41 protein-coding genes, 1 pseudogene and 1 riboswitch (1 of these 43 cut by a window edge) are annotated in these 41264 nt (G+C 41.3%); of the genes and pseudogenes, 9 read left to right on the top strand and 33 right to left on the bottom strand.

Features of this window, described 5'->3' with window-relative positions; all coding sequences use genetic code 11:
• The 19 genes and pseudogenes from DSBG_RS23550 to DSBG_RS01610 form a co-directional block, all read right to left on the bottom strand.
• A pseudogene (locus tag DSBG_RS23550) lies at positions 1-162 on the bottom strand (ABC transporter substrate-binding protein); the annotation flags it as partial.
• Between the two features lie 65 nt (positions 163-227).
• Positions 228-1070, bottom strand: coding sequence for an ABC transporter permease (locus DSBG_RS01690; protein ID WP_141694216.1), 843 nt, complete (start codon positions 1068-1070; stop codon positions 228-230).
• Positions 1063-1830 (bottom strand): ABC transporter ATP-binding protein, encoded by a 768-nt coding sequence (locus DSBG_RS01685; protein ID WP_141694215.1) that lies wholly within the window; start codon positions 1828-1830, stop codon positions 1063-1065. Before DSBG_RS01685 ends, DSBG_RS01690 begins: the two co-directional genes overlap by 8 nt.
• Before the next feature lie 225 nt (positions 1831-2055).
• The gene (locus DSBG_RS01680) at positions 2056-2697 is read right to left on the bottom strand and encodes an HAD family hydrolase (protein ID WP_068962494.1); all 642 of its coding nucleotides are present in this window, start codon (positions 2695-2697) and stop codon (positions 2056-2058) included.
• A 24-nt stretch (positions 2698-2721) separates the two neighbouring features.
• Positions 2722-3852 carry a M20/M25/M40 family metallo-hydrolase gene (locus DSBG_RS01675; protein ID WP_068962493.1) on the bottom strand — a complete coding sequence of 377 codons (1131 nt, stop codon included), beginning with the start codon at positions 3850-3852 and terminating at the stop codon, positions 2722-2724.
• Between the two features lie 188 nt (positions 3853-4040).
• Entirely contained in the window at positions 4041-4397 is a 357-nt protein-coding gene (locus DSBG_RS01670; protein ID WP_068962492.1) for a DsrE family protein, read from the bottom strand.
• Positions 4398-4566: 169 nt separating this feature from the next.
• Positions 4567-4881, bottom strand: a complete 315-nt coding sequence (locus DSBG_RS01665; protein WP_242877380.1) for a hypothetical protein — start codon at positions 4879-4881, stop codon at positions 4567-4569.
• Positions 4882-5134: 253 nt separating this feature from the next.
• Positions 5135-7360 (bottom strand): YcdB/YcdC domain-containing protein, encoded by a 2226-nt coding sequence (locus DSBG_RS01660; RefSeq protein ID WP_068962490.1) that lies wholly within the window; start codon positions 7358-7360, stop codon positions 5135-5137.
• 330 nt (positions 7361-7690) lie between these two features.
• On the bottom strand, positions 7691-11494 hold the full coding sequence (locus DSBG_RS01655) for a phosphoribosylformylglycinamidine synthase (protein ID WP_068962489.1): 3804 nt from the start codon (positions 11492-11494) through the stop codon (positions 7691-7693).
• Between the two features lie 178 nt (positions 11495-11672).
• Positions 11673-12284, bottom strand: coding sequence for a hypothetical protein (locus DSBG_RS01650; RefSeq protein WP_083236677.1), 612 nt, complete (start codon positions 12282-12284; stop codon positions 11673-11675).
• A gap of 46 nt (positions 12285-12330) precedes the next feature.
• On the bottom strand, positions 12331-12957 hold the full coding sequence (locus DSBG_RS01645; protein WP_068962487.1) for a DNA-3-methyladenine glycosylase family protein: 627 nt from the start codon (positions 12955-12957) through the stop codon (positions 12331-12333).
• A gap of 248 nt (positions 12958-13205) precedes the next feature.
• Positions 13206-14018, bottom strand: coding sequence for an energy-coupling factor transporter transmembrane component T family protein (locus DSBG_RS01640; protein ID WP_068962486.1), 813 nt, complete (start codon positions 14016-14018; stop codon positions 13206-13208).
• Complete coding sequence (locus DSBG_RS01635; RefSeq protein WP_068962507.1) at positions 14009-15763, bottom strand: ABC transporter ATP-binding protein; 1755 nt, start codon at positions 15761-15763, stop codon at positions 14009-14011. Before DSBG_RS01635 ends, DSBG_RS01640 begins: the two co-directional genes overlap by 10 nt.
• 53 nt (positions 15764-15816) lie before the next feature.
• A complete protein-coding gene (locus DSBG_RS01630) occupies positions 15817-16332 on the bottom strand; it encodes an ECF transporter S component (RefSeq protein ID WP_068962485.1) in 516 nt (171 codons plus the stop codon).
• Positions 16333-16352: 20 nt separating this feature from the next.
• Positions 16353-17105: an AIR synthase related protein gene (locus DSBG_RS01625; protein WP_068962484.1), complete on the bottom strand. Its 753-nt coding sequence runs from the start codon at positions 17103-17105 to the stop codon at positions 16353-16355.
• 104 nt (positions 17106-17209) lie between these two features.
• A riboswitch (cobalamin riboswitch) is annotated at positions 17210-17382 on the bottom strand.
• A gap of 86 nt (positions 17383-17468) precedes the next feature.
• A complete protein-coding gene (locus DSBG_RS01620) occupies positions 17469-18053 on the bottom strand; it encodes a DUF502 domain-containing protein (RefSeq protein ID WP_068962483.1) in 585 nt (194 codons plus the stop codon).
• Between the two features lie 145 nt (positions 18054-18198).
• Positions 18199-19005, bottom strand: a complete 807-nt coding sequence (locus DSBG_RS01615; protein ID WP_068962482.1) for an undecaprenyl-diphosphate phosphatase — start codon at positions 19003-19005, stop codon at positions 18199-18201.
• 234 nt (positions 19006-19239) lie between these two features.
• A complete protein-coding gene (locus DSBG_RS23545) occupies positions 19240-19461 on the bottom strand; it encodes a DUF3102 domain-containing protein (protein WP_242877378.1) in 222 nt (73 codons plus the stop codon).
• A gap of 360 nt (positions 19462-19821) precedes the next feature.
• Positions 19822-20025: a hypothetical protein gene (locus DSBG_RS01610; protein ID WP_068962481.1), complete on the bottom strand. Its 204-nt coding sequence runs from the start codon at positions 20023-20025 to the stop codon at positions 19822-19824.
• Between the two features lie 421 nt (positions 20026-20446).
• Here DSBG_RS01610 and kamA point away from each other — a divergent pair, with 421 nt between their 5' ends.
• Both kamA and ablB read left to right on the top strand, forming a co-directional pair.
• Complete coding sequence (gene kamA, locus DSBG_RS01605) at positions 20447-21730, top strand: lysine 2,3-aminomutase (RefSeq protein ID WP_068962480.1); 1284 nt, start codon at positions 20447-20449, stop codon at positions 21728-21730.
• A complete protein-coding gene (ablB, locus tag DSBG_RS01600) occupies positions 21723-22556 on the top strand; it encodes a putative beta-lysine N-acetyltransferase (protein ID WP_068962479.1) in 834 nt (277 codons plus the stop codon). The genes kamA and ablB overlap by 8 nt, the downstream gene beginning before the upstream one ends.
• A 156-nt stretch (positions 22557-22712) precedes the next feature.
• Here the strand turns inward: ablB and dinB are convergent, their stop codons facing one another.
• Together dinB and DSBG_RS01590 are read right to left on the bottom strand one after the other, a co-directional pair.
• Complete coding sequence (dinB, locus tag DSBG_RS01595; RefSeq protein WP_068962478.1) at positions 22713-23882, bottom strand: DNA polymerase IV; 1170 nt, start codon at positions 23880-23882, stop codon at positions 22713-22715.
• A 92-nt stretch (positions 23883-23974) separates the two neighbouring features.
• On the bottom strand, positions 23975-25423 hold the full coding sequence (locus tag DSBG_RS01590; RefSeq protein WP_068962477.1) for a Na+/H+ antiporter NhaC family protein: 1449 nt from the start codon (positions 25421-25423) through the stop codon (positions 23975-23977).
• A gap of 317 nt (positions 25424-25740) precedes the next feature.
• Here DSBG_RS01590 and tlp point away from each other — a divergent pair, with 317 nt between their 5' ends.
• Complete coding sequence (gene tlp, locus DSBG_RS01585; protein ID WP_068962476.1) at positions 25741-25956, top strand: small acid-soluble spore protein Tlp; 216 nt, start codon at positions 25741-25743, stop codon at positions 25954-25956.
• Positions 25957-26202: 246 nt separating this feature from the next.
• Here tlp and DSBG_RS01580 read toward each other — a convergent pair whose 3' ends face one another.
• Together DSBG_RS01580 and DSBG_RS01575 are read right to left on the bottom strand one after the other, a co-directional pair.
• The gene (locus DSBG_RS01580; protein ID WP_068962475.1) at positions 26203-27264 is read right to left on the bottom strand and encodes a class I fructose-bisphosphate aldolase; all 1062 of its coding nucleotides are present in this window, start codon (positions 27262-27264) and stop codon (positions 26203-26205) included.
• Between the two features lie 253 nt (positions 27265-27517).
• Positions 27518-28462 carry a LysR family transcriptional regulator gene (locus DSBG_RS01575; RefSeq protein ID WP_068962474.1) on the bottom strand — a complete coding sequence of 315 codons (945 nt, stop codon included), beginning with the start codon at positions 28460-28462 and terminating at the stop codon, positions 27518-27520.
• Positions 28463-28595: 133 nt separating this feature from the next.
• Between DSBG_RS01575 and DSBG_RS01570 the strand changes: the two genes are divergently transcribed.
• Together DSBG_RS01570 and DSBG_RS01565 are read left to right on the top strand one after the other, a co-directional pair.
• Positions 28596-28970, top strand: coding sequence for a CidA/LrgA family protein (locus DSBG_RS01570; protein ID WP_068962473.1), 375 nt, complete (start codon positions 28596-28598; stop codon positions 28968-28970).
• A complete protein-coding gene (locus tag DSBG_RS01565) occupies positions 28971-29660 on the top strand; it encodes an LrgB family protein (RefSeq protein ID WP_068962472.1) in 690 nt (229 codons plus the stop codon). It abuts the gene before it with no gap.
• A gap of 228 nt (positions 29661-29888) precedes the next feature.
• Here DSBG_RS01565 and DSBG_RS01560 read toward each other — a convergent pair whose 3' ends face one another.
• The 3 genes from DSBG_RS01560 to DSBG_RS01550 all read right to left on the bottom strand — a co-directional run bounded on the left by DSBG_RS01560 (position 29889) and on the right by DSBG_RS01550 (position 32583).
• Entirely contained in the window at positions 29889-31232 is a 1344-nt protein-coding gene (locus DSBG_RS01560; protein WP_242877377.1) for a biopolymer transporter Tol, read from the bottom strand.
• 269 nt (positions 31233-31501) lie between these two features.
• The gene (locus DSBG_RS01555; RefSeq protein ID WP_068962470.1) at positions 31502-31819 is read right to left on the bottom strand and encodes a hypothetical protein; all 318 of its coding nucleotides are present in this window, start codon (positions 31817-31819) and stop codon (positions 31502-31504) included.
• A gap of 197 nt (positions 31820-32016) precedes the next feature.
• Positions 32017-32583: a class I SAM-dependent methyltransferase gene (locus tag DSBG_RS01550; RefSeq protein ID WP_068962469.1), complete on the bottom strand. Its 567-nt coding sequence runs from the start codon at positions 32581-32583 to the stop codon at positions 32017-32019.
• 144 nt (positions 32584-32727) lie between these two features.
• Here DSBG_RS01550 and DSBG_RS01545 point away from each other — a divergent pair, with 144 nt between their 5' ends.
• The 3 genes from DSBG_RS01545 (at position 32728) to DSBG_RS23540 (ending at position 34413) form a co-directional block, all read left to right on the top strand.
• Positions 32728-33072 carry a GlpM family protein gene (locus DSBG_RS01545; RefSeq protein WP_068962468.1) on the top strand — a complete coding sequence of 115 codons (345 nt, stop codon included), beginning with the start codon at positions 32728-32730 and terminating at the stop codon, positions 33070-33072.
• Between the two features lie 481 nt (positions 33073-33553).
• The gene (locus DSBG_RS01540) at positions 33554-34072 is read left to right on the top strand and encodes a CBS domain-containing protein (protein ID WP_068962467.1); all 519 of its coding nucleotides are present in this window, start codon (positions 33554-33556) and stop codon (positions 34070-34072) included.
• Positions 34073-34221: 149 nt separating this feature from the next.
• Positions 34222-34413, top strand: a complete 192-nt coding sequence (locus DSBG_RS23540) for a hypothetical protein (RefSeq protein ID WP_068962466.1) — start codon at positions 34222-34224, stop codon at positions 34411-34413.
• A 23-nt stretch (positions 34414-34436) separates the two neighbouring features.
• Here DSBG_RS23540 and DSBG_RS01530 read toward each other — a convergent pair whose 3' ends face one another.
• Both DSBG_RS01530 and DSBG_RS21555 read right to left on the bottom strand, forming a co-directional pair.
• The gene (locus DSBG_RS01530) at positions 34437-35033 is read right to left on the bottom strand and encodes an RNA polymerase sigma factor (RefSeq protein WP_068962465.1); all 597 of its coding nucleotides are present in this window, start codon (positions 35031-35033) and stop codon (positions 34437-34439) included.
• Positions 35034-35198: 165 nt separating this feature from the next.
• Positions 35199-35864 carry a DoxX family membrane protein gene (locus DSBG_RS21555; RefSeq protein WP_083236675.1) on the bottom strand — a complete coding sequence of 222 codons (666 nt, stop codon included), beginning with the start codon at positions 35862-35864 and terminating at the stop codon, positions 35199-35201.
• A 536-nt stretch (positions 35865-36400) separates the two neighbouring features.
• Here DSBG_RS21555 and DSBG_RS01520 point away from each other — a divergent pair.
• Entirely contained in the window at positions 36401-37156 is a 756-nt protein-coding gene (locus DSBG_RS01520) for a hypothetical protein (protein ID WP_068962464.1), read from the top strand.
• A 726-nt stretch (positions 37157-37882) separates the two neighbouring features.
• Here DSBG_RS01520 and DSBG_RS01515 read toward each other — a convergent pair.
• The 5 genes from DSBG_RS01515 to DSBG_RS01495 form a co-directional block, all read right to left on the bottom strand.
• Positions 37883-38944: a DUF3231 family protein gene (locus DSBG_RS01515; RefSeq protein WP_068962463.1), complete on the bottom strand. Its 1062-nt coding sequence runs from the start codon at positions 38942-38944 to the stop codon at positions 37883-37885.
• Positions 38945-38994: 50 nt separating this feature from the next.
• Entirely contained in the window at positions 38995-39534 is a 540-nt protein-coding gene (locus tag DSBG_RS01510; protein WP_348980955.1) for a B12-binding domain-containing radical SAM protein, read from the bottom strand.
• A gap of 41 nt (positions 39535-39575) precedes the next feature.
• Complete coding sequence (locus tag DSBG_RS01505) at positions 39576-40052, bottom strand: B12-binding domain-containing radical SAM protein (RefSeq protein ID WP_068962461.1); 477 nt, start codon at positions 40050-40052, stop codon at positions 39576-39578.
• A gap of 44 nt (positions 40053-40096) precedes the next feature.
• A complete protein-coding gene (locus DSBG_RS01500; RefSeq protein WP_068962460.1) occupies positions 40097-40300 on the bottom strand; it encodes a hypothetical protein in 204 nt (67 codons plus the stop codon).
• A 479-nt stretch (positions 40301-40779) separates the two neighbouring features.
• On the bottom strand, positions 40780-41264 hold the end of the coding sequence (locus DSBG_RS01495; RefSeq protein WP_242877376.1) for a radical SAM/SPASM domain-containing protein. The gene runs 646 nt beyond the window's last position; 485 of the gene's 1131 nt are visible here — the last part of the coding sequence; its start codon lies beyond the right edge, outside the window; it ends in the stop codon at positions 40780-40782.

The raw sequence follows: 41264 nt of genomic DNA, 5'->3' as shown, positions 1-41264 counted from the left end.
GAACCCTTGTGTCATAGCCACATATTGAGGTGCATAGAAAATTGAGTGTGTGACTTCTGACAGTTTAATCTTAGTGAGCTCAGTTTGATTACTACAGCCAGATAGAACTAGAGTCATCCCCAGGAGTAGCACGCTAAGTACCAGTAAAAACTTTTTTTTCATAATGAAGATCCTCCTCGTATTTGTGAATTATGTGTTTTCTACCTTCAGCGGGGTTTATAGGGGGCTTAAAGTTTATTTTTCACAAGCAATTTTTCAAGTAAGACCACCCCCTGATACATCAAAGTTGCAGCAATACCCAAAATGATGACGCTAGTCATAACCAGGTCCAATTTAAAAACTTGCCCTCCATACACGATGAGATAACCTAACCCCGCTTTAGATACTAAAAATTCTCCCACGATGACCCCAACCCAAGACAACCCGACATTAATCTTAAGGGCATTGATAATGGTAGGAAACGATGCCGGAAGCAATACTTTCGTTAGGACCTGGTATTTTGTGCCACCAAAGGTCTGGATGAGCTTGATCTTATCTCCGTCGATAGCTAAGAAGCCATTTAAGACCTCCAAAACCGTGACAATGAGAGAAATTGCTAAGGTCATGACAATAATGGCAGCAGGGCCTGCCCCGATCCAAACTATAAACACCGGTCCAAGTGCAATTTTTGGCAAACTGTTAATAACCACTAAATAAGGTTCTAAAATTTTACACAAAAATTCTGACCACCATAAGCAAATAGCAATTATCGTACCCAAAAGTGTCCCTAAGACAAAGCCAACAACTGCTTCTAGACAGGTAATTCCTATGTGTTGAAACAGTACACCCTCTTGATATAACCTCATAATAGTGTTCAGGATTCTTGAGGGCTGGCTGGTGATAAAAGGGTCAACTATTTTGGCATCGGCACAGATTTCCCAAAGTGCTAAGGCAACGACTAAAATCGATAATTGGATGAGCAAAATCCATAGCTTCCTCATCTTTGCTCGTCGCAAGTACTCTAGATGTTCTTGGGAAATGACTGCAAGGGTTGCCCTGCGAGGACTACTTTCTTGTACAAGATTAGACATGGACATCCAGCCCCTTCCATATCTCTTGAAAAATATGCCGGAACTCAGGTGCTTCACGAGATGCTAGAGGTGTCCTTTTATCACAATTCAACCTGACTTCATAGATGTTTTTAACGGTTCCGGGTCGTTTTGACAAAAGGATGACTCGATCTGCCATACTAATACTCTCCGAAATGTCATGGGTCACGAGAAGCGCAGTTTTATTTTCCTTTTTGATAATGGCATAAATATCATCGTTGACCATAAGTCGGGTTTGATAATCCAAGGCAGAAAAGGGTTCATCCAGAAGAAGGATTTGAGGATCTGTCACAAGAGTTCGGATCAGTGCTACTCTTTGTCTCATTCCACCCGATAACTGGTTAGGATATTTATCTTTGAAATCATATAGGCCGTATGTTTTGAGAAGTATTAAGGCGCGCTCTTTCGCCTCAGGGGTCGCAGCTTTTCTTATTTCCAGACCGAGAATGACATTTTGATAAATGGTCCTCCACTCGAAAAGATGGTCCTTTTGCAACATGTATCCAATTTTGGGGGAAGTGCCCGTGACCTTTTCTCCACAAAGCCAGACGCTCCCCGAGGTAGCAGATACCAGCCCAGAAATAATCGATAACAGGGTGGATTTACCACAACCACTTGGACCGACTATACTCACAAACTCCCCATCTTGAACTGAAAAATCGATAGCCTCCAAGGCTGTTATTTCCCCGTTGAGAGATTGATATTTCATACCTACGTTATGTATCTCGACCACATGATTCAATGGCACTCCCTCCTTAGTACCTCAGCTTTTAATAGTGTATTGGAGTGTGCCTTAATCGGTGAGTAATTTGGGAATTTATCTCCCTCACCCTCAAAAATATAGGGTCTAGCAAATCTGGATAAGAGAAGAGAAGAGCCGTGCATTTTTAAAAGTGCACGGCTCTTCTCTCCATATTATTATCGTTAGATAAATCAATTTTCATTTAGGCAAGTTTTTCAGGGGTTATTACAGTGTTTGTTTGATCCACTCAATAAATGACTGGACGTTATCAAAAGCAACGTCAGGATTCATCTCCAGGATCTTTTGAGGGTGGGTTGTTTTAGCCCACATAGCCCCTATGGCATACACCCCGACTTCTTTTGCTGAGCTTACATCATAGGCCATATCCCCAACATAGGCGATTTCTTCTGGGGAATAGCCCCAAATCTTTAGGACTTCCTTAAGGTGTTCAGGTTTACTAGCCCTTTCTTCTGAGCCAGTTTTCACAACTTCAAAAAAGCCACCGAGACCTGAATGTTTCAAGGATATTTTCATACTGCCCGGTCCTTTGCCGGAAACAAGAGCCAGCTTTATCCTGCGCTCTTGCAACAAGGCCAAGGCCTCTAAAACTCCATTAAAAGGTTCAGCGTATTCGGGATGAATACGATCATATTCAACGAGATAAGATTCTAGGCTCTCCTTCCAAACAGACGGAAAAAGCTTTTTGAAAATGCCATCCTCTGTAGGGCCAAACATGGCAGCAATTTCTTGATCCGAGTACTCACGCCCAGTAAATTCTAACAGTGTCTTCCGAAATCCACCATAGCATACAGGTATGGTATTTAGAAGTGTTCCATCCAGATCAAAGATAAGTCCTTTCAGTTTCAATCGTATACCTCCTGACACCTCAATTTAGGGGGTTCTACTAACAGCGACAGCCTTTATGATCTCTACAACCAACTTCGCTGACTTGTACAAATCTTCTTCTTCGATGAATTCATCGGTTGTATGTGGCTTTTGCATTCCGATTCCCAGAACAAGACAGGGTATATCGTAGCGGTTATAATAATTGGCATCACTGCCCCCGCCAGTTGCCTCAAATGTCGCAATTATATTAGCTGACTGGGCCGCTTGAGCTGCGAGCAGGGCAACTTCTGATTCCTTCATTATCGTAAATGGGTCATATAATCTTGTGACCTCCACTTCAGCAACGGCGCCCATCTCAGCTGCACTTTTTATGAAGGTCTCGCACATCTCTGTAGTATAACGTTCTAATTTTCCTATGTTACGGCTTCTTGATTCACAAGTGATTTCGACTCTGTCGGCGACAATATTGGTGGCCCGGCCGCCCTGAATCGTTCCAATATTGGACGTCGTTTCTTCATCAATGCGGCCGGTCTGCAAGCTGGCGATCGCCTTGGCAGCCACAACAATTGCGCTGATTCCATCCTCTGGACTAGCTCCGGCATGAGAGGCCTTGCCTTTAATTGTGACGTTGATTCGATCTTGCCCGGGAGCTTCGAGAATAATGAGCCCCGGCTGACCAACGGCATCTAAGACAAAACCTAAATCAGCCCTCAACAGCGTCTTATCTATGTTTTTGGAGCCGTTTAAGCCGCCCTCTTCTGCTACATTGAAAATAACCTGAATATCCCCATGAGGAATACCTTGCTCTTGGATTGTTCTTAAAGCTTCCAGAATTGGTGCAATACCAGCTTTATCATCAGCCCCTAAGATTGTCGAACCAGCAGAAGTAATCCGTCCATCTTTGAGCACTGGCTCAATATTGAGGCCAGGGTCCACTGTATCCATGTGCGCTGAAAGTAAGAGTATGGGTGCCTGAGGCAGGTTACCCGGCAAATAGGCAAAAATATTACCGCAGTTGCCGCCAATTGCCATGCCCGCTTGATCTTCTGTTACGACCATATCCAAACTTTCAAGACGCTTTTTGAGTATATCTGCGATCTGGCGCTCATTTCTGGTTGGTGAATCAATCTTGATTAGTTCAAAAAGCTCTGCTAACAATCTTTCACGATTAATCATTTTCATTTACCTCTTTCGTTTAACTATGATTCTTATATTATCAAGGATTCAGCGAATTATGTCTAAATCCTGCAACTTTCAAAATTCATTTGATAATCCAAAAAAATACAATAGCCCAATCGCTAGATTAGGCTATTGTACTAATCTCTTTAGTTTTATTAAGGACAGAATTTATCTAATTCTTAGAGCTAAAATGTAAATACTTTAGATTCAGCAGCTAAGTCAATGAGGACTGAAGCCGTAGATAATTTGGCTCCCTCAATAAATTGGTCTTCACCGAAAAGTCTCGTTCTAGCACATGGCGTACATAAATGAAAGGTTACCTTCTTTTCAATTAAGTAATCAAGATATTGTTTAGCATTATCTCCGGTCGGTGCCACTACGCTATCAGCCAATCCTATAATCGCATAGGCAACAGCATCGTCGACTAAGAAAATATTTACTTCGTGACCCTTTTCTTTGGCTACCTTCGCAAGCTGCAATGCCCGGGTGGCGCGGACAGGGTCCTCAAGCCCACGATTTAGCACAAATAGAAATTTTTCCAATGTAATTCCCTCCTCAAATTTTCTGGGTTTTAAATATTTATGATTCCTATTCAGAAACCCATATTTTTGTGAGTCAACTACTATATTTAGGGGCAGAAGATACTATAATCAGTAAATATGGCTTAACTGAAAGGAAAACTATCACAGTTTTAGGCTTCTCTACTCTTCTCTACTCTTCTTTCATCGGGCAAGAGGAATTATTTAAGTCAATATCAGCTTCTATTTGACTCCATGAAGCTTCTTTAATGTTGACATTCTCAAGTAGATCGATAAGGTCTCCTCTTCCGAAATAACCCGGAACCCCCTTGGCATCTATTGTCATGAGAACGACCGGAATTCCCTTAAAGACAGGTAATAATGCTTTGATAATCATCGTTGCGTTAATTGCATTTTGGAACATAGCCGGCTGGACAGAAACAACTGCACAGGTTTTGCCTTGTTCAGTTATAATAGCTCCTTCAAACTTACTTTTCACGAAATTCATCTCCTATTTGTTATAATCTACATGCTATAGATTAGAGTTCGACAGGTATCCTAGAAACCCTGCAAAAAATAGGTGGTAAAGATAAATTACAAGCGAACACACACCACCTAATTGATGGCGAGAAGGAACCCACCCTATAGGAATGCTTTCTGCCCCCTACTTCCATAAAGAGCACCTCCTTTGATTTTCCCAATTAATAGTTACCAGAAATGCCCTATTTGATACTTATTTTATTTAAAATTCGAGGGTTAAATCAGCTATGCCAACCTAGCGTTCTAAAGAGCGCGACAGCGGCCTCGGCGCGGCTTACTTCGTCACGCGGGGCCAGTATCTGTCCTGCTACCTTTAGGATACCGGAACTACTGGCCAAGGCAATAAAGCCTAAGGCATCTGGGTTGATTTGAGCAGCATCTTGGAAATTGACTTGATAAATATCTTTTAGTTCCGCTACCTTAGCTAACTGAATATAGCGAATTAAAACTTTGGCTAAGAGTTCACGATTCACGTAATCTCCAGGCTGAAGATCTTCTTTCAACCAACCCTCTTCCTTAGCTTTGGTCATGACTTCAATGTCAGAAAGGCCATTATTTCCCCACAATCCAAACCGGCTAAGATACATGGCTCGCAACAAAGAAGCAATACTCATCTTCTCCTGAGGTTTAAAACTGCTAGCAAAATCGCCGAATAACCCAGCTTGCCCAAGAGCTGCGATTTCCTGGGCTCCATTGACTCCAGTCAGATCGGTAAAAGTATAGGGTTTTGGCCCTTTCTCCAACGGCTGTCCTTGGTAATCAAGCAGTTCTCCGCTTTTAGCGTCCATCGTATTGGAGAGTGGCGTGCTGCGGTCTGGGTTAAATGGAAGATAAACTAACCGCAAATTTCCTGGCAATCCATTGGAATAAATCCGGACATAAGCTAGAGTCAAAGGGCGTGCCTTGAGAAATGACTCTACGGCCTTGTCCTTATTGAGAATCCCGGAAACCCCAGGTAAATCGAGTTCTGACCAGTTTAGGTCAAAACCAGTGACAACGCCTGCCACAGGATCCACATTGACGGTCATTCCGTTATCCGGGAAATCCACGCCATTGGCTACCCTATGATAAGCAAAAGATTGGGTATTCCAAGATTCTGGACCTATTTTAGCATTCGAGTTATTATCGGAGTCTAAAGTGACTTGGCTAAATCGTTTAGCTTGAACTTTTTTAAGGAATTCTTCACCCATCTTTTGCGCTGCAATTCGGTCGAGTTTCGTCTCTGTCTTTCCCGTCTGCGCAAAAGAGAGGTTAAAACCTAGTAACTCGCCCGTTGTGGCACTGACCCTGGCACTTAGAGATTGCGGCTTCCCTTCCTCGGTTTCAGGTCCCGTATTGTTCCAGTCAAAGCTCCAGATGCGCTGATCTGGATTACGCCAATCTGTACCCAGATTCGCACTGCGTAAGGTTAAGTTATTGGCAATTGCAACCCAACGCTGCACTGCAGCAATTGCCTCATCCCGTTTAAGAAGCAGGGCAGTCCGATCTATCTCTTGTTGCTCCTGAGGGGTCAGTACGGGTATCCCATTGGCACTCGGACTAACTCCATTCTCTTTGGCTCCCATCCCGCCACTTAGAGACGAATCAGTTGCCAGCCAATCCCCCGGTCCAAGCTCAAGAGGTTTGCCGGTTAAGGCATCGATTGCTCCCCCATTTTGGCCCGTTAATTGGTAAACCAGCTTAGCAGTCATCTTTTGTCCCACTACCAAAGGTTTATAGGGAGCAGAAGCCCAGTATTGAAGTTTAAAAAAGGGAGCCATTGAAAACGCCTGTTGGGCCTGGGCGACGCTAATTACGCCCTTTACCTCCGGCGCTTTCACCTCACTCCAATTGAGATTAAAGGAAGTGATGTGTCCATCGCTGCCAGAGACCTGCACACTTGCTCCATTACTAAGAAAAGGCAAGTTGTTGATAAGCCGTTGGTATTGAAAAGCGTAGTAGACCGGGCTGTTATTGCCGAGTGGCATTACCTCTTGATCGCTGGGGATCAAGCGCAATTGTTGCGCACGGTCACCCAACAGCTGAGTCAGTATATGATTACTGATTTCTTGCGCTTTGGTTTTGGTTATCGTTGGAAGTCCTCCGTTATTGCTCGCTTGGTCATCGTTTTTCCAATAGTTCATGCTTAAAATATCGCCATTCGAAGCACTAACTTCAGCCGTAAACGATCCCGGTTTTCCCGCCGGGCCATTCCAGTGCAAGGACCAGACCTGGCGATCATCGTAAGTATTGTATGTAGAATTAAAGTCATTGTAATCACTAGGTACATCAAAGTTCGTTTTAACGATTAGAATTGCTTTTTCTAAGGAAATTTCAGGCATAGCTAAAGTTTGAATAGCCGATGAGCTACTGATTTCTCCCGCTAGGGCGACTGGCCCTGGAATCATTTGTACCAACAGTAGGGTAACACCCATAACAGCTAGGACATGCCGCCAATTTTTCTGCATATATTATCCACCTCTCTTTACTTCCTTAAATATAAATAATGATCACTGTTTGACACCTTATACCTAACCTTTTATACCTTATCACCCCTTTACATCAATAAATAGTTTGCTTGTCCCCTCAATCTTAGACTTGAGAGTCTCTCCCCCTCCAGTTACCTAATATAATAGACGGAGCTAACCTGAGGTTTCTGACAGAGAATTTATTGACTTATTGCTACTTTTTTGATATAGGCTCATATTGTTGGGTGACTTCTTCAGCAAAACAGCCCTCGCTAAACAGCCTAAATGACTTTCAGCGAGAGCTGTCAATTTTTCGATAAAATCTCTAATCTATCCCCGGAAGTAATTCACTCCACCGGCGAAAATCGGTTGATACTTATTACCAGGAACATTAATCGCTATCTGACTTCCGGTTCTTTCAGAATGGGCCATTTTGCCTAGAATCCGTCCATCGGGACTGGTGATCCCTTCAATCGCTTCGTAGGAGCCATTCGGTGTATAAACAATATCATTGCTAGGGTTACCAGCGAAATCGACATATTGAGTTGCAACCTGCCCATTAGCAATCAACGTCTCTATCATATCAGTGCTAGCCACAAATCGTCCTTCTCCATGTGAAATGGGCACGGTATGAATATCTCCGAGGTTTACCCCACTAAACCAAGGGGATAAGACGGAAACAACCTTCGTTTGGACCATACAGGAAACGTGACGCCCGATTTTATTATACGTTAGGGTCGGGGATTCCTCCATCAAATCGATGACTTCTCCGTATGGAACGAGCCCCAGCTTTATTAAAGCTTGGAAGCCGTTACAAATCCCGAGCATTAAACCATCACGGTGCTTGATCAATTCCAGCACCGCTTCGTTAATCCGAGGATTTCTGAACATGGTCGCGATAAACTTGCCAGAACCATCCGGTTCATCTCCGGCACTGAACCCTCCCGGAAGCATGACGATTTGCGCCTGCTTAATCTTTTTAACCATCTCCTGAATGGATTGTTCCACATCTGAAGCCGTTAGGTTTCTGATCACCAGAGTTTCAACCAGACCTCCAGCTTTCTCAAAAGCCTTAGCCGAATCGTATTCACAGTTAGTACCTGGAAATACAGGAATAAAGATTTTTGGTTTGGCGATTTTAGGAGAAGCTTTTTGAGTATTCCGCAAGCGATAACTTATTTTTTGTGGTTTGGAGACTTGCTCGGTTTGCGTCGGGAAGATTTTTTCCAAAGGCTTTTCCCAAGCCTGTAAAGCAACATCCAGCTCAAGATTCACTTCATTAACCGCGATCACAGGTTTTTCTTGGGTATTGCCGATCAGTTGGTACGCTACCCCGCCAAAAACATCCGCTAGATTGACCGTTTCTCCGATTTCTAAGACTAGCGAGCCATAGTCCGCCGAAAACAAATGTTTAATATCTATCGGACGATTAAAGACCATCCCGATTCGATTGCCGAAAGACATTTTGCTGAGAGCAGCAGCCAGCCCTCCCATTGTTACGGTATGGGTTGCCAGAACAACTCCAGAATTTATTAACTCAGTAATCTTCTGATAGTTTTTAACCAGCCGTTCAAAATCCGGAATTTCATGTTCATCTCGGGTGGCAGCAACCAAAACGACTTGACTACCGACCTGTTTAAATTCTTGAGACACAACCTTATCGGCACGGGTGACATTGACGGCAAAGGCAACTAAAGTCGGAGGTACATGCAGATCCATGAAGGTCCCAGACATACTGTCTTTTCCTCCGATGGCAGGGATTTCCAGTTTTTTCTGCGCATAAAATGCCCCGAGTAAAGCACTAAACGGTTTTCCCCACTTTTCCGGATCTGTCCCAAGTCGTTCAAAATACTCCTGCAGGGTAAGGCGTACGTAACGATAATCTCCACCCAGGGCAACGATCTTAGTCACCGCATCAATGACAGCATATAAGGCACCGTGAAAAGGACTCCATTTAGCCATCTGTGGATTATAGCCATAGGTCATCATCGTCGCAGTATTCGTTTCTCCAGTGAGCACGGGAAGTTTAGCCACCATGCCTTCTGTCGGAGTTACTTGATACTTACCACCCAACGGCATCAGAACTGAAGCCATCCCGATGCTGCTGTCAAACCTTTCCACCAGTCCTTTTTGGCTACAGACGTTTAAATCAGCTAAATTGGCCAACCAAGCTTCTTGCAAAGCGAGATGTTTGTTTTCGGCAACTAAAGCCTTGGTGACTGCTTCCGGCAACCTATTAAAATAGTTCATACTTGCCTCAGGAGTGGTTACTTGAACCTTCGTTTTTTGCTTAACACCATTGGTATTAAGAAACTCTCTGCTGATATCGACAATGGCCTGTCCCCGCCAAAGCATCTTAAGCCTAGGGTTATCACTAACCCGGGCCACTAAAGTGGCCTCAAGGTTTTCCTCCTGAGCATACATGGCAAACGACTCAAAATCCTCAGCTCGAATAACGACTGCCATACGCTCCTGAGATTCAGATATAGCTAACTCAGTTCCATCAAGACCCTCGTATTTTTTCGGAACAGCATCCAGGTTAATTTCTAAGCCATCCGTTAATTCGCCAATGGCTACAGCCACGCCACCCGCTCCAAAATCATTACATCGTTTAATCAGGGTACTTACCTGAGCATTACGGAAGAGCCTCTGAATCTTTCGTTCGGTTGGCGGATTTCCCTTTTGCACTTCCGCTCCACAAGTCAGTAAAGACTCCGCGGTGTGTTCTTTGGAAGAACCCGTAGCACCGCCACAGCCGTCCCGACCTGTTCTCCCGCCGACCAGTACGACAACATCCCCAGGCTCAGGGGCTTGACGGACTACGTTTCCGCGAGGGGCCGCCGCAATTACAGCCCCGATTTCCATCCGTTTGGCCACGAAGCCTTCATCGTAGACCTCGGCGACTTGCCCAGTGGCCAGACCGATTTGATTGCCATAAGAACTATAACCGGAAGCCGCGCCTCGAGTTATCTTTCTTTGGGGTAACTTGCCTGTTAAGGTATCCGCTATTTTCGCCCTGGGATCGCCGCTTCCTGTCACACGCATTGCCTGGTAGACATACGTACGACCAGACAAGGGGTCCCGGATAGCACCACCCAAACAAGTAGCAGCGCCGCCAAACGGTTCAATTTCTGTGGGGTGGTTATGGGTTTCATTTTTAAACATAACTAACCATTCTTCATTTCGGCCGTCGATATCGACATTCACCACAATACTACAAGCATTGATTTCATCCGATTCATCAAGATCTGGTAACAGACCTTTTTTCTTCAGTTCTTTCATACCTAATATACCAATGTCCATGAGGCAGATATCTCTGTTCGGAGGATTTTCACCATACACATAATCCCGAGATTCAAGGTATTCCTGATAGGCTGTTGTCAAAGGGGTTGCAAAATCCCCTTCAGCAAAAGAAACCTCTTCAATTTTGGTAAAAAAAGTAGTATGACGACAATGATCGGACCAGTAAGTGTCAATAACCCGGATCTCAGTAATCGTCGGGTTTCTTTGCTCTGTATCCCGGAAATACTCCTGACAGAAAGTCAAATCCTCAAAACTCATCGCTAAGCCGGTTTCTTGAAAGAATGATCTCAACTCAGCAGGCGCCTTTTCCATAAAATGATCGATGGTCTCTACATTTGGTGGAATAACGGTTTCAAATTCAAGACTTGTGGGTTTTTCTAAAGAAGCTTCCCGTGATTCAACAGGGTTAATACAATAGTCCTTGATTCTACTGAAATCTTCCTCTGATAATTGGCCTTTTAAAACAATCACTTTAGCCGAAGCAATATTGGGCCGCTCTTTCTGCGTCAAAATCTGGACACATTGGGCAGCAGAATCCGCTCGTTGATCATACTGGCCGGGTAAGTATTCCATGGCAAAAACTAGATCCTCAGGGGAAATCTCCAGTTCCTCGTCAAACACCAAATCCAGCGGAGGTTCAGCAAAAATAATCGGACGGGACTTTAAATACTCCTCATCCGTAATACCGGAAATATCATAGCGGTTAATAATTCTCAAGCCTGCCAGTCCTGCAATTCCTAGATTCTCCAATAAATCGTTATAGAGACCCTGAGCTTCAATATCATAGCCCGGCTTTTTTTCAACATAAATCCGTTTGACTTGTGATCCCATAAAATCTACAATCCTCCATCAATTAATATTTTTTAAGCGGCATTGGTTGTTTCGCGTGTTAAATATGTATAAGGCCATAGCACTTGTCTATGGCCTCGTCGCGCAATAATAGGTACAAAAACTCTTAGTCTGCATAATATCATGATTTTGCTGGAATTAAAAGAGGGGGCGACTTGTCTTACATATTCACCCCTGTCGTTGCATCAAATTCCTTCTCCGCGCCCGACTTAGTAATGTACTTGATTTGGATACTAATAGTTTGCCCATTCTCAAATTTAAACGTATCCCAGCCGTTTTCATTGTTTAACTCTGAAACATATAAGTCTAAGTCTGTATTACCTGAACTGGGTAAGCCTATATCCGTCCCCTGTGTCACCATCTCGCCATTAACAAAGACAGCCATAGGAGAACCAACTATAGCAACCGTCGGGTTGTAGTCCCAAGCCCATTGAACATGTGCTCCGAATTCTGTATATCTCATGATCATGTATTTGATCTTTGTCGTTTCGGTAAAAGGTAATAGGACATGAAAATGACCATCCGGTTTGCCATCTTTCGTTAGGGCTTTAGGATTCAGGATATCGTCTTTTAAAGCAATCCACCTAAAACTCATGGTCGAGGTTGTTACATCGGTACTTTGAGTTTTTGTGGGTGGCAACTGAGACGATTGGGTGGATGTTTGAGTAGATGGTTGAGGTGGATTAGTTGGGGGGTTAGTTGTGGATTTTGTTGAACACCCGGCGGTTATTAAAAAAGGCAATAACAGCAAGGTCCATAAAATTCTTTTCAAACCAATAAATCTCCTTTTGATGGGGCATTTTCAATGATTCATAAAACTACATTACTGACAAAGCCCAAAGATACAATGAGGCGACCGTACCATAAGGAGTATACCTTTTCCGATATCTCTCGAATTTTTCCTTCGAGAGTTCCTTGAGGCCATATAAATTCATCATTCCTCTGCAGATTGCTAGATCTTTGTAGCTTACAACATCCGGTCGGCAGAATGAAAAAATCAGCAGCATTTCGGCGGTCCAAACTCCTACTCCATGAAGTGAGGAGAGTTTTTTGATGATCTCTTCGTCAGTTAGTGTATGAAGGCTTTTAAAATCTACAATTCCTAAATTAGCAGCATTGGCAATGCCTTTGATATATCCGGCTTTTCGCTCAGACATACCGCAAGCTTGAATTTCAGGTAGACTTACTTGGGCAATAATCTCTGGGGTAATGTCTTCCAACAGCGTACACAATCTGTTCCAGACAGTTGCTGCAGCTTTATTGGAAATCTGTTGACTAACAACACTGGAGATAAGTGCTCTAAATGGATCAGGCGTAATTTGCCGTTTTATGATCCCGATTTTGTCAATAGCCACAGCAAGCTTTTTATCCTTGCGTTTCAGGTGGTCTATCTCCTTTTGACCATATTCAAAAAGCGCACACCCGGGCGCAGAGACTTGTTCCATATTCATACCTCCAGCAAGTATTCTATCACAGAGATATTCTCAGGGAAATACAGCCGGTCGTATACATTATATAAGATAACGGAATTGTAATGATCACAAATGCTGTTATAGAAATTACAAGCCTTTTTTAAGCAACATTATATCACAACCTAATACTTTAATAAGAAACTCCGCTACTTTTGTTCTAAGTAACGGAGTTAGTGTAGAAAATTGGTCTGTTATGAAAGAGTCCTATGTCAAAAAAGAGTCTACAAAACGCCCAAGTGCAATTTAAATCGAACATAGATGGCCAACGTCATTAACATAAAGATGAAAGAAATAGACCAATAGTCCCTTGAAGCAAAAGAGATTTCGCGTATGGATGTGCAAGCCCGCGTTAAGCCGTACCCCCGATTAAGCATGGCCATCGATAGCGAATTGGCCATCAAAATCGAATTGATAAACATAGGAATCATAATTGGAAGGTATGAGCGAATAGGACCAACAATCCCCTTCTCCTTGAAATTTGTCCCACGCGCCTTTTGAGCTTCTAAAATTAGCTTGCGCTTTTTATCCAGGGTTGGAATAAATCGTATCGCCGTTGTCAACATCATCGATACCTCGGCAGGGACTTTCATCTTCTGAAAAAATTGAGTGAAGTCATCCATAGAGGTGGTCAAAGTCAACACAGACGAAATGATCATCATGCTAAAAAGACGTATGATAAACGTAGTGCCCATTAGGAATCCACCCACAGTTGCTCCTAATCTGTCTCCAGGCAAAACATAAAAAAGGATCACTTGACTAGAAACCCGATCGAAACGCTCAGGAGCAAACGTGAATCCTGTGATTAGAATAATCGATATTACGATAGGGATCAAAGGAAGCAACATTCCCCAGATCTTACGCAACGGGATCTTTATCCACACGGCTAGCAGACTTATCAAAGTTAAGATTAAAAGTTGATACTTTGGATCTTGAAATAAAAAGGAAAGAATGATGAATCCTATAAAGCCGAACATTTTAGTGCGTACATCGAGACGGTGAAGTAAGGTGTTTCCTGGTAAATACTCTATAAACATCCCGTTTTCTCCCCGCTTTCGAACATTGCCGTAAACTCACTTGATTCAATTAATATTTCTTCAGCAAGAATGTCCTTTAACTGTGAAGAGAGCCTACAGAGTTGAGGTGGGACAATGGCAGAGTTAAGCAGAAGCGATTCGTTGGAAAAAACATCTTGAGGAGTACTGTCTAAAAAAATCCCTCCGTCTTTCAGGACAATGACTCGCTTAGCATATTGCGCAACTAAGTCCATATCATGGCTAATCATAACAATTGTGGTCCCAGCGGCGTTCAGGTTACGAATTAAGGTCATCATTGTCTGAACTCCTGTCCAGTCTGAGCCAGTGGTCGGTTCGTCAATGATCAATAGTTTAGGCTTTAATACAAGAATTGAAGCCACGGCAATCATTTGCCGTTCTCCTTTGCCCAAACTAAACGGATGAACACTGCGAAACTTTTCTAACCCAGTATACTGAAGGACCTGGTCGATTCGTTCTTTGATAACTTTGCCTTTATATCCCGCATTTTTAAGTCCGAATTCTAATTCTTTCTCGACAGTAGTGGAGAATATTTGGTGATCAGGATTTTGAAAGACATATCCAATAGTTCTTGCCAAATCAGACGTTTCATACTGTAAGGTATTCATGCCTTCTACAATAACCTCTCCACTGGTTGGTTTCAAAAGTCCATTAAAATGTTTGGCCAAGGTTGTTTTCCCTGCACCGTTTTGCCCAATTAAAGCTACGAACTCGCCAACCTCAATCGTCAGATTAATTCCCCGCAATGCAGGTTGACCTGAGTTGTACTGGTAAATCAGATTGCTGACCTGAACTGCTTTCACTTTGTCTGTCAAATTCGATTCCTGCTTTTTAAGATAATCTTTTTTTTGCCTTTCGCCCTGCTGATGTCCGTATTTAGGAAGCAATCCTCTAATCAAGCTTTCGGTAGATGGAATGTCTAAAGGGATTTGGGCAAAAGAAATCCAGCCTTTTTCGTAGAAATTCCATCCAATCTGACTGACTGGCAAAGGTTTAATCCCCCACTGACGCAAGAGGGTAAGATTGCGAAAGAGCTCAGTTGGGAGCCCTCTCCAAGCTACTTTCCCTTCGTTCAGAACGACGACTTCATCGGCCTTATGAATCAGTTCTTCGCTGGAGTGTTCGACTAACAGAATGGTCAAATCCTTGTGGCGTCGTAAATCATCCAAGGTTTGATAGATTTCTGATCGTCCTATCGGATCGAGCTCAGACGTGGGTTCGTCCAGTACCAGAATTTCAGGTTCCATCACTAAGACACCCGCAATCGCCAAACGTTGTTTTTCTCCACCTGAGAGTTCCTCAGTCAAACGTTGATTATAGCCTTTAAGGCGAACTTTTGCTAAGGTTTGATTCACACTCTCTTTAATCTCTTCAAAAGGAACCAAGTAATTGCGGGGACCAAATGCGGTATCTTCTTCGACCGTGCGACCAATAATTTGTGTCTCCGGGTCTTGCAGGACAAGCCCGAGCACTTTGGACAACGACTGGACTGCTGTTTTGCCCACATTCTTTCCAGCTACGCTTACCTGTCCTGTTAGATTTCCCTCCATAAGCTGTGGAATCAAGCCATTAAGACACAAACTTAAAGTTGTTTTCCCTGCCCCTGTAGAGCCCATCAAAAGGATGAATTTCCCTTTTTCTACCGTTAAGCTGACGTTTTTTAAACTTGGTTCCACTGCATTCGGATATCGATAGGAGATATTACTGAGTTCGATGGCATTTTCCATGCGTTGAACAATTTTGGCGTTTTCTAATGTCTCCACGGTTTTCACCCCATCACCTAAATGAGCCGACTTCCTTTAATTGCTTTGTAGGCGATTGCCGAAATAATTACGTTCAGAGCTGCTCCAATGACGAGAAAAGGCATTAGTCCAATAACCCCTCCCATTCCCATCAGCGGGTACATAGCCAAGGATGATACGACACCATTAAGGATAATTCCAACGATGATCGCAGGAATCAAACCGAGCTTCTCATTCACCCACCGGTAACACAAAGCCCATAGAGCCATTTGGAAAGCAATATACAGATGGACTGGAATCGTCATAGGAAATCCGACAACCGCAGAGGTCAGCAAATGCCCAAAAGCAATGACGATGGCGCCCGTTAGCCCGCCAAAGGCCAGGGCACTAAAAAATCCGGGTGCGGAATCCATACCAATGGTTCCAACAGGACTCGGGATCTTAATGAGCGCTCCCACTGCACTTAAGGCAATAAAAATGGCCATTATCGATAGTCTTTTGATATTCCAAGCGGAGAGTTTTAAGTCCCGTTGTTCTGTTCCTAAATTACTCATAAACTATTCCTCCTTAAAACTTAGTACAATCTACCGATTTTAGTTAAAGGTAAATTGGGGAAACTAGAAAATACCTGATCTAAGACCGCGGCCGATAATGATGACAAGGCAAAGATAAGACATGTCGACGGTCCCCCAGATTTATCTAAATCAAGCGTGCAGGTAGGATCAATTCGCAAATGACCATTAACTGTAGCGGCAAGTTGGTCAGCTTCTATACGTATCCCTCTTGACCCTACAGGAATGATATCGTGAATACCTGAGATGCCTAAGAGAACCTGAATAGCTTTCACTTGAACAATTTCTGGATCATCAGGATTATTGAGCTCAGGTCCGACTTTAGGAATGCCTAGACAATAGACAAAATCCCCCAGTTGAGCTGTTCCTATGCGCAACTTATTTTTTTCGACGACACCAATGGCACTAATTCCGAGACCGGTTTGTTTTGTGGTTATGTTTTTTTCCGTACTGATCGCCATAGAGAGAGTTTTTAAGCCGACGGATTCTAGTTCATCGTTCACCCCCTTTAATAGCTCATTCCCTGTCGGGTGCGGCTCATTAGAAATCGCCACAGTCAACATCTGGGGCACAGCCCCAGTGGAAAGGACCTCCAACAACGCAACTCGTGTAGTTAACTTTCCTGTAATGAACCATGAAATCTTAAACGCATCAAGTTCTTTCATCCCGATTCCACCGCAGGAATCACAGGAAGCAACCAGATATTGTTCTTTATTTATCGAAACAACCTCAACATCCCGACCCAGATATCCCAATCGTTTACACCCCATCCCCTTAAACAAATAAAGCTCATAGTCAAATCTTCATTTTCAACGTTAGATCGAAAATGAAAACCGACCATGAACTTTACCTTGATTCATGACTTACAAGGTTACAGGCAGGTCTCCTGACTCAGAGTCATCAACTTTTTGCGCCTTCCCAGTTTCCCAGTGGCAATGCATAAGTTTCCTCTTTACAGTGGTGGGTCCGTCCGGGATTCTCACCCAGTTCCCTATTCTCCCTTTTAAGGGCACCAGTAACACTGAATATTTAGTTATATGTATTTTAAGGCAAACATGATTGGATTACAAGGTAATTTCTAGGAAGATACTTTATCGTTTATTAAATTAGACGAAATTTTACTTTGTGATTTCCTCGTTATGTGCTTTCTTACTTAAAAGTCCGGCCGAAGCAATAAATTTCAAAGCATCTTCAGAAGAAGCTTCGAGCTGTTGGACTTTCTCTTCTGGTACAAGAATCAGATTTCCGGCCCATTGCATGGATTGCATTAAGTAGACTGCCACGTATCCCTTGGGAATAAATACGCTTTCTTCGTCATTCGTCAGAAACCCTAACAGCTTTAGCTCATCGGACATATTGACCATGACTAAACGCGAGAAGCCCTTCTTATTTGCTGAAAACGAATTCACTGTGTCTTTAATAATTCCATAGATGCTCCCAAGCAGTGGCACTTTAATAAAGATCTTATCCACATAATCCAGTAATCGGTTCGTCAACCAGTTCGAGGCTAATAAACCTACCAGGAAGATGACAGTAAGTGTAACAATCAGTCCCAGTCCAGGGAAATATAAGCCTGCACGCTCCAGTAACCCTTTAAACAATCCATCCGTTATTAAAAACATTTTATATACAATGTAGAACGTAATTGCTAAAGGTGTTAGGACTAAAAGACCCTTTAGAAAAATTCCGATAAATTTCTTCAAAGTTTTCCTCTCCAAATTCCTAAAATAAAATTGACTTATTAGGTATTAGTTCTTTATTATCCAACAGGTCTATTATTATACCAGATAATGCCAATGTCAAATTCTTAGGAACTTCGCGAAACTTTTAACGGCCTCATCGCCCCGACTAGGAATGAAGAAAGCCAAAATACGTGAGCACGAAAATTCCGAGCACAATCCTGTAGTAAGCAAATGGTTTGAAATTCTTTTTGCTTACGTAATTCATAAACGCTGAAATTACCATCCAAGCCACAATAAACGATACCAAGAACCCAACAGCTATAACCAGTATCTCATGCCCCGACAAGAACATTCCATTTTTCAAGAATGTGTAACCAGAAGCTGCAACCATCGTAGGAATTGCCAAAAAGAAGGAAAATTCAGCCGCAACGACTCGAGAGGCACCCAATAACATTGCCCCGATTATGGTCGCAGCAGAGCGCGAGGTACCAGGCACCATGGCTAAACATTGAATAAGACCGATGAAGAAAGCAGTCTTGTAATCCAAATCTTGGATTGAATTTATGCGAGCAGAAGAGCTCCTGCTTTCTATGTACACTAGAATTAATCCCCCAACAATTAGAGAAATAGCCACAACTGTCGTATTAAACAAATGTGCTTCTATGTATTTATCTAATAAGAATCCTATACCAAGAGCGGGGATTACTCCCACAATTGTCTTTTTCCACAACTCAAAAATTCTATGATTTTTAGAAGAGTTGTTATGACCCAGTGGAATAAGCCTTTTCCAAAAGTAGACAACCACCGAAAGAATTGCACCTAGTTGGATTACAACATCAAACATCTTCGCAAATTGCCCCGTGAACCCGATAAACTGGTTAACTATAATTAGATGTCCTGTGGAAGAGATCGGAAGAAATTCGGTAATTCCTTCGACAATTCCTAAAATTATAGCGTTGATAAAATCATTCATTAAATCATCTCGTTTCTACAATAATTTTTGGCGTGTTTCAGCCTTCCCTCCACTACTTTACTCTGCTCCTCAATTAAATACAACTACAGTTTTGCTAACTCATGCATGAAATGATCTATCGTTTTGTCTCAGGCAAATATGGACACCTTTTTCTACAGCAAGCCCTCTATGATCAGCTTAATCTGAGCGACTTTGATATCCTTTTCCAGGGCGGTGATTTTCGAAGCTGAAGCCTCACTCTCTTGGCAGCATCCAGTTTCTTCTGTACGTCTTGATGGTTGACTCTTCAGTGTGGATGGCCGCTTGGAGACCTGAGGCCTCTTTTCTCAACTCGTCCCGCTCAGAGGTTATTTTCGTGACTGCGCCTTGGTTGGCGGCTACATCATTCTCTGCCACAAAGGACTCCCGTTCTTCCTCGGGAATTCCCAGGAGGATAATTGCCTGAGTGTAGCTCAAATTCGGAATCGATTCCGAATTTGAACTGTAAGGGCATCTAAAATAGATTGTTGGATTACAGATCTTTCACTACTCGAAGGCTTAGAACACAAGACTATAACAAATATAAATTTTTTTACATTAAATATTTTTGTCAGAAAATTCTTGGAATGCTTCCAAGGTTTTAAAGGTATTTTTCAACATAACTGCTCCAACGTTCCATTTACCATGGGTACCGCTACTCATTGACATTTAACCTTAGCCTGTTCCCCTTTAAGAAAAGAGAAACAGTTAAACAAACGCTCTAACAACCTCTAACTGTTAAAATATATTCTAAATGAGCCCCCGCATCACATAGACCGTGATGCGGGGGTTCATTTACTACTCTTCGGTTGGTAAAGTTTCCTCAGAATCCAAAGTTATGGCCTGCGTTTTTTCACATGGAGCATCAAAATCAAGGAAGATTAGCACTAACAAACCGATGATGATCGCCAATTCGTATACCACAATGCCCCCGATCAGGACGGGCAATTCTTTAGAAGTAGATTTGCTTTTGCATTTGCACTCGCATTTTTTCTCGCTCATTTCAGCAACTCCTTTAGTGTGTTCGTGTTGGTAATATATTCCACAAATACATTAAAGGAAAGTTGGCCCTAAGCAAAAACAGCTACTCTTCAATTCTAGCATTTTACGAACATTCTGCTTGGCAATAGTAACTGTTTTAAGCAGCTAATTAATGACTTAACCTGCTGAGGAAGGCCTTGGTTAGGGTTTTCAGAAACTATCGCTAAGTGAAAACCCTAACTTCAAGAATTTGGGTTGACAATTACAATCTAACAACTTATGATATGTAATGAGGTTGTTAGTTGTTACTTATTTGCTATTTGCTATTCGATACTTATTTTTTTGCGTTTGATATCCCTTCGTCTGTCTATGCATTTTATTAACCCAGACCTACGCTAATTCAGTAAATACTGTTTGGTAACTTTACGAGGAGGTAGAACAAATGAACGAACTACAACAAAAGTTATGGCCTTTTATAACTGATGAACAATGGAATGATTGGCATTGGCAAATGTCCAACCGAATTACAACTCTTGGAGGATTACTTGAAGCGGTGTCTCTTCCGTCCGAAGAAGCAGGTCAAATTGAGCGTTGCTTAAAAAATTTCCGAATGGCAATTACGCCTTACTACTTTTCCCTGATGAGTCCCCAAGACCCTAAGTGCCCTATCAAAAAACAAGCAATTCCTTCCATTCATGAATTGCGGAAATCTTCATGCGATTTAGATGATCCTCTGCATGAAGAAGCCGATTCCCCTGTACCAGGGCTAACCCACCGCTATCCTGATCGTGTACTACTTCTAGTAACGGACCAATGCTCAATGTACTGTAGGCATTGCACCCGCAGAAGAATGGCGGGACAAACCGACCAGGCTCTGCCATTAAATCGATTTAAGCTCGCCCTGGAATATATTCGTTCCAACCCCCAGATACGCGATGTGCTGATTTCGGGAGGAGATCCCTTTACCCTTTCGGATGAACGTTTGGAGTTTATCTTGTCTAATCTGCGGTCGATTCCCCATGTTGAGATCATTCGGATCGGAACAAGAACTCCTGTCGTCCTGCCAATGCGCATTACGGATCACCTCATTCAAGTTTTGCAAAAATACCACCCTGTTTGGATCAATACACATTTCAATCATCCTCAAGAGCTCACCGCTGAAGCTCGTAATGCCCTAAATAAGCTTGCCAATGCTGGCATTCCACTAGGGAATCAATCAGTTTTGCTTAAAGGAATTAATGATTGTCCGGTCATTATGAAAAAGCTGGTTCATGAACTCGTCAGATGCCGAGTAAGACCTTACTACATGTACCAATGCGACTTATCCAGTGGCATCGAGCATTTCCGGACATCGGTAAGCACCGGTTTGGAAATTATCGAAATGCTCAGGGGACATACCTCTGGTTTCGCTGTTCCTACCTTTGTTGTCGATGCTCCGGGCGGGGGCGGTAAAATCCCCTTGCAGCCCAACTATTTGATTTCTCAATCAAGCGATAAAGTTATCCTGCGCAATTATGAAGGAGTCATCACGGTATATCAGGAACCCGAAAACAAAACAAGAAGCTGCGAAACATGCTCCGAGACCTGTTCCAGCTCGAAAACCCGCCAGATTGGTCTCGCTAAGTTGCTGAAAGGTGAGCGGATCAGTCTAACACCCCAAGAAAACATGCGCTTGGAGAGAAGGAAAATGGTTTCTGGTCGTTGCGGAGGTGGAGTCAATGCTTAACACGATAAGCACTGTGAATTGCTCAAACACCATTAACGTGGATGAGAGGAATAAACGGTTGGTTGTCGACGGTTATGAACTTGGAACTAAGGCTTCTTTGCTCAGTGAGCAGCTCGTTGACTTAGCAATAACAACAAAGCTGGAGAAAATATGGCTTTGGGCTTTGCCAGCAGATGTCCCCGAATTTTTAAGATGTGGCTTTCGTACCGAAGGTAGTCTCTTCCGTGGTGATTATGAAGAATTTGTTATCAGCCTGGCCTATTATCCTAGTGAAGCAAGAGGTCAATCCGATAAGTTGCAATCCGAGAATGATATTATCGATAGCGTTAGAACGAAACCAGTCAAGCAGTCACTACGCTTGCCTCTTGGAATGGAGTTAAAGCTTTTAAATGAATCCAACGCCGAGCAAATATCACAACTACTAAGCCAAGTTTTTACCAGTTATCCCTCACCAGTAGAAAATCCTCAATACATTCGCACCTTAATCCAGAAGGGTAATGTTTTTGCCGGAGCATTTTCACAAGACCAGCTGATTGGCGTAGCAGCTGCTTACCCCAATCCAATTCTTAACCGCTGCGAAATGACGGATTGTGCAACACTAGAAGATTACCGGGGGCATTCTCTTTCCGAACGATTACTATGTATCTTGGAGCACGAAGTTCACAAGCACGGTTCATTTAACCTATATACATTGGCCCGTGCCCAGTCCTACGGAATGAACAGAGTCTTCCACAAACTTGGATACAGATATCAGGGGCGTCTGATTAACAATTGTCATATCGCCGGTTCATTTGAAGACATGAACCTTTGGGTTAGATATGCATAGGTCAATAGTCAAAACACAAGCGTCCTCACTCCACTTTAATAGTGAAATGAGGACGCTTATTGATTGTTGTAACCACTTGAAATTTTGGAGACTGAGTTTTCACACATCCCCTTAGGTTACGCATTCCCACGCAGATTATATAGGTTAAACATTTTGTCACAACAGCCTTGCCCTTGTAATACTCTTCTCGCCATATTTCTGTTTAACAGAATCTATGACCTTAGTCAAAGTTTCATGATTCTTTTGTGGCTCAGGAAACAACGAAAGTTGCTGTTCTAATTTATCAGTCAGATTATTCGCTGTCACCCCAATCAATCTAAGTGCGTGGTTAAGCGGTACCTCCTTTAACAAATTCCGGGCTTCTTGATATATCACGTCATCCAGATCGGTGGCCTGTTGTAATGTATGAGAACGAGACACAGTTCTGAAATCGTCATAGCGGACTTTTAAAGTGATCGTTTTACCTCTTAAAGCCTCCTTACGCAGACGCCGTCCCACATCAACAGCAAGCTTCAATAAGGTTGTCTCTAATACATCCCGAGCCTCAATATCTGTTGCAAAAGTGATCTCACGACCGATGGATTTAACAATCTTTACACTTTCCACAGGTCTCTCATCGATTCCTTGAGCTAACTGAAAAAGCTGACTTCCTAAAACTCCAAATAATTGAGTTAAGAACTCCTGATCAAGGTAACGTAGATCCCTAATTGTTTTGACATTAACCTTATGCAACTGCTCAGCTGTTTTTTTCCCGACTCCCCAGAGCCTATCCACAGACAGCGGGTCAAGAAACTCCTGAACCTTATCGGGGTGAACAATGACAAAGCCATCAGGTTTGCGCAAATCCGAGGCCAATTTAGCCAGAAACTTGTTGCAGGCTAGACCAACTGATGCGGTTAAGCTCAACTCCCGCTGGATACGCTGTTTAATAGCAATAGCAATGGAATCAGCAGAACCAAACAAGCTCGTAGAACCTGTCACATCCAAAAATGCTTCATCCAAGGACAGTGGTTCCACTAGTGGTGTATACGTCATAAATACCTGTCGAATTTGCAAGGATACCTCTTGATATTTAGGCATGTTTACAGGCAAAAAAGACGCATGAGGACAACGTCGGAAAGCCTCGGCTAAAGGCATAGCGGAGTGTATTCCAAATTTTCGTGCCTCATAAGACGCTGTAGCAACGACACCTCGGCTGTTAGGTTTTCCTCCAACCACGACAGGCTTGCCCAGCAATGACGGATCATCCCGTTGCTCGACCGATGCATAAAATGCATCCATATCAACATGCAGTATTGTATTATTTCGGTTTGTCCAATTGTCCATAATATTATTATAACATGCTCCAAAATTATTAAAATATCTATATTATTGCTTTTATTAATAACGCGGCATTGTAAGAGAAGTGATTTCTTATATTAATGAAACAACATAGCCGCCACGCCAAACAGTACGGTCGTTATCGCCGCAGCCAATAAGGCTGGCTTTAACTTCAAGCGTGAATATTCCATGACTGGAAGATCGAGAATCGTACACAAGGTAACCGTGTTATCACTTAACGGCGAAGCAAAAGCGCCAAAAGTCCCACTAGCAAAGACGGCACCTATGACAAGTAAGATATTGCCTCCCGATTGTTGGGCCAGAGTTACTCCTAAGGGCATTAGTAAACCCCACGTGCCCCAGGATGAACCAATAAAATATGAAATCAGACCACCCAGCAGAAATATTACTGGCGCAATAAAGGTATGAGGAACTCGACCAGCAACTTGTGCAGCTATATATTTGGAGAATCCCAAATCTTCGGACACTGCGGACAGCGCCCAGATCAGGGTTAACATGATAATGACAGAAACTAATTCATTGCCACCTTTGACGAAATGGGTTACGAGCTTGGCAACGCTGAAATGCTGGCATAAGTAAAAGATTAATGAAAGAAATAAAGAAATAAACACGGCCTCAAGCATAACACCTAGAGCGTCAGCTTTAAGGAAAGCACCCATGAAACTACTGGATTTCAGATGCCCGTCCCACCAGCTTAAAAAGATCGTTCCTACTAAGACGGAGATGAGTGGCAGAATTAAATTCCAGGGCTTACTCGGCGTATCCTTCTCGAATGCCCGATAACACTCTTCAAGGTCTTCCTCGCCTTGCAGCGAATTTGGGTCCTGGCCATTTGCCCTAGCATTGCTCGCTTCCTGCTTTCCTTCTCTTTTCTTTCCACCGAAATCACGAAAAAAGCTATAATAAATGCCTAAGGCAATAATTACATACGAAAAAAAATTAAATGGGATACTTTTGATATAAATGATGTAGGGTTCTTCCTTAATCCCCACATGTTGAAGAGCTGTCCCTGTCACCGAAACCATATAGCCAACAAATGCAGTGGCTACAGGTATAAGCACAACGACCGGATTAGAGGTTGCCTCAATGACGAAACCAATCTCTTGTTTAGAAATTTGCAATCTTTGCCTTAAGGCTTTCATGATTGGGGCGATCGTAACGATCCTGAAATCAGGATCAGAAAAAGTACCGATTGTTGATAGCCAGGTTAACAACATTGCTGAACCTTTAGTTTTCACTTTATGCCCGACTAAATTGACAAAACCTTTAATTCCACCGGTCAGCTTGGTTAAGCTGATCAAGCCAGCAAACACATAAAGGAAAATGATGATGCGGATGTTATTCTGTTTAACCATATTATCCACGATATACCCAATTAAAGTCTTTACTCCGCCCAAAATATCCGGCTGTTTCAAATAGCTCCCCAGAATTAACCCAACAAGAAGACCTGGTTGAACTTGCTTTGTTACAATAGAAATCGGAATTACCACCAAAAAAGGCAATAACGCTATCCATGATCCTTCCATCTCAACACTCCTAACATACTTTTTAATCTTCAGTACTTGGTGATTAGGGCTTTTCTCCAATTTAGCCGCCATTTGTTATGCCGGCTTTGACCTCAACTTCAATGTCATGACTATCACTAAAGCGGGACTGCTAACTCAAACATAAGCCCCAAAATACTTCTTGAGTTTTTATAAGACGATTACCGCTCTTATCTTTTCACGGTTTTTGCAGGTTAATACTCTAGAAAGAAACGCGGATATGAATATATACTCGCATAGCAGCTTTTGATTTAGGCCATCCTATAAAGGCAGTTATGAATAACTAGGAGGGATTTACATTGGCCAAACCGGATAATCGAGCGGATAACGAGGCGCACCTGCAAGAACATATCGACAACACCATTGCCAAGTTGCATGAATCAGAGGATTACTTGGATGAGCATGCTGGTGAGATTTCAGCTGATGAGAAGCAAGCTTTAGAAGCTAAAAATGATCGACGTAAAGAAAGTATTAATGGTTTTATAGCGGAAAAAAGAGACGAAGCTCATCACTAAAGCAGCATTTGCACCGTATGTACTTACACGAGAAAGCAGCTCCTACCTATTTTGGTAGAAGCTGCTTGTTATTTTCTTAAAATTTTATAGATTGGCTAACTTTTATCGTAAATTGCAGCGGTACCTGTCAATCTATCGATATTCCGACGACCTGATTTGAGAGTTCTTGCCCTGCTGGAGAGCCTTAGGCAACCAAAAATTGTTAACACTGATTCAAAAGACTGAGAGTTTTGAGTATGCCCTTGCTTAAGCTATGTCAATACCTCTATCAAGATATACATTTTGGATGGCATTAAGCAATTCTATCCCCTCACCCATCGGCTTTTGAAAGGCCTTCCGACCTGAGATCATGCCCATGCCACCTGCTCTTTTATTGATGACTGCTGTCTTGACAGCTTGTTGCAAATCATTTTCGCCTGAAGGACCTCCAGAATTAATCAATCCTGCTCTACCCATATAGCAATTAGCCACTTGATAGCGAGTTAAATCAATCAGATGCTGAGAGGATAATTTTTCATAAACCAGCGGACTGGTTTTTCCAAAGTTTAAGGCAGTATAGCCCCCGTTATTAGTGGCCTGTTTTTGTTTGATTATATCTGCTTCGATGGTCACCCCTAAATGATTGGCTTGCCCAGTTAAATCAGCTGCTGCATCATAGTTAACTTTATCTTTCTTAAAACCATCGTTGCGCAGATAACACCAAAGCACTGTAAACATGCCTAATTCGTGAGCGCGTTTAAAAGCAGCGCTTATTTCTTCAATTTGGCGGCGTGACTCCTGAGAACCGTAATATATTGTGGCGCCAATCCCCACAGCTCCCATTTGAAAGCCCTGTTCTACTGAGGCGAAAAGTCTTTGATCAAAAGAATTCGGATAAGTCAGTAGTTCATTGTGATTAATTTTTAAGATAAAGGGAATTTTATGAGCATATTTGCGAGAGACTGCTCCTAAAACACCTAACGTTGACGTGACTGCATTACATCCGCCTTCAATTGCTAGTTTAACAATGTTCTCTGGATCAAAATAAATAGGATTGGGTGCGAAAGAAGCAGCCGCAGAATGTTCAACGCCTTGATCTACTGGTAATAAGGATAGATAACCGCTACCAGCTAAACGGCCATGGTTAAAAAGCGTCGCTAAATTCCTCAAGACACTATTGGACCGATCTGACATTTCTACGACCCGGTCGATAAAATCCGAACCGGGTAGATGAATAAGTTCCTTGGGAATCGTGGTACATTTGTGTTCTAACAAATCTTTTGCTTCATCCCCTAAAATAGTGATCGTATCATTCTTCAAAATCTTCATCCTTTCACTCGTCATTTTCAACTCACAATTTTCGTTTTTCTGACAGTATCTTTACAGTGAATGTGTTACAGCAAAGTGATAAGTCATCAAAACAAATAAAACAAAAAGGGATAACCATTCTATAAGGATACATACTAGATTCTACGTGTTTCCTAATTATTCCTCCTAAGATTTCTGAAAAAACAAAAAACCAGAGTTAAATCTGGTACTCAAAACAATAGTCCCCTCTTTCAAGACTCTGAAAATTAATAGACTATTTTAAATCCAATGGATTGAATTCATTGAATTCATTGGATTCATTGATATTATGTATTTTCTCCAGCAAAGACGCCTGAATAAACTCTACCAATAAGTGGGTAGCATAAGATAGATAACGTCGTTTGTGCCAGATTAATGACAGTTCAAGAAATATTTGTGGATCACTTAAAGGCATAAATGCCATTGTTTTCGGATCAAGTTCAGCGCATAGTTTGCTTGGCAATAGAGCAATCCCCAGTTTAGCCGCAACAATTTGAGTCATCAATTCAAGTTGCGAAGTTTCAAAAGCTACTTTAGGCTGAAAACCAGCCATTTTACACCGCTTAACAATTTCATCGTATAAGCTGAAATCGCGTCGATATAAAACAAAAATCTCCTCAACCAGTAATTCAAATTCGATTTTAGGATATTCTCTCAGCGGGTGTTCAGAGTGACCAACCACCCATAAAGGGTCTTTGCTAAAGTGCATTATATTATATTGGTCACTATTAGCGGGACAACAGATAAGACCCACATCTAACGATCCATCCTGAATTCCTAACTCAACACGTTTGGACCCATACTCAAATAAGTTTATCTCGATATTGGGATAAGCTTTTATAAACTCACCCAGTAATTGGGCAAATGCGGTAGCTGCGGTAATGGGAGGTAAACCAATACTAAGCTTACCCTTTTCAGTTTTTGCCATAATATCTAGCTCGGTAGGAATGCTTAGGAACATCTCTACTATTTGTTTAGCTTTAGGAAATAGCATCTCGCCGGTATCAGTCAGCTGAACATATTTAGAACTCCGGTTAAATAGCGCTTTTCCTAATTCTGTTTCCATGTCCTTAATCATCTTGCTAATAGTCGACTGAGTAACATGTGTAGCTTTAGCAGCACTACTAAAACTCTTTTGACGAGCGACCTCAACAAAATACTCTAGATGACGTATATCCACATCTCCACCTCCCTTAGCAGGATTATATTATCTATCATATCCATAATCAATATTCCAACTATCTATTTTACAAATAGTTACCATTAGAAGTACAATGGAATCAAGCTGCCATAAGTTGAAAGAGGGTGAATTTATGAATTACTGGTTGCGTGTGAGTCTCCAAATTACTTTTCTATGGATAATCTACGAATCAGGAAACCTTTTCATAGGTCTTACAAATATACCTATTCCCGGCAATGTTTTAGGAATGGTTCTCTTATTTGTTTTACTGTTTACTGGAATTATTTCCATATCATGGGTGGAGGAAGCTGCAGATTTGTTACTAAAACATCTTGCTTTTTTCTTTATTCCTATAGCAGTAGGGTTAATGGAATGGGTAGGTTTGTTCCGAACCAGCGGAGTACAGCTTCTGATGGTCATTGTACTTGGCGCCGCTGTCTGCATTTTGGTTACGGGTTTGGTAGCCCAGGTTCTTGCTAGTAAACGTTCTGCCAAAGGGGGAATTTAAATGAATCTACTGATAGTACTCTTTACCATAGCTATCACTATAGGAGCCTATGCCTTCAGCCGTTTTCTGAGTAAGCGCTATCCCCACCCACTTGTAAATGTGGTATTCCTCAGTACCGCATTAATTATCATCGTTTTGCTAATCAGCGGAATTAGCTTTGAACAGTACCAGCCTGGTTTAAATATTATGACTTTCCTTTTAGGGCCAGCAACAGCTGCCCTGGCTATACCTCTTTATCGCAATCGAGAAGTACTAATAAAAAATTTTATCCCCATAGTAGCAGGGATTGTGGTTGGAGCATCGGCCAATATGATAACTACTGTTCTCACAGCTAAACTGTTAGGATTGAGTAAGGTCACTGTAGTCTCGTTGGCACCAAAGTCAGTAACTGTGCCTATTGCAGTTAGCATCTCAAAAATCTTAAATGGCGACCCGTCCCTCACTTCTGTTTTTGTAATTGCTACTGGTATTTTAGGTACCGTTTTAACTCCTGTTCTGCTCAACCTATTCAAAGTTACTAATCCTTTAGCCCGAGGAATAGCATATGGAACTACTGCGCATGGTCAAGGTACTGCAACAGCTCTGTTAGAAGGACCTATCCAAGGTTCAATGTCCGGGGTAGCCATGGGGCTTGCAGCCATCTATACTTCATTCGTTGCTCCGTTATTGGTTAGGATGTTAGTAGGTTAGGATGTTAGTAGGTTAGGATGTTAGTAGGTTAGGATGTTAGTAGGTTAGTAGGTTAAAACAACCTGTAATACTTTTGTACAGACGGTAGCATTGTGACAGCTTGTATTCCACATTTTTTGTTTTTGTTCCTGCCATAATTAAAATGCTCTCCTTAAAAGTAAACAGCTTTATTATTTAATCTGCCTACTTAAGGGGAGCATATCAAAATCTTTGCGCTAGTAATTTGTCTTAAGATTTAAACCAAGCAAAATCATCCTGTCGAATATAACCATAAAAACCAAACTGGTCTTTTTTCCAATCCGCGAATGGTCCTAAAATCTTTTCCGGATTCTCGCCATTAGCCCCAATTATCCATAAGGAATTGTTTTGCACATATATAATATGGGTTCCATCTTTAGACCATACCGGCTGGTACACTCCAGTGCCAGCCGATTGCAATGGGTGTGCAGCAGATCCATCAGCGTTTTCAATCCACAAAAGTCGTGTAGCTACCCAGCTCGCCAGGTCGTCGGATTCACTAAAACCCCAAACTTCATTCCCTAAGTTTTTCGCGGCTACAAAGGCAATAAGGCTCCCATCGGGGGAGAAAGATGGGTCGGTGGCGATGCTGCCAGCTGGATTCGGCAGCTCCAGAGTACTCCCTGATTTTGGACTACTAATTGTCAAACTTTTCTGTGCCCAGATGATTCGACCTCCACCGGATACCATAAGTAACTGTCCATTCGGGGAAAAGGAAAGCCAATCCCGATATGCCAGTCCTGTAGACACGAGTTTGGGCTTGACATCATTAAACTTGAGACTCCACAGTTCTAGCCCATCAGCTGCCAGTGAAGCACTATGTAGCGGATCTAACCAGTACAGCAACCCACTGCCATCCGGCAACCATGTAGCAATTATAATTCCTGCGTTTTCAGCCGTAATATATTTGACCGTTTCACCACTATTAACATTCAAAGTATAAAGATCTTCATCTCGGCTCCCTTGGGTATTTGGGGGATTCATCACATTGTAGGCGATATATTTTCCGTCTGGTGACCATGGGCCATAAGCGTAAGCATGCGAACCTTTAAACTTAAGAGTCGGTTTACCTTGCACGGGCACCAACCAGAGACCTTCTTCCCCACTGACTGCCAGAACATTTGTTGTAGGTGACCACGAAAGGTTTTGATCATTTGCTTGCACAGAGTTGATCCCTGGGACTTGGTGCGCTTGTTGCCCGTCCTTACGAACAAGCCAAAGTTGCCCACTCTTCAAACTAGGACCATCAGCAGAGATAAACGCTAGCCATTCACCATCATATGACCAAATTGGGTGTAAGGCGTGTCTCGAGTATGTGAGCTGCTTGACTTCACCTGTTTCACCGTCAAGAGTAAATAGTAAACCTTCCCAAATGAAAGCCAAATTACCCATATTCTTAAATGCTGCAGCATTTAGATTCTTTGGGCTCAGTATGGCAGAGTTAGCTTGTCCTTGGTTGATATCAATCACAGAACTCCCGCTGGAATGGTCCATGGGTGTTTGAACCCTCTGAATTGATCCACAACCAGTTATAACGAGAACTAGTAATGACATTACTAAACGAACGGAGAACTTCATCTGTTTTGTCCACTCCTTGCTTTAATTCATAATTTTCGTCCATTTGATGATACATTTACAATATACTCTATTACTGGACACACATTTACAAAATAGTAAAGAGATAGTTACAAAATGGTTAATTTGCTGGTAAGCAATCGGAAGCAATGGCACAAAGCCAAGGAATAAAGAAAAACACCGCAATCAGGCTGAGTGCTGAATCGGTGTTCAAAGTTTAGGATTTTAAGCGTCCAACAAATACTGTTTCATAAAACGTAATTTTCAATCATTTTCTTGACGCATTCTTCGCAATTTAGTATCTCTGATGAGTTTGGTAATTTACTTCTTACATTACAATCTTTGTTATACTTTTCGCAGGCAGCACCAGATACTTTACCCTTTGCGGAGTGCATCAAAGTGATTCCTCGATAGAGTACTTCACAACTTGCTATACTACCTGTATCAAGTGTCCAATCATCAAAATCAGACAGTGCTTCCCCTACTGAATTATATTGACTATACTCGGGATTTCGCGCACGTTTTGGACTCGCAACGACCCATATCTTATTAGGATTGTCTTTCACTAAGCTGGCCCCCTATGTATGATTTGACTCGTATCTACTGAATAAGACACACTGCATATTCTACATCATATTTTTCACACAGTCCACGTATTTTGACACCATCATTTCTCAACGTAACGCTCAATTAACTAGTATAAAATAAAACGCCTTTCACTTCTAGAAAGACGTTTCATTTATATCGATTATTTAATTAATGTTTACTTTTCATATTCAATTCCTATGAAATTCTCCGTCCACTGCCAGGATTTTACTTTTGTAAAACCTGCCGTAAGTGCCCAATCATCTAACTGTTGAACAGATAAGCGGTGGTCAAGAGGTGGTCCCATTTCCGTGGATGCTTTGGCCCATTCGATTACCACTAATCTGCCACCCGTTTGAAGAATTCTGTGTAATTCACGAAAAAATTCATTGGGTTGATCAACTTCGTGTAAAACAAGCGAAGTCAAAATTCCGTCTACCAATAGGTCTGGTAAGGGAAAACGACTTTCTCCAGATTGAAGCACCTCTACATTGGAAATTTGTAATTGAGTAAGACTGTCACTGAGATCATTAAGCATTTCAGCACGTATATCGAGAGCGTACACTTGCTTCACTTCATAAGCAAGAGGTATTGTAAAATAACCTGTTCCGCAACCGATATCAGCCCAGACAGTGTGAGATTCAATCCCAATGTCCATTAAAACCTGAGCCGGGGGCAAAATTGCCTTACGTTGTTCACTATTAAGTTTTTTGCGATTTTCAGGATTAAATTTATGTACGGACACAGCAACCACCTCCATTACCCTATTTGGGGACCCGCCTTCATTTTAGAGCACCTGCCTTTGTCATGCAAGTCCTCTGGCTTTTAATTCCAGTTGATATCCTGCTATAATATAGTTTGCGAAATCAATCAGTTGGAGGCATCTTTTATGACGTTTGTAGAATTATTAACGCGTTTCATAGTTGGTGGGACCTTGGTCGTAATAATTAATCTAATTGGCAAATCACAAAATAGCTTTGTTGCTGGTTTGGCTATGCTTTTTCCAGCTATTACTCTCTTGGGTTACTATTTTCTTTCCATCTCGCAACATGGCTCGTTAAGTAAGACCGTGATGTTTAGTATATGGTCATTACCGACTTCGTTAGCTTTTCTCTTAACTCTTTACTTTACTATTGACAAAATACCTATCATGCAATCTTTGGCATTAGGAATAGCCTCATGGTTTATTACTGCTATTGTTGTCATTGGAGTCTACTCGATAGTCTTGAGATAAGTTATGCAGGGTTATGCAGGTAATCAGTTGATGAAGTTTTGTACAGCTTAATCGCCTTCAACCTATTGAGGAGTTCATAATTTATTTTAAATTATGAACTCCTCAATTTTAATTATATCGGTTCGTCTGAAACATTGGTCATTCGGATGATATATCCTTCTACAAAGCTAAGTTAATTTGATGATCAAAGTTATATGCCCTGAAGATACCGCATAAATTTCTACGTGCTAAAATAGTTCATTCGTTCAATCTAGAGATTTTATAAAGTAGACTAACCAGCAAATTTTATCATAGCTAAATCGGATTATGATGATATAAGTACGCTATGGATTTTCGACGATAAACATGATATCATATCTTTGTGAATATTCTAACAAATATTTTTTTCTACTATAATTTAAGATAATCCCAAAATGACGCGACAATGGCTAAAGATAAGAGTGATTACTTTCAGAAATTCTCTGCATTGGAGGTTGGACAATTGAACATCGCTTTTTTCCTATCACTAAAGAAAGATATCGTATATTTAAAATTCGACTCAACTATGCGCCAAGCATTGGAACGGATGGAATACCATCGCTATGCCTCAGTCCCTATCATCGATGATGATGGTAAATATGTGGGAGTTTTAACCGAGGGTGATCTCCTCTGGAAAATGAAAAACACACCCGGCTTAACATTTACAAATACCGAAAAAATCCACCTTGATGAAATAGAGCGACATACCCAATATAACCCTGTTTCTGTCAACGCCCAAATGGAAAACCTCATCGCCCGCGCCGCTGAACAAAACTTCGTTCCTGTTGTGGACGATAATGAGATTTTCATCGGCATTGTCCAGCGCAGCGAACTCATCAGGTATTGTGTGGAATGCTTAAATCCCTCCTATTTCACGTCAACCAAAATTGATGATCAAATTTCCGCGAATACTGCAATGACATCTACTGTTTGGCCAAGGTTACAAAGCAAGAGGCACCTCTTTGCGTTCCCTGCCTACTAGGTTATTTGTTATCTAGTTTACGTTCTATGGCCCTAACCGATTCGATTAGCTCCTGGTGTGCTTCTATGACACCATGTTTTACAGCGGCTTAACTGGGACTTTCATCAGAGGAAATCCAAGAATTTATTGAGAATCCTGATTATAATCCGATGCTCGTTGTTCAAACTCAGCTTGAAATCATTAATGAACAGATCATGTTAAAGGATAAACTGCGCCATGAGCTTGAGCAGGTCCAAACACTGCTGTCATTTAATCAAGATATCAGTGCAGACTCTCAACGTGCCTGTCACTACAAAAGAGATATATTATTCATTATCGTTTATACTGCTAAGAGTTTGTGAATGAGGCTTAGTTATTATATTACTTATTCTAGTCCAAAACTGTTTAAGGTTATTGTCCCTAAGTTTTTGTATTTCGTATTATTGTTTAACGTTTTACGCAGGGATAACCGGGCTTTGTGTAATCGCCATTTAACTAATTCTACAGAGCAACCTAAAATTTCGGAAACTTCCTTTGTTGAACAACCATTGATTTCTCTCAAAACAAAGACTTCTTTCTGTTGATCAGGTAATTCTGCGATAGAACTGAATATTATATTCCGTGTTGCATTTTTCTGGCAAGCTCCATCCGGTTCTGGTGAGGTATTAACCTTTGAAAAGTTAGGGTTTGTTTCATCTGTAGCCATCTCTTTACGAACACAGCTCTTTCGTTGATGGTCAACCGTAACATTTACAGCTATTCGATATAGCCAGGTAGAGAATTTTGATTTACCACTAAATGTGTGTCTTGATTGAAATGCTTTTAGAAAAGCCTCCTGCGTTAAATCTTGAGAGAGGTGGTAATCACCTGTCATTCCATAGATTAGATTGATTATTTTTTCTTGATTTTGAGAAATTATTTCTTCAAAGGAAAGTTCCCCTTCAAATGAATCTGCAGTATAAAGGTTTTCCTTGATTTTCATATTGTTCACCCCTTCACCCTTTAAGACTAAATTTAGAATGCCCTATTAATTGGACTTTAAATTAATCGTTTGGATAGTCATTAATATATAATCTATTCTAACAGACAAAACCCTCGGATATGGTGATCCGACGGGTTTTGTCTGTCACAATTAAATTGCAGTCAATTATCTACGTTGATATCGGGTCCTAATGAGCCTATCGATAGAAACAGCTCCAGCCCCGTTAATTAATAAGAAGAGTGCAACTAAGAAAAGTACAAACACATATTCGACTCCACCTTTGTCCAGGAAAAAACCATTAGGCAGATGAACCGTAACAGCTGCACCTAACATAACTATAGCTATCCCCAGAGCGGCAGGCCTAGTTAATAAACCTAAAATTAGAGCAATTCCGGTAAAGAACTCAAGTAAAATTACCACCCCCGCTATTGGAGGAGCTAGATGCACAGTTTGAGTTAAGTAGCCCATTGTACCACTCCAACCGTAACCCCCAAACCAACCCAACAATTTTTGTGCTCCATGAGCGAAAAAAACTATTCCAAGAGCGAGACGCAAAAGTAGATCAGTTTGTAGTGAAGTACCCGCAAAGACTTTTTCAGATAGGCTTTTCTCAAAAGTTAATTCACCAACTACAGGAAAGTTAGAAAAAATATCTTCTTTATGAGGACCTTTGGCGAAGTCTTCGCTTAAATCTTTACCAGCTTTCATCCCAGCATGTTCTCCATTCTTAAATATAGTAGACACATCATAAACTTTTCCTTGATAACCAACATAGGCAGAATTCTTGATTCCGTCAAAAGCACTTAATTGGTTAACTGTAAATTTCCTCATAATATTAACCCCTCTTTAATCTATTTATTCTTGCCTAGGCGGTACCAACCTAAGCTTCTACAATTAAGACGGATTAATTTTCATTTGGATAGCGAAAGTGTTTTCTCAAAAAGGGAACAGATCAGTTGCAACCGATCTGTTCCCTAAATGTACCAATTATTAGTGCTAAAATTTCTTTAGCAAGTCCACAGGTTTCCCATAGAATGTTTACTACCAATTTAATTATTGGACTTTTATTTATTCTTGAGTTTGAATAACCTTAACGGGGTGCACAGCACATCTCAACCAACGCATTAAATATTTGTTCATCGAAACTCTTCCTGCTGTTCATTGTCTCCTAGAATTTACAATCAGGCATATTCATCCCTCTCTTACTAGACTACGCCCAGGCTGACACTATCCATGCCCCAAGGATAAGACGTAAGCCGAATAGAAAAAAACCGAAAGCAAACACCATAGTAAATCGCCTTATTTGAGAGAAAAACGGACTTTAGCACTACGGGTTAAAACACGGTAAACGAGCCAGAAAGAAGAAAATGAAAACACCCGGATTTACCGCTGAAGCCCTTGAGATACTTAAGCAGAAAAAAGGCGGAAAGTACAATATTATAGAAATTGATCCATCCTATGAGCCTTCTGAAATGGAAACAAGGTTGATATATGGTATAGAGTTTGTACAGAAGAGGAATACCGCAATCCCATGTTTTGAAAACCTAGAAAATATTGTAACTGATGTTAAACATCTACCTGATGAAGCAAGAAGAGATATGATATTGGCGATGTTATCGCTTAAATATACTCAATCAAATTCTGTCTGTTATGTTTCAAATGGCCAGGTAATAGGAGTTGGTGCGGGTCAGCAATCAAGAATACACTGCACCCGGCTCGCAGGTGATAAAGCAGATATTTGGTATATCAAGCAGCATCCCCGAGTACTGAATTTAAAATTCAAGCAAGAGGTAGGAAGGCCTGAACGAGATAATGCTATTGATCTGTTTGTCAGAAACAACGCAACGGAGTATGAACTGAATATATTGAACGATGTGCTAAAAGAAGTTCCTGAAAGACTTTCGGAATCTGATAAGGAAAAGTGGCTTAATAATTTGAAAAATGTAACTTTGGGATCAGATGCATTTTTCCTTTTTAGAGATAATATAGATCGTGCTTCTAAAAGTGGTGTCAAATATATTGTACAGCCAGGCGGTTCAGTGAGAGATGACATAGTTATTAATTCGTGTAATGAGTATGGTATAACAATGGTTATGACTGGATTGAGACTGTTTCATCATTGAGCCGGGAAATGTTTAAAACACTTACCTATTATGTAAGTGCTAGGCATTTGGAGTTGTCCAGATAAATAGCCCTCTCGTCCGACGAGGGGGCTTTACGTAACATTCTTTATAGGACGCAGAAGGATATTTATTCTAATAGGGCGAAGCCATATAGGAGTATTTAAAAGGGAAGGAGATGATGGTGCAATGTTCTCATATCCTGCATTTATAACGCCGTCCACATTAACCATTTCATTATATTTATTGACACTACCTGCTATAGTAATAATTTTACTAGTATGGTTTATCAGAAAAATGAACAGGATCGATAAAACTCTAATAGAAATCTTAAAGGAGATAAAATTAAATAAAGAGTGAATATGAGAGCTGCCAAAAGGGAATGGCAGATCTTTTCATAATTAGGTTGGAAGTTTTTTCTTCTTTAAGCATATACGTCTATCAGTGCAATTTTGTCTCCCTTAAAGATTCATGGAATATAGAGAGGACTTATTTATTTGGTCTACCTGTACTTTGCATTATCCATAACTATGGGACTCAGAATGTAAATTACTCCCCTTCTTCCTCAACCCTCTCTTCAACTCAAAAACAAAATCCGCTGGTGTGAGAACTTCTATCTTCTCAACAAACACATCAAATATTTGCTCATCGAATTCTTCAAGCTCTCTGCCGTTTATTGATTCTAGGAGTTTACAATTGGGCTTCTGCAGTAAAATAAGAACAAAATAGTCAGTGGGTTAACGCTTTACGGTTAACTGTTTCAGGGATTTTTTCAAGCCAACCGTAGCTTATTAATAAATTAGCTCCATCTTTGGAAATGCTCAGTATATCTGCCATTAGTTTAGTATAAGTTACTACAATATCTTTTCTCATCATTCTCGACAGCCCAGTACCATAAGCAGTAAGAATATATGCTATAACTGTTGTGGTATGAAATAACAGTAGTCTATCACTAAATGGTGATTCTTTTGAGTCCGTAACACGATAATCCACTATTTCGGGACCAGGTAAACCTTCTTTCTCTAAAATAGAACGGAGTATATTTATATGTTTTTCTGCAAGTTTTGCACCTTGATTGAAAAAATTTCTAATTTCATCCGACTTTACCACTTGAGCAAACCCCAATTTCAATGCTTTTATAATAACTTTAAATTCCAAAATAGAAAAAATATTACTGATTTCCAGGGCATTTAAAGTTCTTTCAGCACCCAAAAAAGAACCAAAATAATCCTTATCATGAATGAATTCTACTCTATCAGGAACAGCAATATATGGCGTTTTAGGATAGACCCCTTTTGCTAAAAGAACATCATCGGTTCTTCTGATAATGTCTCTTGAACCGTCAATAAACCCATCAAATAATTGCCGGATATCAGATCGTGTCGATTCTGTAAAAGCTAAATAATGATTTTGAAAGATATATTTTGTCATACTTCTCGTGTACATTATACCATAAGTTTCGTCAAACAATCTTGGAGCTATTGAATTCACATCTTTTTCTCCGAATGCTTCAGGTATAGGATGTTGAATTGATTTAAATATGTTTTCTATCATCGTAAGATTTCTGCTGGAAAGATCTAATGCAGATTGCATAACACTATGGTAATCTGGGTCCTTTGCCATAGAAACAATATGTTTTTGAAAGCAACATGCCATACTTTCAGCCATATAAGTTGACCAAAGATGGTTAATTTCAGCAACAGTAATGGGAATATCAGTCACATTATGCTGTGCAGAAACAAACGGCACTCCATTTTGTTCTACTGAATTGTTTTGCTGTAGGTTATCCATAAGATTACCTCCTGAAGCCTAAAATATTTTAATTAGTATCTTACATCTCTTTAAAAATATCCCTCTTGTATAGACCTGTTGGAATACGACATTCTGCGAAATGAAATGCTGAAACAATAATCGTCTCCGGGTCCTGTCTCGCAATCGGGGTCAAGCATTTTTAAGCCAAACGCTTCCGGATGATCGTTCATCGGTGTACCGGGATAGGGTGTATAAATCGTCGTAGTTAATTCCAGCCTACCTTTGCCAATCTCTAGAAGCTCTTCCGCAAATTTTCTACTGTTTTTTACCGTTTCCCAATTCTCATGTGCACCACCGACAATAAAGTTACCGACAATTGATAAAACATCGGCTTCCGCACAGATGCGGACTGTTTCACGTATCTCTTCAAGACGCAGGTTTTTATTATAAGCATCCAAAATGTGTTGGTTTCCGGTTTCAATTCCGATTTGAATCCGGATTAGACCTGCCTCAACCATAACTGGAACAATCTCGGGATATTTTGTTATGAAATTCGCTCTGCCTTCACAAAACCACCTAACATTATAATATTTCTGCCGAAGTTGCTTCATTCCATGACAAAATTCCAAGACACGTTCCGGATTTACCGTGAAGGTATCATCAAGAATAGTTAAATAAACGGGTGTCTTATTTTCAAAAGTTCTTCAACTTCCTCCATGACATTCGAAATTGACCTGGTGCGATAAGCTGATTCCCGTTTTCCTTCAAAGCAAAAAGCACAATGATAGGGACAGCCCCGACTGGTAATAAGACTTTCCGAACCATTCGGTTCTTTTCTATCAAAGTTAAGACTATGGTCAGGTAAGGGCAGCTGATCAAGGTTTTGCATAGGAGGCCGCTCCGAATTTCGCTTAATCTGATTATTTTCTCGATAAGTGATGCCTGGGATCAATTCCAGATCTCCTTTACCCTTAAAAAACCAGTTCAGGAGTTCCGTAAATGTTAGTTCCCCTTCGCCTCGGACGACCATATCACATCTGCTTTCTTGCAAAATTCGTTCGTCCCAGGGGATAGCAGAGCCTTGCGGCCCCCCGATTACACACAATATATGCTCATCAATACTTTTCAAATCATTGATGACACTCATTGTGGCATTAACATTTTCGTGGTCAACGTAGAACCCTATAACCTTTAGTTCGCAATTTTGAACAATTCCATAAGAACACCAAAGGTTAAATTTGGGCTGTCTTGTATCCGAACTTTGTAACCATTCTTTGCTGCATACGTGCCAACATAGAGAAGGCCCATTTGCTCAATATTCATAGTAGCATCGCCATGGCGATTACAGAGAAATCTCACCAATAGGACATCAAGCTTATTATTTTGGTCATTCATTCAAGTTTCCTCCTTAGATTCAACAATTGTGAACGATCTTGTAAGGTGATAATCATTCATTAATGCAATCTACCAAAGTAGATTAAAAAAGCTTGGCTGATTCTGTTACCATCTTATGGAAATGTCCTTTTAAGGGTTACAAAAAAGAGGCGCTTTGCCCCTCTCAATGGTAGATACTATATAACAAAGACCTGCTGCTAAGCCGATCCTTGCTCTTGACTTTTAGTGATAATAAAAATTTCCTTTATCCCCATCTCTGTGACAAAACGATTAATCGTTGTAAATCCTTCTTACGATTTTAGCTTGCTTCTCATTTATACCAAGTCCCCATTTTCATCTTTATCATTAACCTAAAAACTTCGTTTGGTCTACATGGACCTTTCCCTGTTCAAATCGCCTTCGAATACCCCAAGTTGAATTTTCCGAGATCGACCGACTCTCGTCCTGGCCCGTCCACGGAAACATATCCACGCCCTAAACTACTTAATCTTCTCCAACCTTTCATACAAATCCGTTCTTCTCCCCCGGTCCCAAGAACTGTAGATCATTTCCGACAGCTCGGGAGGAAGAGGAAGGGACTTTAGACTATTTTCCTGATAAATTTTATGAATCGTTTTAGAGCAGCTTTCGCATAAATAACAGTCTCCACCCCAGGCGAAGCAACTGCGCATTTTTTGATAAATATCCTCGAAATTATCCACCGCGATATTACCAAAAGATATGTTTAGAAACTCACAGGGCTGTAAATCTCCCTTGGCATTAATATAAAATCGGTCGATGCCACCGGCCGTACAGCCGAAAACCCCTTTGTCTTCTTCAATTATCTGGGCAGAGATTGCCGGATAACCAGAGAACTCTTTCTGCGAATTGTATCGGTTTACCTGGGTCTTTATATAAGCCAGGTCCTCCGGTGTGAATTCAATAGCCTCTTTTTCCAACCACCCTCCCGCTGGTTTGGGTTTAA

The organism is Desulfosporosinus cupriresistens (genome assembly GCF_001707885.1).
Classification (GTDB): domain Bacteria; phylum Bacillota; class Desulfitobacteriia; order Desulfitobacteriales; family Desulfitobacteriaceae; genus Desulfosporosinus.
This window is presented reverse-complemented; position numbering and strand designations above follow the sequence as displayed.

Coding starts and splice junctions, on each gene's coding strand:
- DSBG_RS01515 (WP_068962463.1), bottom strand. CDS start 38,944: ATGGATAACCTACAGCAAAACAATTCAGTAGAACAAAATGGAGTGCCG.
- ablB (WP_068962479.1), top strand. CDS start 21,723: ATGCTTAACACGATAAGCACTGTGAATTGCTCAAACACCATTAACGTG.
- DSBG_RS01565 (WP_068962472.1), top strand. CDS start 28,971: ATGAATCTACTGATAGTACTCTTTACCATAGCTATCACTATAGGAGCC.
- DSBG_RS01500 (WP_068962460.1), bottom strand. CDS start 40,300: ATGAATGACCAAAATAATAAGCTTGATGTCCTATTGGTGAGATTTCTC.
- DSBG_RS01675 (WP_068962493.1), bottom strand. CDS start 3,852: ATGATTAATCGTGAAAGATTGTTAGCAGAGCTTTTTGAACTAATCAAG.
- DSBG_RS01560 (WP_242877377.1), bottom strand. CDS start 31,232: ATGTCATTACTAGTTCTCGTTATAACTGGTTGTGGATCAATTCAGAGG.
- DSBG_RS01590 (WP_068962477.1), bottom strand. CDS start 25,423: ATGGAAGGATCATGGATAGCGTTATTGCCTTTTTTGGTGGTAATTCCG.
- DSBG_RS21555 (WP_083236675.1), bottom strand. CDS start 35,864: ATGAGGAAATTTACAGTTAACCAATTAAGTGCTTTTGACGGAATCAAG.
- DSBG_RS01635 (WP_068962507.1), bottom strand. CDS start 15,763: ATGGAAAATGCCATCGAACTCAGTAATATCTCCTATCGATATCCGAAT.
- DSBG_RS01530 (WP_068962465.1), bottom strand. CDS start 35,033: ATGAAAATCAAGGAAAACCTTTATACTGCAGATTCATTTGAAGGGGAA.
- DSBG_RS01545 (WP_068962468.1), top strand. CDS start 32,728: ATGACGTTTGTAGAATTATTAACGCGTTTCATAGTTGGTGGGACCTTG.
- DSBG_RS01665 (WP_242877380.1), bottom strand. CDS start 4,881: ATGAATTTCGTGAAAAGTAAGTTTGAAGGAGCTATTATAACTGAACAA.
- DSBG_RS01580 (WP_068962475.1), bottom strand. CDS start 27,264: ATGAAGATTTTGAAGAATGATACGATCACTATTTTAGGGGATGAAGCA.
- DSBG_RS01645 (WP_068962487.1), bottom strand. CDS start 12,957: ATGGAACAAGTCTCTGCGCCCGGGTGTGCGCTTTTTGAATATGGTCAA.
- dinB (WP_068962478.1), bottom strand. CDS start 23,882: ATGGACAATTGGACAAACCGAAATAATACAATACTGCATGTTGATATG.
- DSBG_RS01570 (WP_068962473.1), top strand. CDS start 28,596: ATGAATTACTGGTTGCGTGTGAGTCTCCAAATTACTTTTCTATGGATA.
- DSBG_RS01640 (WP_068962486.1), bottom strand. CDS start 14,018: ATGTTTATAGAGTATTTACCAGGAAACACCTTACTTCACCGTCTCGAT.
- DSBG_RS01660 (WP_068962490.1), bottom strand. CDS start 7,360: ATGCAGAAAAATTGGCGGCATGTCCTAGCTGTTATGGGTGTTACCCTA.
- DSBG_RS01610 (WP_068962481.1), bottom strand. CDS start 20,025: ATGAGCGAGAAAAAATGCGAGTGCAAATGCAAAAGCAAATCTACTTCT.
- DSBG_RS23540 (WP_068962466.1), top strand. CDS start 34,222: ATGCTCGTTGTTCAAACTCAGCTTGAAATCATTAATGAACAGATCATG.
- DSBG_RS01505 (WP_068962461.1), bottom strand. CDS start 40,052: ATGAGTGTCATCAATGATTTGAAAAGTATTGATGAGCATATATTGTGT.
- DSBG_RS01520 (WP_068962464.1), top strand. CDS start 36,401: ATGAAAACACCCGGATTTACCGCTGAAGCCCTTGAGATACTTAAGCAG.
- DSBG_RS01655 (WP_068962489.1), bottom strand. CDS start 11,494: ATGGGATCACAAGTCAAACGGATTTATGTTGAAAAAAAGCCGGGCTAT.
- kamA (WP_068962480.1), top strand. CDS start 20,447: ATGAACGAACTACAACAAAAGTTATGGCCTTTTATAACTGATGAACAA.
- DSBG_RS01630 (WP_068962485.1), bottom strand. CDS start 16,332: ATGAGTAATTTAGGAACAGAACAACGGGACTTAAAACTCTCCGCTTGG.
- DSBG_RS01615 (WP_068962482.1), bottom strand. CDS start 19,005: ATGAATGATTTTATCAACGCTATAATTTTAGGAATTGTCGAAGGAATT.
- DSBG_RS01690 (WP_141694216.1), bottom strand. CDS start 1,070: ATGTCTAATCTTGTACAAGAAAGTAGTCCTCGCAGGGCAACCCTTGCA.